The organism is Streptomyces wuyuanensis, from assembly GCF_900103455.1.
Taxonomy (GTDB): domain Bacteria; phylum Actinomycetota; class Actinomycetes; order Streptomycetales; family Streptomycetaceae; genus Streptomyces; species Streptomyces wuyuanensis.
In genome coordinates this window covers 54,853-110,617 of sequence record NZ_FNHI01000004.1, presented here as the reverse complement: position 1 = coordinate 110,617, position 55,765 = coordinate 54,853, and the positions used below count along the sequence as shown (strand labels likewise).

Sequence of the window (55,765 nt, the reverse complement as noted above, 5' to 3'; positions counted from 1 at the left end):
TGTGGTCCGGCGGCTCCTTCATCTACGTGCCGAAGGGCGTGCACGTCGAGATCCCGCTCCAGGCCTACTTCCGGATCAACACCGAGAACATGGGCCAGTTCGAGCGGACGCTGATCATCGTCGACGAGGACGCGTACGTCCACTACGTCGAGGGCTGCACCGCCCCGATCTACTCCTCGGACTCGCTGCACAGCGCCGTGGTCGAGATCATCGTCAAGAAGGGCGCCCGCTGCCGCTACACGACCATCCAGAACTGGTCGAACAACGTCTACAACCTGGTCACCAAGCGCGCCGTGGCGTACGAGGGCGCGACCATGGAGTGGGTCGACGGCAACATCGGGTCCAAGGTCACGATGAAGTACCCCGCCGTGTACCTGATGGGCGAGCACGCCAAGGGCGAGACCCTGTCCATCGCCTTCGCGGGCGAGGGCCAGCACCAGGACGCCGGCGCCAAGATGGTCCACATGGCCCCGAACACCTCCTCGAACATCGTCTCCAAGTCGGTGGCGCGAGGCGGCGGCCGGACCTCCTACCGCGGTCTCATCGAGATCGGCGAGGGCGCCCCCGGTGCCAAGTCCAACGTGCTCTGCGACGCCCTGCTCGTCGACACGATCTCCCGGTCCGACACCTACCCGTACGTCGACGTCCGCGAGGACGACGTCTCCATGGGGCACGAGGCAACCGTCTCCAAGGTCTCCGACGACCAGCTCTTCTACCTGATGAGCCGCGGACTCTCCGAGGACGAGGCGATGGCGATGATCGTGCGCGGCTTCGTCGAGCCGATCGCCAAGGAACTGCCGATGGAGTACGCCCTGGAGCTCAACCGGCTGATCGAGCTGCAGATGGAAGGCGCGGTCGGCTGAGGCCGTCGCCCCACCCGCAGCGAGCAGATTTCTTCACGTAGGAAGCGAGCAAGACGACAGCCATGGCTGAGGCTCAGAACTCCCCCACCCTCCGCTCCGCCCGGGCGGGGGGATCCCTACCGGTGGGCTCCACCACCGCCGGGTCGATCGCGGTGGCCGCCGAGTCGACCGTCGCCACGCGCATGAGCGCGCCCCCGTCCTTCGACGTGGCGGACTTCCCGGTCCCGCACGGCCGCGAGGAGGAGTGGCGGTTCACGCCGCTGGAGCGCCTGAAGGGTCTCCACGACGGCACCGCGAAGGCAGACGGTTCGATCAAGGCGGAGGTGAACGCCCCCGACGGCGTCACCGTCGAGTCCGTCGGCCGCGACGACGCGCGCATCGGCAAGGCGGGCACGCCCGTCGACCGGGTCGCCGCGCAGGCGTTCTCCTCCTTCGAGAAGGCCACCGTCGTCTCGATCCCCAAGGAGACGGTCCTGACCGAGCCGGTGCGGGTCGCCCTGCACGGCGAGGGCGGCACCACCTTCGGGCACACGGTCTTCGAGATCGGCGCCTTCGCCGAGGTCGTCATCGTCATCGACCACACCGGCGACGCCGTGCGCTCCGCCAACGTGGACTTCCTGATCGGCGACGGCGCCAAGGTCACCTTCGTCTCCGTCCAGGACTGGGACGACACCGCGGTGCACTGTTCGCAGCACAACGCCCTCATCGGCCGCGACGCGACCTTCAGGTCGGTCGTCGTGACCTTCGGCGGCGACGTCGTACGCCTCCACCCGCGCATCTCGTACGCGGGTCCGGGCGGCGAGGCCGAACTGTTCGGTCTGTACTTCACCGACGCCGGGCAGCACCAGGAGCACCGCCTCCTGGTCACGCACAACGCCCCGCACTGCAAGTCGAACGTCGTCTACAAGGGCGCGCTCCAAGGCGACAGCGCGCACGCCGTCTGGATCGGCGACGTCCTCATCCAGGCCGAGGCCGAGGGCACCGACACCTACGAGATGAACCGCAACCTGGTTCTGACCGACGGCGCCCGTGTCGACTCCGTGCCGAACCTGGAGATCGAGACCGGCGAGATCGTCGGTGCCGGCCACGCCTCCACCACCGGCCGTTTCGACGACGAGCAGCTCTTCTACCTGATGGCCCGGGGCATCCCGGAGGCCGAGGCCCGCCGCCTCGTCGTCCGCGGGTTCTTCGCCGAGCTCGTCCAGCAGATCGGCCTGCCGGATGTGGAGGAGCGCCTCATCGCCAAGATCGAGGCGGAGCTGGAGGCGTCCGTCTGATGGCCTTCGTCCGCGCCTGTGGGCTGAGCGAGCTGGAGGAGGACACCCCGAAGCGGGTGGAACTCGACGGCACGCCGGTCTCCGTCGTCCGCACGGAGGGCGAGGTGTTCGCGATCCACGACATCTGCTCGCACGCGAACGTCTCCCTCTCCGAGGGCGAGGTGGAGGACTGCCAGATCGAGTGCTGGCTGCACGGCTCCAGCTTCGACCTCCGCACCGGCAAGCCGTCCGGCCTTCCCGCGACGCGCCCCGTCCCCGTGTATCCCGTAAAGATCGAAGGGGACGATGTGCTCGTCTCCGTCACCCAGGAGTCCTGAGTCACCCATGGCAACGCTTGAAATCCGCGACCTGCACGTCTCCGTCGAGGCCGAGAACGGCCCCCGGGAGATCCTCAAGGGCGTCGACCTGACCGTGAAGCAGGGCGAGACCCACGCCATCATGGGCCCCAACGGCTCCGGCAAGTCGACCCTCGCCTACTCCCTCGCGGGCCACCCCAAGTACACGATCACCGGTGGCACCGTGACCCTGGACGGCGAGGACGTCCTGGAGATGTCCGTCGACGAGCGCGCCCGCGCCGGCGTCTTCCTCGCGATGCAGTACCCCGTCGAGGTCCCCGGTGTCTCGGTCTCCAACTTCCTGCGCACCTCCGCCACCGCCATCCGCGGCGAGGCCCCCAAGCTGCGCACCTGGGTGAAGGAGGTCAAGGAGACCATGGAGCGTCTCCAGATGGACCCGGCCTTCGCCGAGCGGAACGTGAACGAGGGCTTCTCCGGCGGTGAGAAGAAGCGGCACGAGATCCTCCAGCTGGAGCTCCTCAAGCCGAAGATCGCGATCCTCGACGAGACGGACTCCGGCCTCGACGTCGACGCGCTGCGCACCGTCTCCGAAGGCGTCAACCGCGTCCGCGAGACCGGTGAGGTCGGCACCCTGCTGATCACCCACTACACGCGCATCCTGCGCTACATCAAGCCCGACTTCGTCCACGTGTTCGCGAACGGCCGCATCGCCGAGTCCGGCGGCGCCGAGCTCGCCGACAAGCTCGAGGCCGAGGGCTACGAGGCATACACGAAGGGTGGCGTATCCGCGTGACACAGATGCCGGGCCTCCTCGACACCGAGGCGATCCGCAAGGACTTCCCGATCCTGGACCGCGTGGTCCACGACGGCAGGAAGCTCGTGTACCTGGACAACGCGGCGACCTCGCAGAAGCCGCGCCAGGTGCTGGACGCACTCGCCGAGTACTACGAGCGCTACAACGCCAATGTCCACCGCGGTGTGCACGTGCTCGCCGAGGAGGCCACGGCACTGTACGAGGGCGCTCGCGACAAGGTCGCCTCCTTCGTCAACGCGCCGAGCCGCGACGAGGTGATCTTCACCAAGAACGCGTCGGAGTCGCTTAACCTCGTGGCGAACATGCTGGGCTGGGCCGACGAGCCCTACCGCGTGGACCGCGAGACCGAGATAGTCATCACGGAGATGGAGCACCACTCCAACATCGTTCCCTGGCAGCTGCTGGCGCAGCGCACGGGCGCGAAACTGAAGTGGTTCGGACTGACCGACGACGGCCGCCTCGACCTCTCCAACATCGAGGAGGTCATCACGGAGAAGACGAAGATCGTCTCCTTCACGCTGGTCTCCAACATCCTGGGGACGGTCAACCCGGTCGAGCAGATCGTCCGCCGGGCGCAGGACGTCGGCGCGCTCGTCCTCGTCGACGCCTCGCAGGCCGCCCCGCACATGCCCCTGGACGTCCAGGCGCTCGGCGCCGACTTCGTGGCCTTCACCGGCCACAAGATGTGCGGCCCGACGGGCATCGGCGTGCTCTGGGGCCGCCAGGAGCTCCTGGAGGACCTGCCTCCGTTCCTGGGCGGCGGCGAGATGATCGAGACCGTGTCGATGCACTCGTCGACGTACGCCCCGGCGCCGCACAAGTTCGAGGCGGGTACGCCCCCGATCGCCCAGGCCGTCGGCCTCGGCGCAGCGGTGGACTACCTGAGCGCGATCGGCATGGACAGGATCGCGCAGCACGAGCACGCGATCACCGAGTACGCGGTCCAGCGGCTGCAGCAGGTCCCCGACCTGCGGATCATCGGCCCGGTCACGGCCGAGGACCGCGGTGCGGCGATCTCCTTCGTGCTCGGGGACATCCACCCGCACGACGTGGGGCAGGTGCTGGACGAGCAGGGCATCGCCGTCCGGGTCGGCCACCACTGCGCACGGCCGGTGTGCCTCCGGTACGGAATTCCCGCGACCACGAGGGCGTCGTTCTATCTGTACTCCACGCCGGGCGAGGTGGACGCACTGATCGACGGCCTGGAGCACGTCCGCAACTTCTTCGGCTGAGGGGCCTGACGTGAAGCTTGATTCGATGTACCAGGACGTCATCCTGGACCACTACAAGCACCCGCACGGGCGGGGCTTGCGGGACGGCGACGCCGAGGTGCACCACGTCAACCCCACCTGCGGCGACGAGATCACGATGCGCGTGAAGTACGACGGCACGCGCATCGCGGACGTCTCCTACGAGGGCCAGGGCTGTTCCATCAGCCAGGCGTCCGCCTCCGTGCTGAACGAACTTCTCGTCGGCAAGGAGCTCGCCGAGGCGCAGAAGATCCAGGCGACGTTCCTGGAGCTGATGCAGTCCAAGGGCCAGATCGAGCCGGACGACGCGATGGAGGAGGTGCTGGAGGACGCGGTCGCGTTCGCCGGCGTCTCCAAGTACCCGGCGCGCGTGAAGTGCGCCCTCCTGAGCTGGATGGCATGGAAGGACGCGACGGCGCAGGCGCTGTCCGAAGGGAAGACCGCATGACTGAGAACCGCGAGACCACGGCGGAGAAGGAGTGGCCGGACGAGGAGACCTTCTCCTCCTCCGAGGCCGCGGCGCCGACGAGCACGAAGGCCTCCGAGGAGGAGGTCCGCGAGGCCCTGTACGACGTCGTCGACCCCGAGCTGGGCATCGACGTGGTCAACCTCGGGCTGATCTACGGCATCCACATCGACGACGCCAACATCGCGACCCTGGACATGACGCTGACGTCGGCGGCCTGCCCGCTGACGGACGTGATCGAGGACCAGGCGAAGGCCGCGACCGACGGCATCGTCAACGAGCTGAAGATCAACTGGGTCTGGATGCCGCCGTGGGGTCCGGACAAGATCACGGACGACGGCCGTGAGCAGCTGAGGGCGCTCGGCTTCAACGTCTGACGCCGCGACGCCCCCGGGGACGGCGGGATCCCGCACGGGAACGCCCGTCCCCCGGGGAGCGTCCGGCACGCCGGGCACGTAATCGTCCGGCGCGAGTCCGCAGGGAGCGGAACGGCCGTGCCCGCCGGGGAGACCGGCGGGCACGGCCGTTCGCGTGCGGTGGCGCGTCGCCGGCTGCCCGTCGTGCGTTCAGCCGGCGACGGGCGGCGCCGGCGGCTGCGGTCCCGGCGCAGCCGCGGGGGCGCCCGCGGCCGAGGCCAGGACCGGCGCCAGGTTCTCGTTGCGCATGCGCTGGTCGACGTAGAGCAGACCGTTCACCAGCTGGGGGAACGTCGACGTGACGATCTGGGCGACCAGCTGCCCGACCAGGGCGAGGGCGAACCAGCCGGACATCCCGACGAGGAAAGTGGCGAGGTCCTCGCCCTCGTCCAGAGTCGCGGTGCCCGCCATCGGGAAGGCGGTCGCCACGTCGACCGACTGGCGGATCGCGAAACTCACCGCCGCCGCCATCAGATAGGCCAGCAGCGAGATCCCGAAGATCCGCCACCAGCCGCCGCGCACCAGGTCCCAGGAGCGGCGCATCGACCGGATCGGTCCCTGGCCCTCGAAGACCGCGACGTGCGGGGCGAGGCTGAACTTCACCCAGAGCCAGACCGCGACCGGCGCGGTGGCCAGCACCCCCAGGAAGCCGAGCGCGGCGAGCCCGCCCGCGCCACCGCCGCCGTCGCCGTCCAGCGACGTCACCAGGCTGACCATGAGGGCCACGAGGCCGAGCATCATCAGGGCCATCGGCACGACAGCGATCAGGCCGGTGAGCAGGACCGTCCCGAGCACTGCAGGAACCTTTCCCCAGGCGCGGCGCCAGACCGTGCCGAAGACGACCGGCCGCCCGAGCACGGTGTCCTGGAGGACGGCCGGCACGGCGGCCGTGACCACCGCCGTCGACACGAGCAGCACCACGACGGCGAACACCCAGACGGATGCGAGCGCGACCACCAGCGGCTGCGCCTGGTCCCAGGACGGGTCCTCGCCCGGCGGCAGGTCGATGATCTCGTGCAGGCCGTCGCCGACCGCCGAGTAGGCGAGCACCAGCGCCCCACCGACCGCCAGCGCGGCGAGGACGTAGACGGCGACGGCCGTGCCGTAGAGCTGCTTCCAGCCACGGCCGATCGTCGCGAAGGCACCGCTGAGGACATCGCCGAGATCGAGCGGGCGCAGCGGTATCACTCCGGGCTTGGGGGCCGGAGGAGGTCCCCAGCCGCCCCACCCGGGTGCCGCGCCGTGGCCCTGCGCCCCGCCGTACGGTCCGGGTCCCGGCCCCATGTTGTCCGACATTCGTCTTGCCCCCGCCCAGTCGTCCCCACCCTGACCGGGACACGGTAGCTGGCCTGGGCATGCCAGGGAGCGCCCCGGTGTCCCCGTCTCGTTGCGTACGGGCGTACCCATCGTTGTGTACAGTCGTACACATGGCTTACGGACTGCTGGCCGCGGCGATCGCGGCCGAGGTCGCCGGCACCACGGCGATGAAGTACAGCGAGGGCTTCACCCGGCTCTGGCCCTCGCTGGCCACGGTCATCGGCTATGTGATCGCCTTCGCCCTGCTCGCACAGACGCTGAAGACGCTCTCCGTCGGCACGGCGTACGCGATCTGGGCGGGTGTCGGGACCGCCGCCGTCGCTGCGATCGGCATGGTGTTCCTGAACGAGTCCACCAGCCTCCTGAGGATCGCCGGGATCGCGCTGGTCGTCGCGGGAGTCGTCGTGCTCAACCTCGGCGGCGCGCACTGATGGGGCGCCGGTACGACCCCGAACGGCGGCAGCGCATCATCGACGCCGCCATCCGGGTGACCGGACGAGACGGCATCGCGGGGCTGAGCCACCGGACGGTCGCCGCCGAGGCGGATGTGCCGCTCGGCTCGACCACGTATCACTTCGCCTCGCTGGACGAACTGATGGTCGCCGCGCTGCGCCAGGCCAACGAGGGTTTCGCGGCGGCCGTCCGGGACAGCGAGGCCCTCGCGGACCCCGGCAAGGACCCGGCCGCGGAGCTGGCCCGGCTGATGGGGGAGTGGCTCGGGGGCGAACGGACCGGAGTGGAGCTGGATTACGAGCTCTACCTCGCCGCCCTGCGCCGCCCCGCGCTGCGCCCGGTTGCCGCGGAATGGACCGACGGCATCACCGAGGTGCTCGCCCGCCGCAGCGACCCGGTGACGGCGCGGGCCCTGGTGGCCCTCATGGACGGGATCTGCCTGCAAGTGCTGCTCACGGACACCGCCTACGACGAGGAGTACGCGCGGGAGATGCTGGGCCGGCTCCTTCGGCGCCGCGAAACCGTGAGCCCGGACGCGGTCTCCGGGTGACAGGGGATGTGACGCCGACCGACGGCAGCCATGAGACCGTGGTGCGCCCCGGCGCGGTGGCGGAGCGCGGTGTCGTCGACCGACCGGGAGCGCGGTCCTGACCGCCGGGGGCGCGAGCCGGGCCGCCGCGACCGGCACCTGAGACCGGTTCGCCCCCGCCCGCCCCCGCCGGTTAGGTTCTCCTCATGACTGACTCGCCCGACAGCACCACCGCACCCCGCCCCACCGGCGCCGTCGCCGCCGGCCTCGCCACCATCGCCGGCGACGGCACCGTGCTCGACACCTGGTTCCCCGCCCCGGAGCTCTCCGCCGAGCCCGGACCGGCCGGCACCGAGCGGCTCACGCCCGACCAGGCCGTCAACCTGCTCGGCGAAGGCGCCGCCAGGGCCGTGGGCGTGGACGCCCGGCGCGAGGTCGAGATCGTCGCCGTCCGCACGGTGATCGCTTCGCTCGACGAGAAGCCGATCGACGCGCACGACGCCTACCTGCGCCTCCACCTGCTCTCGCACCGGCTCGTGCGGCCGCACGGCCAGAGCCTCGACGGCGTCTTCGGGCTGCTCGCCAACGTCGCCTGGACCTCCCTGGGGCCGGTCGCCGTCGACAACGTCGAAAGGGTGCGCCTCAACGCCCGCGCCGAGGGCCTCCACCTCCAGGTGACCTCGATCGACAAGTTCCCGCGGATGACGGACTACGTCACACCCAAGGGCGTCCGTATCGCCGACGCGGACCGCGTCCGGCTCGGCGCGCACCTCGCCGAGGGCACCACGGTCATGCACGAGGGCTTCGTCAACTTCAACGCGGGCACCCTCGGCACGTCCATGGTCGAGGGCCGCATCTCCGCGGGCGTCGTGATCGGCGACGGCTCCGACATCGGCGGCGGCGCCTCCACCATGGGCACCCTCTCCGGCGGCGGCAACGTGATCATCTCCGTCGGCGAGCGCTGCCTCATCGGTGCCGAGGCGGGTGTCGGGATCGCGCTCGGCGACGAGTGCGTCGTCGAGGCCGGTCTCTACGTCACCGCGGGCACCCGCGTCACGATGCCCGACGGCCAGATCGTCAAGGCCCGTGAGCTCTCCGGCGCCTCGAACATCCTCTTCCGCCGGAACTCGGTGACCGGCGCCGTCGAGGCCCGCCCGAACAACGCGGTCTGGGGCGGTCTCAACGAGGTGCTCCACAGCCACAACTGAGGCCCGCGGCCCGGCACACCGGGGAGCGGAGGTCCGCTCCCCGGGGATCGCCGACGCTTTCGTGTGACTCCGCGTGACCTCCGGCGCCGCCTGACGGATGAACAGGTGACCGTGGAGTCGGACGAAATGCCAAGGCGAGGAAACGACATGAAGACCAGGACGGCCGTGCTCGCAACGCTGGTGCTGTGGGCCGTGGCGGGACCGTGCGGGCTCGCGCACGCCGACGAGACCCACAGCGACTCTCACAACGCCCCGGTGGTCGCGCTGGTCTCGACCGGCCAGATCGACGATCCGCTCGAGGACGTCCTGGAGCATGCCGCGGTCCTCGGCACCACCTACGTCCACGACTGAGCCGGCCCGAGGAGCGCCGGCGCCGGGCCCGCCTGCCGGTCCGGCGGGTACAGCCGGGCCAGCTCCTCGTACGCCGCCAGCAGCCCGCCCGCCGTCTCCCGGTCGGCGGGCTGCAGCGGTTCCCGCACCGGTCCGGCCGGCAGTCCGATCGCCCCCAGCAGGGCCTTCGCGGTCACCGTGCCCGGCAGCCCCGACGCCATCATCAGCTCGGTGAGCGGCAGCGTGAGCTGGTTGAGCGCGGTGGCTTCGGCCGTCCGGCCCGCGTCGAAGGCGTCGAGGACGGCCCTCATCGGGCGCGGGGCGGCGTTCGCGACCGTGCTGACGAAGCCGGCGGCGCCCACCGCGTAGAGCGGAAGGTTCGTCTCCTCGCAGCCCGAGTAGTACGCGAGCGAGGTCCGGGCGATCACCTTGCTGCTGCCGAGCAGGTCGTACGCGCAGTCCTTCACGGCCACGATCCGCGGGTGCGCGGACACGCGCATCAGGGTGTCCGGCTCGATGCGGGTGCCGGTCCGGCCCGGGATGTCGTACAGCATCAGCGGAATGCCCACCGCGTCCGCGACCTGCCGGAAGTGGGCCGTGAGGGCGGCCTGCGGCGGTCTGCTGTAGTACGGGGTGACCACCAGCAGGCCGTCCGCCCCAGCGTTCTGGGCCGCCCGGCCCAGCTCGACGGTGTGCCGGGTGCTCGCGCTGCCGACGCCGGCGACGACGGCCGCCCGATCGCCCACAGCCTCGCGCACGGCGCGCACCAGCGCGGTCTTCTCGGCGTCGGTGGTGGTGGGCGACTCACCGGTGGTGCCGTTCAGCACCAGCCCGTCGCAGCCCTCGGCCACCAGATGCGAGGCCAGCTTCTGTGCGCCGTCCAGGTCGGGCCCGCCGTCCGCGGTGAAGGGCGTGATCATCGCGCAGAGTGCGCGGCCGAACGGGCGGGGTCGAGGTCGTGGCATCGTCATGCCCGAAGTGTCCGGCCTTGCGACTGTGAAGGTCTACTTAGATTTTCTTTGGACCAAGGGAAAGCGTTGCTGAAGGGTCGTCCTGGGGAGTGGGGTGAACGCCGCTTCGGACGGCGCCTGTTGGTGGCGTGGCGGCCGGCTGGAGCTGGGCGGGGCCCGAGCGGGATCGACCCCGACCCCGACCCAGACCATGACCCCGGCCTCGGCACCGAGGTGCATCTCCGCGTGCACCACCCGGCACCGGGCGCCGCGAGGGCGCCCGGTGCCGTATCCCGCCGGGCGCCCGGTTTCCTGACGCCGGCCTCCCGCATGCTCCGTGGTTACGGGCGGAAGCGCAGCACCTGCGGGTCGTGGTCGCTGTTCTGGTCCGCGAACTCGGCGTTGATGTGCACGCTGTCGTAGCTGAAGTCGTCGATCGACGGGCTGGTCAGGATCTGGTCCAGCACCTGGCTGTTGCCCTGGTACACGTACGAGTAACGCTCCGCGCGCGGCAGCGACTTGATGGCCGGGTACAGCGCACCGCCGTCCGTCAGCGCCTTCGTGGTCCGGGAGAACTCGAAGTCGTTGATGTCCCCGAGGACGACGACGTCGGCGTTGCGCTGGGCCTTCAGGATGTCCTTCACGAAGGCGTTCACGGTCTGCGCCTGCTGGAGGCGCTGGGTCTCGGAGGACCGGGTGGGCGGCTGGTGGTGCGAGGTCAGGCCCTCGTCGCCGCCCTTCGAGCCGAAGTGGTTGGCGATGACGAACACCGTGCGGCCGCAGAAGACGAACTCTCCCGCGAGCGGCTTGCGGCTGTTCTCCCAGGCGGCGTTCGCCGGATCGACCCGGCCGGGGGAGAGGGTGAGGGCGGCGCGGCCCTTCTCGCGGACCACGCCGGTGGCCGCGGTCGCGCTGCCGCCCGCGCGGTCGGTGAAGGAGACCCGCTCGGGGTTGAAGAGGAACACCTGGCGGATGTTGCCGCCGGGCTGGCCTCCGTCCTTGTTGTCCTCCGGGTCGACCGAGCGGAAGTCGTAGGCAGGGCCGCCGGCGGCGACGATCGCCTCCGTGAACTTGCGGACGGTCTGGTCCGCGGCGACCACGCCGTCGTTCTTCGCGCCCGTGTTGTCCTGGATCTCCTCCAGGGCGATGATGTCCGGCGTCGCGAGGTTGTCGACGACGGCCGCGGCCAGGGCGTCGAACTTCTCCTGCGGGTCGGACGGGTCCAGGTTCTCCACGTTGTACGTGGCCACGGACAGTTCGCCGCGGCGCTCCTGGCGGGCGCGCTCGCGCTCCAGGCCGCGGTCCTTCACGGTGCCGAGGGTACGGGCCGTGATGGTGTAACCGCCGAACTGGTTGAAGTCCAGCGGTCCCTCGGTCGTCCCGGACAGCACGTCGCCGACGTTCGCCTTCGGGAACGGCTGCTGGGCGATCGGCACCAGCGACTGGATCTGGAGCCGGCCGGTGTTCTGGGAGGTGTACGAGCCGTAGCGGGCACCGCCGCGCACGGTCGGGTTCTCCCACGGCTTCACCGTGACCCACAGCTCCGAGTACGGGTCGGTGGCGCCGACGACGCGCGAGGAGCCGATCCGGACGTTGCTGCCCTCCAGGGACTCGTAGTAGTCCAGGGCGTACGCGCGGGGCTTCAGCGGCAGCGCGTTGATGCTGTTCCCGGCCGCCGGGTCGCCCTCGGGCGCGTACGCCGACGGCACGGACCGGGCGGTGATGGTCACCGGCGCGGGCAGCGCGTTGCCCGAGGAGACCACGGTGACGGTCGGCTTGGAGATCTGGGTGATCGACTGGTTGCCGGAGCTGAGGCCGCCGGGGACGAACTCGCCGACCGTGCCCGAGACCTTGACCGCGTCGCCGGTGGCGACCGTCGGCGTGGAGCTCGTGAACACGAAGAGGCCCTCGCTGGTGGCGGGGTCGGCGTCGGCCTGGGGGTCCTGGATCCAGAAACCGCGCGAGGAGCCGTACGTACGGACACCGATGACGATGCCCTCGACGTCCGCGACCTGCCGGCCGACGAGCGGAGACGTACGGGTCGTGCCCTGGATGTCGTGAATGCGGACGGCCGCGTCCGCGTTCTCGGCATCGGCGGCGGCCGAGGAGGAACCGGCGAGCAGACCCGCGGCCAGTGCGGAGGCCACGACGGCTGCGACGGCGGCAGATCTCGGTATGGAACGCATCAGGGAACTCCGGTGTGAGGGTTGAGGGGTGGCATATGGGACCACTGATGTATCTACGCGCGTCAATGTCTTGTGTGGATGAGTGAGTTGTCAAGAGGCGCCGGGTGTACGGGGGTTGACGGGTACATGAATCGGAAGGCATCGGGCGAATTGCGTCTACGCTGGGGGCCGCCACGAGCCGGAACGCCCACAGCCGAGGAGAGCCCCCACATGCCCGGAGACCGCCCCGCCGGACGCCGTGCCCTGCCGCCCGTGCGACTGCACTCGGACGCGGAACTGGCGCGGGACGCGCTCGGCACCCCGCTGCTCGCCCGGGCCGTCCGGCTGGCGCGCTGGGCCGGACCGGAGACCAGGGTCGGTGCGGGCGGTGAGCTGGTCGACGAGCAACTCGCCCATGCGGCGGAGGTGTTGGGACTGCCCGCGGACGAGGACGGTCGGGCCTACGCCAGCGAGGCGTGGCGGATCGCCGTGGACACCGGGCTCGTCGAGGTCACGGACCCGGAGGACGACGGCGCGGAGTACGGCACGGCCACCGCCGGCGGCGCGCTGCCGCTGGTCACCGGAGGCGGCCCGCAGGACGTGCTCGCGCTCTGGCAGGACGCCTTCGACGCGGTCTTCGCCGACGCCATCGCCCCCGTGCTGGAGGACCCGGACGCGATCATCGGCCCGGACGGCGAGATCGACTTCGACGCGCTCGGCTGGGACCCCGAGGCGGAGTCGGAGTTCCTCGACGGTGTCCTCGGCAATCTGTACCTGCTGACGGTCAGTGAGACGGGAGCGGTGGAGGGGCAGGTACCGCTGCCGGCCCTCGCCGCGGCGATGATCGTGCCCGACGACATGCGGGAGCCCACGGACGCCGTGCTGGAGGAGGTGTCCGACGCGATGATGCGCCTGGACGACCAGTTCCGGGTGCTGGAGCCGATCGGACTGGTCGAGTACGTGCCGGTGGACGAGGCGCTGATGGTCGAGGAGGGCGCCGAGCCCGCGCTCCCGGCCGTGGAGGAGGACGTCTCGCGCTACGGGCTGGTGAAGCTCACCCCGCTCGGGCTGTACGGGGTCAGGAACCGGCTGGTCGACAGCGGGGAGTCGGCGCCGGCTGTCGGCGACCTCGCGGACGAGGACGCCGACGCGCTGCTGGACGGCGTCACGCACTACCCCGACGGCGCCGCGCAGGCGGAGACCGCGCAGTGGCTCGGCGGGCGCGCCCCGCTGGAGGCAGCGCGCGAACTGCTCGCCGCCGCGCGGGGCTCCGACCCCGGCGCGCCGCTGCGCCGCCTGCGCTGCCAGCAGGCGCTCGCCCTGGCCGGGCCGGCGGCGGAACCGGCGGTCCGTGACGTTCTGGACGACCGCGAACTCGGCGGCCTCGCCCGGGTCTGGCTCGCCGAGCGCGGCTCCCCCGACGTACCGCCGCCGTCGGAGGACATGGTCTTCTGGCTCGCCGTCGACACCATCGCGGCGCAGCTCGACGCAGAGGGCGACCTGGCGGAACTCCAGGACCTCATCGTGGGCCTCGTGGGCCGGCACGGCGGCTTCTTCGACGCGGTCTGGCGCGTCGACCACCCGGCGACGGTCGACGTCCTCGAGGCGATGGGCCGCCTCCACCCCGAGAAGCAGACGGCGAAGGACGCCCGCAAGGCTGCGTTCAAGGCCCGCTCGCGGGGCTGACGGTCCGCTGGGGGCATGGTGTCGCCCTCCGCGACGCCGCGTCGCGGGTCCTCGCGTGGCGCGGGCGGCGATGGCGTGGCGCGTCCGTGCCCGGTCCGCCTGCCTTCTCCCGGACGCGGGACCCGCCGCACGGGCACGCCCCGGGCGTTCCGCCTCCGGGTGGACGGGGGCGGCGCGCGCCCCGAAGGAGCGAGATGTCTCGTGGACTTCAACCGGCGTTCAGGCGCCGGCGGGAGCGTGTCGTCGGCAGTGGCGGAGTCCCGCCTGCCGATTCTCTGAGTCCTCAGGAGACCGCGATGCCGCTCACCCGCAGGGAATTCACCGCCCGCTCCGCCCTCACCGGCGCGGGCGTGGCGCTCACCGGTGCCGTAGGAGCGCTCGCCACGGCGCCGGGAGCGCTCGCGGCGGAGGAGAGAGCCGAGGAGAGCGCCGGGCAGGCCGCGGGGGGTGTGCGGCACGGCTACGGACCGCTCGTACCCGACCCCGAGGGCATCCTCGCCCTCCCCGCCGGCTTCTCGTACCGGATCGTCACCCACAGCGGGGTGACCACGCTCGAAACGGGCGAGTCCACCCCCTCCAACCACGACGGCACCGCCGCCTTCGAGGGCCCACGCGGCGTCACCCTGCTGGTGACCAACCACGAGCTCAAGGGACCGCGCACCAACTGGAAGTACCCCGTACCGCTGACCGAGGGGCTCGTCTACGACCCCGCCGCGGCCGGCGGCTGCACCGTCGTCGAGACGCACCGCGACGGCCGCACCGCCGCACGGGTCGGCATCGCGGGCACCTCCACCAACTGTGCCGGTGGCAGCACCCCTTGGGGCACCTGGCTCACCTGTGAGGAGAACGCCGACCGGGCCGGCCAGAACGGCATGACCAAGGACCACGGGTACGTGTTCGAGGTCGATCCCTACGACCGCCGTGCCAACCGCCGTCCGCACCCGATCAAGGCCTTCGGCCGGTACGAGCACGAGGCCGTCGTCATCGACACCCGGCGCGGCCACGCCTATCTGACGGAGGACGCCTCCGGCCCGAACGGCCTCTTCTACCGCTGGTCGCCGCCGGCCGGCTTCCGCCACGGCCGCGGCCGGCTGCGCCACATCCCGGAGGACGCCGGAATCCTGCAGGCGCCCAAGTGCTACGACGCGGGCGGCCGTTTCGTTGACGATCTGTCACGTGCCACCCGCACCGGCACGGTGTTCGGCGTGGACTGGGTCGACGTACCCGACCGCGACGCCAGGACCGTCCCCGTGCGCAAGCAGTTCGCCGAGGGCGCGGTCACCCGCGCGCGCAAGCTCGAAGGCATGTGGTGGGCCGACGGCGGGGCCTACATCGTGTCCTCCTACGCCCGCGACGAGAGCCCCGGCCGCCCGCACGACGGACAGGTCTGGTTCTACGACCCGCGCCGGCGGACCCTCACCCTCAAGGTGCTGCTCGGCGTGAACCCGGACCCCTCGGCCGGCGGCGCGTTCGACGGCCCGGACAACATCACCGTGTCCCCGCACGGCGGCCTCGTCATCGCCGAGGACGGCGAGGGCTTCCAGCACCTGTTCGGGGCGACCGAGAGCGGCCGCACCTACCCGATCGCCCGCAACGAGCTCAACATCGGCACCGAGGAGGAGCCGGAGTACAGCGAGTTCACCGGAGTCGTCTTCTCGCCCGACGGGCGCACGCTGTACGCCAACATCCAGACCCCGGGCATCACGCTCGCCATCACGGGCCCCTGGAGGCGCGGGCCCCGCCACTGAGCACCCCGGCGTCCGCCCGGCGCGGAAAACCCTTGGCGCCTCCCGAACCCGCGTCCCTAGAGTGATCCACGTCCAGGTGCGCAGGCAGGACCTACTTCCGCTGATAACGGGGAGGCCACGGGTTCGAGTCCCGTCGCCGGCACGCGCGCCGGCGTAGCTCAGGGGTCAGAGCACCACTGTCGGTTCCGCCGAACTGTTCTCTGGACGACGCAATTTCATGCACCTCCCGGTGCGCAGGCCGCGGTTACTTCTTTTCCAGAGAAACCGGACCGCCGCCGATCCGATCTCGGGGGGCCCAGCATGCGGAGAGGTGCCCGGTGCGCAGGCGACGGCTACTTCCGGATCTGGCGGTTGCGGGTTCGAGTCCCGTCATGCCTTCGGGGCATGTAGCTCAATCGGGCAGAGCACCAGGCACAGCAACCGTCGCCGACCCCTGATCTCGGGCACCCTCTCCGCGCTGTGCCTCCCCTGGAACACCGAATTCGGGGGAATTCACATGGCACGCTTCAACATCCGTCCCACCAGGGCCCGCGCGGTATCGCCCGTGACGACGACCGGGCGCACCACGGTCACCCACCAGGGCGGCCGGGGCCAGGTGCGCGACGCCCGCTCCGAGCTCTTCCTGCTCGCCGTCGCCAACTTCGTCTCCCAGCAGACCTTCCACGAGTCCGGCGACGCCCGTGACGACCGCTTCTCGGCACTCGTCCGCCGGCTCGCCGTCGAGGACCCCGAGTGGACCGCCGGCCTGATCGGCTGGCTGCGCGGCGACGCGGGCATGCGCACCGCCTCGCTCGTCGCCGGCGCCGAGTACGTGAAGGCCAGGCTGGACGCCGGCGCCACCGAAGGCCCGGCGAACCGGCAGGTCGTCGCGTCCGTGCTGCGCCGCGCCGACGAGCCGGGCGAACTGCTCGGCTACTGGACCTCCCGGTACGGGCGGAACGTCCCGAAGCCGGTGAAGCGCGGCATCGCCGACGCGGTCCGCCGCCTCTACCACGCGAAGTCGCTGCTGAAGTACGACACCGCTGCCAGGGGCTACCGGTTCGGCGACGTGCTGAACCTGGTGCACGCCTCGCCGGACCCGGACAAGCCGTGGCAGGGCGAGCTGTTCCGGTACGCCCTGGACCGTCGGCACCACCCGGACTCGGCCGTCCCGCCCGCCTCGGACCGCACGCTCGGCGCACACCGGGCGCTGATGTCCCTGCCGGTCGGGGAACGCCGTGCCGTGGTCGAGGCGCCGGACGCCGCCGAGCGGCTGGCCGCGGCCGGAATGACCTGGGAGGGGCTGGCGGGCTGGCTGCAGGGGCCGATGGACGCCACCGCCTGGGAGGCCGTGATCCCGTCCATGGGAACCATGGCGCTGGTACGGAACCTGCGGAACTTCGACCAGGCCGGGGTGTCCGACGAGGTGGCGGCGCGGGTCGCCGCGAAGATCTCGGACGCGGAGGCGGTCGCGGCCTCGCGGCAGTTCCCGTTTCGCTACCTGGCCGCCTACCGGCACGCGCCGTCGCTGCGCTGGTCGTACCCGCTGGAGACGGCGCTCGGCCACTCGCTGGCGAACGTGCCGGCGCTGCCCGGCCGGACGCTGATCCTGGTCGACCGCTCAGGCTCGATGTGGTCGCGGCTCTCGGACCGGTCGGAGCTGAACCGGGCGGACGCGGCGGCGATCTTCGGTACGGCGCTGGCCATGCGGTCGGCCGACGCGGACCTGGTGGAGTTCGGGACGACCAGCCGGCCCGTGCGGTACGGGCGGGGCGAGTCGGTGCTGAAGGTGCTGGGCAGGTTCGGCGACCTCGGCGGCACCAACACGACCGAGGCGGTGCGCAGGCACTACCGGAAGCACGACCGGGTCCTGATCGTCACCGATGAGCAGGCGATGTACAGCCGCCACGGCGACCCGGCCGCGCAGGTGCCGGACCGCGTCCCGGTCTACACCTGGAATCTGGCCGGGTACCGGGCTGGTCACGGCCCCTCCGGCGCCGGCAACCGGCACACCTTCGGCGGTCTGACGGACGCGGCGTTCCGGATGGTGCCGCTGCTGGAGGCGGGCCGGGACGCGGACTGGCCGTGGGCGGGGGATTGAAACGGGAGAGGGGGGAGGGCACATACTGCTGGTAATGACAGATTCGGCCGGAGCCCGGCGCCACATGCCCACCAGTCCCTTCCACCGTTCCACCCCGGCCGTCCCACCGATCGAGCAGTTCGAGGTCGGAGACCGGGTCTCACATGATCAGTTCGGACTCGGAAGAGTCACGGGAGTCGAGGGCGCCGATGCCGTCCTCGTCGACTTCTCAGGGCGACAAGGGAGGATCCTGAGCCCGTTCACCAAGCTCGTCAAACTCTGACCTCGGCCGCCCGGGAGCGCCACCGCACCGGTGGCGCTCCCGGGCCTCTTCCGGGGTGCGCCGGGGTCAGAGCGCCTGCGCGGCGGGCTTGACCATGCCCCGGACCGTGCGGGACTTCACGAACTCGCCCATCGCGGTCATCTCCCACTCGCCCGAGAACTGGCGGATGAGCTTCGCCATCATCACACCGGTCTGCGGCTCGGCGCTGGTGAGGTCGAAGCGCACCAGCTCCTCGCCGGTGGCGGCGTCGATCAGCCGGCAGTACGCCTTGGCGACCTCGGTGAACTTCTGGCCCGAGAACGAGTTCACCGTGAAGACCAGGCCCGTGGCGTCCGCCGGGATCCTGCCGAGGTCCACGACGATCACCTCGTCGTCGCCCGCGCCCTCGCCGGTCAGATTGTCGCCGGAGTGCTTGATCGCGCCGTTCAGGATGGAGAGCTTGCCGAAGTAGCAGCTGTCGAGGTGGTTGCGCTGGGGGCCGTACGCGATCACGGAGGCGTCCAGGTCGATGTCCCGGCCGCGGTAGGCGGGCTCCCAGCCGAGGCCCATCTTGACCTGGGAGAGCAGCGGGCGGCCGCCCTTGACCAGGGAGACCGTCTGGTTCTTCTGGAGGCTGACCCGCCCCTTGTCGAGGTTGATCTTCCCTGAGCCGGGTGCGGCGGCGGGCGCGGCGGGAGCCGCCGGGGCAGGCGCCGCGGGTGCGGCGGCCGCCGGGGCGGAGGCGGACACCGGAGCGGGAGCGGGCGCGGCGGCCGGCTCCTCGTCGACCGAGACGCCGAAGTCGGTGGCGATGCCGGCCAGCCCGTTCGCGTACCCCTGACCGACGGCACGGGCCTTCCACGCGCCGTTCCGCAGGTAGATCTCCACGACGACCAGGGCGGTCTCGGCGCCCAGGCGCGGCGGGGTGAAGGTCGCCAGCGCCGTGCCGTCGTCGGCGTTGCGGATCGTGGCGGTGGGCTCGACGCCCTGGAAGGACTGCCCCGCGGCGTCCGGGCTCGCGGTCACGACGATCTTCTCGATGCCGGCCGGAACGGCCGCGGTGTCGACGACGATCGCGTCCGGCGCCGAGCCACCGCCCGACCGGTAGGTCACTCCGGGACCGGAGGGCTGGTTGTAGAAGATGAAATCGTCGTCGGAGCGCACCTTGCCGTCGGCGGTGAGCAGCAGGCCCGATACGTCGAGCCGCACCGGAGCGGCGACGTCCACCGCCACGCGGGCGGGGGTCAGGGGGATGTTCGAGCCGGGGGTCATAGCGGTCATGACTGGGGTAACGAGCGAGGTTGCTTTGCCGTTCCCTTACCTTCGGCCGAATCGGTACGGGTCCCGGCCGGAAGCGGCCAGCGGCGGTGGCGGCCGGGAGGGGCCGAGGGGCCGGCGGCCGGATCCGGTGACGGCCGCGGGTGCGGCGGGACCGCCCGTGGGTTCCGGCCGCAACCGGCCGCCACCGCGGAGGGCCCCTCAGTGCGGCCGGCGCGGCGGGTCGGTCGTGAACGGGCCGCCCAGGCAGCTGTGGGCCGGGTTGTCCGGATCCAGCTCCCCCTGCTCGGCGACGAGCTTCTCCGCGAACTGCTCGGAGTCGTCCTGGGGTTCGTACCCGAGCGCGCGGGCCGTGGACAGGTCCCACCACAGCCGGGTGTTGGCGGAGGAGCCGTGGACCACGGTGTGGCCGACGTCCTCGGCGGTGAGCGCGGCGTGGAAGAGGCGCGCCCCGTCGCCGGGACTCAGCCACACGGAGAGCATCCGCACGCTGGTGGGCTCCATGAAGCAGGAGCCGATCCTGACCGAGACCGTCTCGATGCCGTACCGGTCCCAGTAGAGCTGGGCGAGGTCCTCGCCGAAGCCCTTGGACAGGCCGTAGTAGGTGTCCGGGCGGCGCGGGGTGTCGACGGGGATCAGCGGGTCGCCCTCGCGCGGGCGCGGGGTGAAGCCGACCGCGTGGTTGCTGGAGGCGAACACGACGCGCCGGACGCCTTCCGCGCGGGCGGCCTCGTAGAGGTTGTACGTGCCTTCGATGTTGGCCCGGAGGATCTTCTCGAACGGCGCTTCCAGGGAGATGCCCGCCAGATGGAGGATCGCGTCGACGCCCCGCACGGCCTCGCGCAGGGCGGCCGTGTCGGCGAGTTCGGCGGTGACCGCTCCGGGCTCCCCCTCGATGGGGTTCATGTCGAAGAGGCGCAGCTCGTATCCGTACGCGGGCAGCAGCCCCCGCATCAGGGTGCCGAGGCCGCCGGCGGCGCCGGTGAGCAGGACGGTGCGGGGTGCGGGCATGGGCGGGTCCCCTCGGGCGACACAAGTCTGGTGCGTGGACGTCATTCACAAGCGTGGACACGCTAGGCAGCGGCCGGTGCACCGTCAAGGGGTTCCGGCCGTCGTCAACTCCCGCGCTGGGTCGCGGTTTCGGCGCTTGACCTCCGCGGCGGCGCTGCCCTAGCGTGGCATTGTTCAGAAATATAGACGCTGATCAGAATGATGCACGAGCCGGAAGGCTCGGCGCATGGCCCAGGGAGCGCCCGTGACCTCAGCCCCGCTCGCCGCCCGGCTCACCAGTGGCACCGGGCCGCTATTCTTCCCCGTGACCGCCTTCGGACCGGACGGCGCCCTCGATCTCGAAGCGTTCCGCGCCCATGTGCGCTCCGGCGTCGAGGCCGGTGCCGCGGCCGTCTTCGCCTGCTGCGGAACCGGCGAGTTCCACGCCCTGACCCCGGAGGAGTTCCGCGACTGCGTGGCCGCCGCCGTCGAGGAGACCGCCGGACGGGTCCCCGTGGTCGCGGGCGCCGGCTACGGCACCGCCCTCGCCGTCCGGTTCGCGCGGCTCGCCGAGGAGGCCGGCGCGGACGGGATCCTCGCCATGCCGCCGTACCTGGTCGTGGCCGACCAGGCCGGACTCGTGCGGCACTACTCCGCGCTCGCCGCCGCGACCGGGCTCGGCGTGATCGTCTACCAGCGCGACAACGCGGTGTTCACCCCGGAGACCGTGGTCGAACTGGCCCGGGTCGACGGCATCATCGGCCTCAAGGACGGACTCGGCGACCTCGATCTGATGCAGCGCATCGTCAGCGCCGTCCGCACGGACGCTCCGGGAAGCGGCTTCCTCTACTTCAACGGCCTGCCCACCGCCGAGCTCACCGGCCTCGCCTACCGCGGCATCGGCATCACCCTCTACTCGTCCGCCGTCTTCTGCTTCGCCCCCGAGATCGCCCTCGCCTTCCACCGGGCGCTGACGAGTGGCGACGACGCCACCGCCGAGCGCCTGCTCGACGGCTTCTACCGGCCGCTGGTCGAACTGCGGGCGCGGCGCCACGGCTACGCCGTCTCCCTGGTCAAGGCAGCCGTGCGGATGGGCGGCCTGGACGTCGGGGAGGTGCGGCCCCCGCTGAGCGAGCCCTCCGCGGGCCACGTCAAGGAGCTCGCCGACATCATCGGACGCGGCCGCGCCCTCCTCGGAGACGGGGCGGACGGGTGAGGGCGGGCGCCTTCCTCTACCCGTGGGACGTCAACGGCGACCCGGCCGCCCCCGGACGTGTCGCGGGGCTCGGCGTCAGCCAGGTCACCCTCGCCGCCGCCTACCACTCCACCCGGGCCCTCACCCCGCGCCATCCGCGACACCGTGTGGTCACCGCGGAGTACGCCGCCGTGCTCTACCCGCCCGACGAGGGGCGCTGGGCCGGGCGGGTCCCGCGTCCGTACCGAGCCGGCTCCTGGGCGCCGGGCGACGCCTACGGCGAGGCGGCAGAGTCCCTCTCCGCGGCGGGACTCGAGGTGCACACCTGGGTCGTGCTCGCCCACAACTCCCGCCTCGGGGCGGAACATCCGGGCGCCTGCGTGGTCAACGCGTACGGCGACCGCTATCCGTGGGCCCCATGCATCGCACAGCCGGCCGTACGCGCGTTCCTGACCGGCCTGGCCGCCGAGGCGGCCGCCCGGCCCGGGGCGCGCGGCACCGAGCTGGAGTCCTGCGGCTGGTACGGCGTCGCCCATCTGCACGGCCACGACAAGACCGCCGGTGTGGCACTCGGGGACGCCGCCCAGTACGCGATGTCGCTCTGCTTCTGCCATGACTGCAGGGCCGGTTACGCGGCCCTGGGCGCGGACCCCGAGGCGCTGCGGGCGGGTGTGTGCGACGCGCTGGAGCCGGTGTGGCGGGGCGGCGTCCCCGCCGACGTCACGGTCGACGCACTGCTGGGCACTGAACCGGCCGCGCTCACCATGGAGTTCCGCGCCCGTACCGCCCGGACGTTCCAGGAGGAGGCGGTGGCGGCGGTGCGGGCGACCGCGCCGGACGGCTTCCGGGTGCTGCTGCACGCCGATCCCGTGACGCACCGCTGCGGGGCGAACGCGGGCGTCGACCCGGCGCACGTGCTCGGGCTGGCCGACGGGGTCGTCGTGCCCTGCACCGGCGGGACCGGGCTGCTTGCACCCTTCGCCCGGCACGCCTCCGCCGGCTCCGTGGTGGCCGCCAACCTCACCGTGGTCGGCGGCATGGGCGGCAGCCCCGGCACCCTGGCGGAGGACGCCGCCCGAGCCGCCTCGCTCGGCGCGAACGAACTGCGGCTCTATCACGCCGGACTGGCCTCCGACCAGGATCTCGCCGCGGTCAGGGACGGCCTGTCCCGCCTCCGCTGAGGGGCGCCGCCACCCGCGCCCCCGCACGGCGGGAGGCCATCGGCGGCGCCCTTGCCTCCACCGGGGCGACCGACCCGGCGCCGGAGCGGGCCGCAGGGCGTTCGGCGCCGGCCGTCCGCGCGGACCGGGAATCCGGCCCCGGGGATCGTGCGTACGTCGCCGCCCGGTGCCTGTTCCGCGGCCCCTGCGAGCGGTACCCTCCGGCACCCCCGGCGGTCCAGTCGGGTAACACCATGGTCAAGTAACGTGGCGAAAACCTGAGGGGCTCTTCCGGCGGGCACAATCCAGCCGTCCGACACGCGCGGAACCGTCACCCGCCGAGGAGAGCCCATGCCGGAGACACAGCAGCGAACCGCCCTCGACCGCTACTTCCGCATCTCTGCACGAGGATCGACCGTCGCCCGCGAAGTGCGCGGCGGCATCGCCACGTTCTTCACGATGGCCTACATCCTCGTCCTCAACCCGATCATCCTCGGCAGCGCCCAGGACAAGTTCGGCAACCAGCTCTCCGCGCACCAGCTGGTCACGGTCACCGCCCTCGTGGCCGCCGTGATGACAGTGATCATGGGCTTCGGCGGCAATGTGCCGATCGCCATCGCGGCCGGACTCGGCCTCAACGCGCTCGTCGCCTACCAGATCGCGCCGCTGATGAGCTGGCCCGACGCGATGGGCCTGGTGGTGATCGAGGGCATCGTCATCTGCGTCCTCGTCGTCACGGGGCTGCGCGAGGCGATCATGCACGCCATCCCGCAACAGCTGAAACAGGCCATCAGCGTCGGGATCGGGATGTTCATCGCCTTCATCGGGTTCGTCGACGCGGGCTTCGCGACCCGCATCCCCGGCGAGACGGGAACCGTGCCGGTCCAGCTCGGCGCCACGGGCCATCTGTCCGGCTGGCCCGTACTCGTCTTCTGCCTGGGCGTGCTGCTGACCATCTCCCTGGTGACCCGAAAGGTGCGCGGCGCGATCCTGCTGTCCATCGTCACGATGACCGTCGTCGCCATCGTCATCGACGCGATCGCCGACATCGAGCCGACCGCCTGGGGGCTGACCGTGCCCTCCATCCCGGACGACGTGGTGTCCTTCCCGGACTTCGGACTCGTCGGCTCCTTCAGCCTCTTCGGCGCCTTCGAGCAGGTCGGCGTCGTCACCGTCGTCCTGCTCGTCTTCACCCTGGTGCTCAGCGACTTCTTCGACACCATGGGCACGGTCGTCGGCGTCTCCAACGAGGCCGGGCTGCTCGACGAGAAGGGCGACGTCCCCAACCTGGGCCGGATCCTGCTCATCGACGGCGCGGCCGCCGCCGCGGGCGGTGTGGCCTCCGCCTCCTCCGCCACGTCCTACGTCGAATCCGCCGCCGGTGTCGGCGAGGGCGCCCGTACCGGCTTCGCCAACGTGGTCACCGGCGCGCTCTTCGGACTGGCCCTGCTGCTCACCCCGCTCGCCACGGTGGTGCCCGCCCAGGCGGCCGCCCCTGCCCTCGTCGTCGTCGGCTTCCTGCTGATGACCCAGGTGCGGCACATCGACTGGCTGTCGTACGAGATCGCCATCCCGGCGTTCCTGACGATCGCCGTGATGCCGTTCACGTACTCCATCACCAACGGCATCGGCGCGGGCTTCATCGCCTACGTCGTCCTCAAGACGGTGCTGGGCAAGGCGCGGGAGGTGCATGCGCTGCTGTGGGTCACGGCGGCCCTGTTCGTCGTGTACTACGCCATCGACCCGATCGAGCAGCTGATCGGCCTCAGGTAGCGGCTCGTCGTGCGTCGTACCGGAGGGCCAGGCCCGTCGCCAGGGCGCCGAGGCCCTCCCACGCGGCCACGCCGAGGAAGGCCGTGGGCGCACGGCCGGTCAGCACCGCGAGGCCGAAGACCGTGAAGGTGAGCAGCCGGAAGGGGACCGTCCAGCGGAAGAACGGCTTCCAGTCGGACAGTGCCGCCAGCACGTAGTACACGCCCATGTTGAGCGCGGCCATGGAGGAGGCGGTGACGAACGCGGCCGTGTGGTCGCCGGCGGCGGTGAGCCCGGGCTCCCTGCCGGTCTCCAGGCCGAGGACGGTGAGCAGGAGGTTCGGCGAGACCAGCCCCACCACGCCCATGACCGCCGCCAGGACACCGAACACCGCCATGGTCCAGCCGGACAGGGAACGGGGCAGCTGCCGCACGAGGTCCTCCCCAGGATTGGGATATTGAACGATGAAGGACCTTGCATACCGCGCCCCGCGGCCCGTCCGCCAACCGGAACAAGCGCTTCCAGTAACGGCGTTCGCCAGTCCGTGTCGCACACGGCCTAGCCGAGCGCCGCCCGCATCATCCTCTCCGCGATCGGCGCCGCCAGTCCGTTGCCGCTCACCTCGGAGCGCGCCGCGCCGGAGTCCTCGACGATCACCGCGACCGCCACCTCCCTGCCCGAGCCGCCCTCTCCGCTCCCGTCGGACTTGGCGTACGAGGTGAACCAGGCGTACGGGGTCTTGCTGTTGTTCTCACCGTGCTGCGCCGTGCCCGTCTTGCCGCCGACCTCGGCGCCGTCGATCCGGGCGTTGGTGCCCGTGCCGTCCTCGACGACCGTGACCATCGCGCTGCGCAACTGCTCGGCCGTCTCCGAGGACACGATCCGCTCGGTGTCGGAGTCCGGGTACTCCTGCAGTGTGGTCCCGTCCGCGTCGACGACCTTGGACACCATGTGCGGCGACGCCATGAGACCGTCGTGGGCCAGGGCGGCCGACACCATGGCCATCTGGAGGGGGGTGGCCGTGACCTCGAACTGCCCGATGCCCGTCAGCGCCGTCTGCGCTTCGTCCATCTCCGTCGGGTACACGCTCTTCGAGGCACGCACGGGGACGTCCTGCTCGGAGTCGTTGAAGCCGAACTTCTCGGCCATCGCCCGGACCTTCTCCTTGCCGAGCCGCTCCGCCATCCTCCCGAAGACGTTGTTGCAGGAGTACCGCAGCGCGGTGCGGATCGTGGCGTTCTCGCAGGGCGCGGACCTGTTCTCGTTGACCAGCACCGTCCGGGTGTGCGGCAGCGTGTAGGGCTGGGGGCTGTCGGTCGGCTCGTCCACGGACGTGTGGAGCCCGTCCTCCAGCGCCGCGGCGGCGACCACGAGCTTGAAGGTCGAGCCGGGCGGCAGCGGCTGCCGCAGGGCCCGGTTGACCATGGGCTGGTCCTCGTCCTCGGTGAGCCGCTGCCAGGCGTCGCCGTCCGTGGTCCCGCTGATCTTCGACGGGTCGTAGGACGGGGTGCTCACGACCCCGAGGATCCGTCCGGTCTTCGGGTCGATGGCGACCGCGGCCCCCTTCTTGCCGCCGAGCGCCTCGAGGCCGGCCTTCTGCACCGCGGGGTCGATGGTGGTGAGGACGTCCCCCGGCTGCGCCCGCTTGTCGGTGAGCACGTCCAGGGGGTTCTTCAGCCGGTTGTCCGTGCCGTCGAGCACGTCACCGTAGATGCCTTCGAGCTGTGTCGCGCCGTACGCCTGCGAGCTGTAGCCGGTGACGGGCGCGTACAGCGCTCCGTCGGTGTACGTCCGCTTGTACGCGAGGTCTCCTCCCTTCGTCCGCTGCGAGCCGGTGACCGGGGAGCCGGCCACGACGATGTCGCCGAGCGGCTGCGCGTACTGCGCGATGGTGTTCCGCCGGTTGTGCTTGTCGTCCGCGAGGGCCTTGGCCTCGTAGCCCTGCACCCAGGTCGCCCGCAGCAGCAGGGCGAACACCAGGAGCAGGCTGAAGACCGCGGCGCGCCTGATCGTCTTGTTCATCCCGCCGTAGGACGAGCGGCACGGAGAGTTTCGTTCCGGATCGGCCCGGTTTCTCACCGAATCCTCATCCGGAGCCTCATCCGGGTCCTCGTCCGGTTCGCATCCGGCCGGGAAGCCGCGCGACGGGGCCCGGTGGGGAATCCGTCCGGCCCGGTCCGCCCGCACGCGGGTGCGTGCGGGCGGGAGCGGGGTCCCGCGGGTCTCAGCCGTCGAGCCGCAGCAGCAGTTCCTCGGTCTCCTCGCCCCGGGCGTGGGCGTAGCCGCTGTCCCGCCCGGTCACGGTGAACCCGCACTTGGCCAGCACGCGCAGGGAGCCCGCGTTGTCGGCGGCCGCGCGGGCGTGCAGCGGACGCTCGGGTACGAGCAGCAGCAGTGCGCGCAGCGCGGCGGTGGCCACGCCGCGCCCCCAGTGGGCGCGGTCGATCCAGTACGTCACCTCGCGCTCGCCGGGCGGCCCGTACACGGCCGCGTGTCCCGCCACGGCCCCGTCGACGAGCACGGTGCGATTGACGTCGTCCGTGCGCAGGATCCGCTCCCAGTGGGCGTCGAACCGGGCCCGGTCGCCCGGGTCCTCGGCGGTGAACGCGGCCATGCGCCCGGCCTCCGGGTCCTGCATGAGCGTGAAGAAGACGTCGAGGTCGCCGGTGCGGACCTCACGGAGGGCGACGTCCATCAGAGCCGCCGCGTCGCGAGGGTCAGCCGGTCCCGCGCGTCGAACAGCGCGTCCTTGATCATCTGCTCGTGCGCGGGGGTCAGCCGTGCCACCGGCACCGAGCAGCTGATGGCGTCCCGGGCCGGGGTGCGGTACGGGATGGCGACGCCGAAGCAGCGCAGGCCCAGCGTGTTCTCCTCCCGGTCCACGGCGTAGCCCTGCTCCCGGACCTGCCGCAGCTCCTCGATGAGCTGCTCCCGGTCGGTGAGGGTGTGCTCGGTGAGGGAGGGCAGCGTCTCCGGCAGCATCTTGCGCACCTGCTCGTCGCTGTGCGTCGCCAGCAGCGCCTTGCCCAGGGAGGTGGAGTGCGCCGGCAGCCGGCGGCCGACCCGGGTGAACGGCCGCAGGTAGTGCTGGGACTGGCGGGTGGCGAGGTACACGACGTTCGTGCCGTCGAGCCGGGCCAGGTGGATCGTCTCGGTGGTGTCGTCCGAGAGCCGGTCCAGCGTCGGCCGGGCGGCCGCGACGACCTCGTCGCCGTCGATGTACGACGTGCCCACGAGCAGGGCCCGTACGCCGATGCCGTAGCGCGTGCCGGTGGCGTCCGTCTCCACCCAGCCGAGCTCGACGAGGGTGCGCAGCAGCATGTACAGGCTGGACTTCGGATAGCCGACGGCCTCTTGGACGGCGGCCAGCGAGTGCATTCCGGGGCGGCCCGCGAAGTACTCCAGCAGTTCCACCGTCCGCACCGCGGATTTGACCTGTGCCCCACCCTGGTCGGCAGTTGCCATGGCCCTCCACCCTTCTTGACCGCGCAGAACGCCCGGAAATAGAGTCACCGACGACCCCACTATTCATCATCGGGAACCTTGTTCAGAATACCGAACAACTTGGGGAAGGAAGCCGCGGTGGGAGCAGCACCAGTCTGGAGTGTGGACCCGCGAACGGGGAAGCCGCGTGAGCAGGTTGCGGTCGAGGCCACAGCGGAGGAGGTCGACCGCGCGGTGCGGGCCGCGGAGGCCGCCCGTGCCGCCCTGGGCGACCGCGGGGCCAGGGCCGCCCTGCTGCGGACCGCCGCGGACCTCCTGGACGAGTCGGGCCGACACGTCATCGAGGCCGCCGACGCCGAGACCGCCCTCGGCCCCGTCCGGCTGACCGGTGAACTCGCCCGGACCACCGCCCAGTTGCGGGCCTTCGCGGACGTGGTCGACGAGGGGTCCTTCCTGGACGTCCGCATCGACCACGCCGACCCCGCGCGCACCCCGCCGTGGCCCGACCTGCGCCGCTGGAAGATCCCGCTCGGCGTGGTCGCCGTCTACGCGGCCAGCAACTTCCCACTCGCCTTCTCCGTGCCCGGCGGCGACACCGCGAGCGCCCTCGCCGCCGGCTGCCCCGTGGTCGTCAAGGCCCACCCGGACCACCCGGCGACCTCCGAGCTCTGCGCGGCACTGCTGCGCACGGCGGCCCGGCGCTCCGGGCTGCCCGAGGACGTCGTCGTGCTGGTGCACGGCTTCGAGGCGGGCGTGGAGCTCGTGGGCCATCCGCTGGTCGCCGCCGCCGGGTTCACCGGCTCGGTACGCGGCGGACGCGCCCTCTTCGACGCGGCAGCCGCCCGGCCCGTGCCGATCCCCTTCCACGGGGAACTCGGCTCCCTCAACCCCGTCGTGATCACGGAGGCCGCGGCGGCCGAGCGCGCCGAGGCCATCGGCAGCGGGCTGGCCGGCTCGATGACGCTGGGGGAGGGGCAGTTCTGCACCAAGCCCGGATTCGTCCTCGCGCCCGCCGGCGACGCCGGCGACCGGCTGCTGAAGTCCCTGACCGCCGCGGTGAGCGAGACCGACCCCGGTGTGATGCTCGACCACCGGATGCGGGACGCGTTCGTCGCGGGCGTCGGCGAGCGGGCGGGACTCGAAGGCGTCGAGTCGCCCGTCACCCCGGGGGCCTGCGGCGACCACAGCGTCAGCGCGGGCTTCCTGACCGTGGCGGCGCGGCGGCTGGCCGAGGAGGGGCCGCACGACCTGCTGCTGGAGGAGTGCTTCGGTCCCGTCACGGTCGTCGCGCGCTACGACGGCACCGACGAGATCGAAGCGGTGCTGGCCCGGCTGCCCGGCAACCTCACCGCGACCCTGCACGTCTCCGAGGAGGAGGCGCAGGGCGCCGCCGCGGAACTGCTCGCCTCGCTCACCGGCCTCGCGGGCCGCGTCCTCGTCGACGGCTGGCCGACCGGCGTCGCCGTGGCCCCCGCCCAGCACCACGGCGGCCCCTACCCGGCAACCACGTCCACCTCCACCTCGGTCGGCGCGACCGCGATCGAGCGCTGGCTGCGGCCCGTCACCTACCAGTCGGCGCCGTCCGCGCTGCTCCCGCCCGAGCTGCGCGACGGCAATCCGCTGGGGCTGCCGCGACAGGTCGACGGACGCCCGGAGCCTCTGCGAGGCTGACCCGGTGACCGACGAGATGGCCCTGCCGGAACTCCCCTTCCCCCTGCGTCCCTACGGCCCCGACGCGCACTGGTCGTACGAGAACGGGATGCTCACCGGCTGGGCGGGCGCACGGCAGGACCGCTTCGTGCCGCCCACCGGCGAGGCGCTGGAACCGGTCTCCGACGCGCCCCGGCTGCTCGGGGCGCCGGAGGGCGACTTCCAGCTCATCGCCCGGGTGAAGGTGGGCTTCGGGGCCGCCTTCGACGCGGGCGTGCTCTATCTGCACGTGGCCGAGCGGCAATGGGCCAAGCTCTGTCTGGAGCTGTCCCCGGACCGGCCGACGATCTGCACCGTCGTCACCAGGGGGCACTCCGACGACGCCAACTCCTTCGTCCTGGAGGGCGACAGCGCCTGGCTGCGGATCAGCCGGACCGGCGCCGCCTTCGCCTTCCACGCCTCCGCCGACGGGGAGCGCTGGACCTTCGTCCGGATCTTCACCCTGGGCGCCGGTGAGGAGGCCACCGCCGCGCTCGTCGGCTTCATGGCCCAGTCCCCGGTCGGCGAGGGCTGCGTGGTCACCTTCGACCGCATCGAGTACCGGCCCGTCTGGCCGGACGGTCTGCGCGACGGGTCCTGACCCGAGGGCCGTCCGGTCCGCCCGCCCGTCACCGCCGCCCGCCGGCGGGAGGCGGTCCGGCCTCCGCGGCGGCGCGCCTGCCGGGCCCGCCCGCGGGCACGTCCGGTGCCGACCCGCACGCCGTCCGGGGGAATGGCCGCTTCCCGCCGCGCGTTGACCGCCTCGGCGGAAGGGACTCTTCCGCGCCGTACGGAAGACGTCCGGAACCCGGCCGAAGAGAGAGCGGAAGAGACCCATGCGCGTCGAGATCTGGAGCGACATCGCCTGCCCCTGGTGCTATGTGGGGAAGGCGCGCTTCGAGGAGGGCCTCGCGGCCTTCGCCCACCGGGCCGAGGTCGAGGTCGTGCACCGCTCCTTCGAGCTCGACCCCCACAGGGCCAGGCGCAGCACCGTCCCCGTGGTGGAGTCGCTCGCCGAGAAGTACGGCCGCACCCTCGACGAGGCCCGCGCCATGGAGGAGCACGTCGCCTCCGCCGCGCGCGCCGCGGGCCTCGGGTACCGCACCGAGGGGCGCGACCAGGGCAACACCTTCGACATCCACCGGCTGATCCACCTCGCCAAGGCGCGGGGCCTCCAGGAGGAGCTCCTGGACCTCGCCTACCGGACGAACTTCGCCGAGGAGCGGTCGGTGTTCGACCCCGAGGTCCTGGTCGCGCTCGCGGTCGAGGCGGGGCTGGACGAGGATGAGGCCCGTGCGGTCCTCGCCGATGAGGACGCGTACGCCGAGGACGTGCGGGCCGACGAGCGGGAGGCCGCGGAACTCGGCGCGAGCGCCGTGCCGTTCTTCGTGCTCGACCGCCGCTACGGGGTCTCCGGCGGCCAGCCGGCCGAGGTGTTCACCCAGGCCCTGGAGCAGGCGTGGCAGGGCCGCGGGATCGTCCCCGCCGCCCAGGGCGCCCCGTCCGGCGGCGCCTGCGACGACGGGGCGTGCGAGGTCCCGCCGCGGGGCTGACCGCCCCGCCGCGGAGCGGCCGGCGGCCGCCGGGGAGATCGCCCGGAGCGGCCGGACTCGCCGTAGGGTACGGACGCATGGACACCCTGGGAGGCGCCGAGTTCGCGCCCACGTCGACGTATCTGAACACCTCCAGCTGCGGTCTGTGGCCGAGGCGCTCGGTGGAGGCCGTCGGAAGGCTCGCTCAGGAGATCGCCGACGGCCGCCCGGAGGGCTCGGGGAGCACCGGGGCCGTCGAGGCGGCCCGGGCCTCCTTCGCCCGGCTGACGGGCGTCTCCGCGGACCGGGTCGCGCTGGGCGGGTCGGTCGCGGTCCATGTGGGGCTGATCGCGGCCTCTCTCCCCGCCGGGGCCGAAGTCGTGGTCCCCGAGGGGGAGTTCAGCTCCATGGTCACCCCGTTCACCACCCGGGACCTCAAGGTGCGCTACGCCCCGCTGGACTCGCTCGCCGAGGCGGTGGGGCCCGGCACCGCGCTGGTGGCCCTGTCCGCCGTGCAGTCCGCCGACGGCCGGATCGCCGATCTGCCGGCGGTCCGGGCCGCCGCGGCCGCCCACGGCGCGCGCGTCCTGCTGGACGCCAGCCAGGCCGCCGGCTGGCTGCCGCTGGACGCCGGACGGTACGACTACACCGTCACGGGCGGATTCAAGTACCTGCTGTGCCCGCGCGGCGCCTCCTTCCTCACCGTCACGGAGGAGGCGCAGGAGTCGCTGGTCCCGGTGCACGCGGGCCTGTTCGCGGCCGAGGACCCGGAGGGCAGCACCTACGGTCCCGTCGAGGAGTTCGCCCGTTCCGCCCGGCGCTACGACGAGCCGCCCTCGTACCTGGCCTACCACGCGGCCGCGCAGTCGCTGCCGCTGCTGGAGGAGATCGGCATCGGGACGGTCCACGCCCACAACACCGCGCTCGCGGCCCGGTTCCGGGTGGGACTGACGGAGCTGGGGCACGAGCCCGTGCCCGGTGACTCGGGCATCGTCGCCGTGCCCGGCCTCGGCGGGCGCCGGCCCCTGCTCGCCCGCGCGGGGATCGTCGTCTCGGCCCGCGCCGGCAATCTGCGGGTCTCCTTCCACCTCTACAACTCGGCGGCGGACGTCGACCGGGCCCTCGACGTGCTCTCGGGCTGAGCCGGCGTGCCCGGGAGCCGGGCGCGCCGGAGCCGGCCGGGCCCGGAGGGGACGTCGGCCCGCCCGGGCCGGCTCAGCCGGCGGTACGGGCCTCGGGCCGGCCCGGTGCGCCCGGGGGTTGAGCGCACGTCCCCTCGCGCCGGGCCGGCGCGCCCTCGGGCGCTGCCGTCCGCGGTCGGTCGCGGCACTCCGCCGCCTCCGTGCAGAGGTTGTCCTCGACCTTGGCCAGCAGCCGGCCCAGTTCGGCGCGCTCGGCCGGGTCGAGCCCGGCCAGCGTCAGCTCCTCCAGCGTGCTCCAGGCCCGGCCGACCTCGGCGAGCAGCGCGCAGCTGCCCTCGGTCGCCTCGACCAGTACCGCACGCCGGTCGGCGGGGTCGGGGCACCGCCTGACATGTCCGGACTGCTCCAGCCGCTGGAGCATCTTGGTGACGGTCGACGGGTCGAGTTCGGAGGTCCTGATCAGCTCCGACTGCCGTACGGGCCCGGCCTCCCAGAGGTACATCATCACCAGCTCCTGGCCCGGGTAGAGACCCGCCTGCTTCAGCAGCCTGCCCGCCGCGGCGCGGTGGAGCCGGGCCACCCGGGAGACGGCGTGGCTGACCGGGCCACCACGGGCGGTGGCCGGCAGCTCCCCTCTCCGGGCGTCGGGACAGAAGGGGTCGGCCTCCGGTTTCATCGGGCCTCCTCGGTGCTCTTCCGGCGGATCACGCGAACCGCGTCGACGGTCCCACATATCCGTACGAACAGATTACCTTGGTCGGCCAATCAATGGGTTACAGTGGCGGCCGGGGCCAATACTTGGCCGACCAATATTGTCTTCTCCTGCCTGTCCCTCCGGGAGCTGTGATGACCATCGCCTTCGAACCGATCGACCTCCGCGGCACGCCGCTCGCCAACCGCATCGCCATGGCGCCGATGACCCGCAGTCGCGCCTTCGGCCCGGGGCTCACCCCCACCGACTCCACCGTCGAGTACTACGCGCAGCGCGCATCCGCCGGCCTCATCATCACGGAGGGCATCCAGCCCTCCGTCGTCGGACAGGGCTATCCCGACACCCCCGGACTCCACTCCGAGGAGCAGGTCGCGGCCTGGCGCCGGGTCACCGACGCGGTGCACGCCGCCGGTGGCCGGATCTTCGCCCAGCTCATGCACGCCGGCCGGATCGGTCATCCCTCGCTGCTGCCCGACGGGCTCGTACCGGTCGGGGCCTCGGCGGTGGCGGCCGCCGGACAACTGTTCACGCACGAGGGTCCGAAGGACCTGGTCACCCCGCGCGAACTCACCGCCGACGAAGTCCGCGCCACCATCGCCGACTTCGTCGCCGCCGCGCGCAACGCGATCGAGGCGGGCTTCGACGGTGTGGAGCTGCACGGCGCCAACGGCTACCTCATCCACCAGTTCCTGGCGCCCAACACCAATCTCCGCGAGGACGAGTGGGGCGGCCCGGCCGAGGCCCGCATCCGCTTCGCCCTGGAGGCCACCAGGGCCGTCGTCGCCGCGATCGGCGCGGAGCGCACGGCCATCCGGATCTCACCCGCCAATCCGTACAACGACATCGCCGAACCCCTCGAGGAGGCCGAGATGGCCTACCCCGCGCTGGTCCGGGAACTCGACGCGCTGGACCTCGCGTACCTGCACGTCCTGGAGGGCGGACCGGAACTGCGGGAGCTCACCCTGGCCCTGCGCAAGGAGTACTCCGGCACCGTCGTCCTCAACGCGGCGACCGAGGGACCGACCGGACCCGGAGCGCTCGACCTGATCGAGGACGGCGTGGCCGACATCGTCTCCTACGGCGCGCTGTTCCTCGCCAACCCCGACCTGCCTGCCCGGCTGAAGGCGGGCGGCCCGTTCAACACCCCCGACACGGCCACCTTCTTCGGCGGCGGGGACAAGGGGTACACCGACTACCCGGCGCTGGCCGGCTGACCGCGTCCGGGCACGGGGAAGGGGCCGGCCGCCCAAGGCGACCGGCCCCCTGCCCGCATCTCACGGCGGCCCACCGAAGTGCGGCCACCGCGCTCCGACGCCGTGTTCCGGAGCGTCCCCCGGAACCGGCCCCGAGCTCACTTCACCGGCGTGAAGTCCCTCGCGCCGATGAACGTCGGACGCGGCACCGGTGCCGCGAACGGCTCCCGTGCGGCGTTCTCCACGCTGTTGAACACGATGAAGACGTTGCTGCGCGCGTACGGGGTGATGTTGTCCCCGGAACCGTGCATCGCGTTGCAGTCGAACCAGGTGGCCGAGCCGGCCTTGCCGGTGAACAGCCGGATGCCGTGCCGGTCGGCGAACGCGGTCAGCGCCTCGTCCGACGGGGTCCCGGCGTCCTGCATCTGCAGCGACTTCTTGTAGTTGTCCTTGGGCGTCTCACCGGCGCAGCCCAGGAACGTCTTGTGCGAACCGGGCATGATCATCAGCCCGCCGTTGGTGTCGTAGTTCTCGGTGAGCGCGATCGACACCGACACGGTGCGCATGTTCGGCAGTCCGTCCTCGGCGTGCCAGGTCTCGAAGTCCGAGTGCCAGTAGAAGCCCGAGGCCCCGAAGCCCGGCTTGACGTTGATCCGCGACTGGTGGACGTAGACGTCCGAACCGAGGATCTGCCGCGCCCGGCCCACGACCCGCTCGTCGCGCACCAGGGCCCCGAAGACCTCACTGATCTTGTGGACCTCGAACACCGAACGGACCGACTGCGACGCCGACTCGACGATCGAGCGCTCGTCGGCGCGGATCAGCGGGTCGTTGACCAGCCGGTCCAGCTCGGCGCGGTAGACGTCCACCTCGGCCGGGGTGATCAGCTCCGGCATGGCGAGGAATCCGTCGTGCTCGTACGCCTGGAGATCCGCCTGGGAGATCGGCCCCGGCGCACCCGGCGGCGACCACACGACCGGGTCCTGCCGGGGGACGGCCTTCTCGGCGGCGCCGCGGGTCGGGTAGAGATCGGTGATCGCGGTGGTCATGGTCAGCCCTCCTCGGTGAGCTTGGGGTCCCCCCAGGCCTCCGGCTCTGGGGGAGGGTAGGTGCCGTTCTCGTCGTGGTCCTCCCGTCCGGTGACGGGCGGGTTGAAGACGCAGACGCAGCGGAAGTCCGTCTTGGGACGCAGCGTGTGGCGCTCGTGACCGTCCAGCAGGTACATCGTGCCGGGCTCGATCCAGTGCGCCTCACCGGTCTCGTCGTTCGTCAGCTCCGCCTCGCCCTCCACGCAGAGCACGGCCTCGATGTGGTTCGCGTACCACATCGACGTCTCCGTACCCGCGTACAGCACTGTCTCGTGGAAGGAGAAGCCGACCTTCTCCTTGGCGAGCACGATGCGCTTGCTCTCCCAGGTGCCGGACTTCGACCTGACGTGCCGGTCGGTGTTCTCGATGTCCTTGAGCGATCGGACGATCACGGTGCGTTCAAAACCTTTCTTTTCCTCGCCGTACGGGGTGGTCGACGCCGCGGGGGCGTCAGGCGGTCTCGCGGACGGCACGGGCGAGCGTGCGCAGGCCCTCGTCCAGCTCGTCGGGCGTCACGGTGAGCGGCGGCAGCAGCTTCACCACCTCGCTCTCCGGGCCCGAGGTCTCCAGCAGCAGACCGAGCTCGAACGCCCTGGCGCAGACCGCCGATGCACGGCTCTTGTCGGTGAACTCCAGGCCCCAGACCAGACCGCGGCCGCGGTAGTGGGCGCCGAGGGCGGAGTTCTCGTCGCAGATGCCCAGGAGGGCCTGCTCGACCTGCTCGCCGCGGGCGATGGTCTGCTTCTCCATCTGCCCGTCGGCCCAGTACGTGTCCAGCGCGGCGGCCGCCGTGACGAAGGCCGGGTTGTTGCCGCGGAACGTACCGTTGTGCTCGCCCGGCTCCCAGACGTCCAGCTCCGGGTTGAACAGGCAGAGCGACATGGGCAGGCCGTAGCCGCTGATGGACTTCGACAGGGTGACGATGTCCGGGGTGATGCCCGCCTCCTCGAAGGAGAAGAAGGCGCCGGTGCGGCCGCAGCCCATCTGGATGTCGTCGACGATGAGCAGCATGTCCTGGCGCTTGCACAGATCGGCCAGCGCGCGCAGCCACTCGGCGCGGGCGACGTTGATGCCGCCCTCGCCCTGCACGGTCTCGACGATGACCGCGGCGGGCTTGTTCAGCCCCGACCCCTGGTCCTCGAGCAGCCGCTCGAACCAGAGGAAGTCCTGGACCCGGCCGTCCAGGTAGTTGTCGAACGGCATCGGCGTGCCGTGGACCAGCGGGATGCCGGCGCCGGCGCGCTTGAAGGCGTTGCCGGTCACGGCGAGGGAGCCGAGCGACATCCCGTGGAAGGCGTTGGTGAAGGAGACGATCGACTCCCGGCCCTTCACCTTCCGGGCCAGCTTCAGTGCCGCCTCGACGGCGTTGGTGCCGGTCGGGCCGGGGAACATCACCTTGTACGGCAGGTCGCGCGGCCGCAGCACGACGTTCTGGAAGGACTCCAGGAAGGCGCGCTTGGCGGTCGTGGCCATGTCCAGGCCGTGGGTGATGCCGTCGCGCTCCAGGTAGTCCAGCAGCGCGCGTTTCAGCACGGGGTTGTTGTGGCCGTAGTTGAGCGACCCTGCGCCGGCGAAGAAGTCCAGGTAGGTGTGGCCGTCCTCGTCGGTGAGGCGGGCGCCCTGCGCGCGGTCGAAAACGGCGGGCCAGCCGCGGCAGTAGCTGCGCACCTCCGACTCCAGGGTCTCGAAGACACTCAGGGCGGGCGGGGTGATGGTCACAGCGTTTCACTCCTGATGTGGGGGTCGGACGGAGCTGGGATGCGGGTCGTGCGGTGGTTCGGCGCAGGCCGGAAGCGGCCCGGCACCGGATGTGTGTCCGGGATCGGCCCGGTCCACCGGTCTCAGCCGATGGGGCCGATGCGGTACAGCACCTCGGGCTCGTGTCCCCCGTCGGGGAAGAGCCCGCCGTCGAACAGGACCTCGCGGTCCAGTGACGCGCCGTGCCGGGCCGCGTACGAGGTGAAGAGGCGGTCCGAGGCGGTGTTGTCCGGAGTGACGGTCGTCTCGACCGCGCGGATGCCGCGCGGGACGACCCGGTGGGTGAGCGCGTCGAGGAGCGTGCCGGCCAGTCCCCGGCCGCGGTGCTCCCCGTCGACGGCGACCTGCCAGACGACCAGCACGTCCGGCCGCTCGGGCCGGACGTAGCCGGTGACGAAGGCGATCGGCTCACCGTCCGGTCTGCGGGCCACCACGGAGGTCGCGGCGAAATCGCGGCACCACAGCAAATAGCTGTACGAGGAGTTGAGGTCCAGGACCTGGGAGTCCCGGGCGATACGCCAGATGGCGGCTCCGTCCTCCACGCTCGGGCTGTCGATGCTCAATGCGGTGGTCATGCGGATTGAATTTACCGAGCAAATTCGTAAATTGCATCGTGGAGAGGGGTTGGCGGGCTCCGCTCGATGTGTTACCGCGCGGGCGCGCGCCCTGGCGCGAGGTTCGGGGCGAACTCTCCGCTTTTGACCGGGAGTTATCGGACAGGGGAAACGTTTGTGTGGCGTCTGTCACATGACCGTAACGCCCCCGGAATGGGTCCTGGATCTCGCTGGAACTCATACGTTTAGGGTTCCGGGAAGCGGGCAGACGAATGCAGGGAGCCGCTCCTGATAAAGCGACTCCCTGCATTCATTTATTAATGCGCTGTTTAATTTTCGGCGAAGTGGGAGGGAATTAGTTCTGCCAGGCTTCCGAGACCGCGCGGTGGGCGCCGGCGACATCCGTCGCGTGGCCGTATTCGCCGAGGGCCGCACCCAGCGCGGCCAGCGAGGAGGACACCGCCTCACGGCGCGCGTCCGCGCCGTAGTGGTTCACCCGGATCATCTCGGCGGACAGTGCACCGCCGCCCGCGACCAGCGGCACCGACGGGTCGACGGCCAGTGCCTTCGCCACCAGGTCCGCGGCGTCCACCCCGGCCGGCGAGCGCAGCGTGGTGGCCACCGGGGCCGCGTCCTTCGCCTCGTGCACGTACGGCGCCAGCACACCCAGCGCGAGCACCCCGGCACGCGTCGCCGCGGCCGCCGAGGCGTGCCGCGCCGTCACGGCGTCGAGCCCCTCCGCTTCGATGCGCTCGACACAGGCCTCCAGCGCCAGCATCTCCAGCTGGGCCGGCGCGTGCAGCAGGGCCCGGCGCCCGCCGTCGATCCAGCGCTCCTTCCAGTCCAGCAGCGACAGGTACGAGCGCCGGGGAGCGGCGGGATTCGCCGCGAAGCGCTCCCACGCCCGCTCGCTCACCGACACCGCCGAGACCCCGGCCGGGCCGCCCATCGCCTTCTGCGCCCCGATCACGCACAGGTCCACGCCCCACGCGTCCGGCAGCAGCGGCTCGGCACCCACGGAGGCCACGGCGTCCAGCATGAACAGCGCGCCGTGGGCCCGTACGGCCTCGCCGATCTCCGCGACCGGATTGGTGTTGCCGGTGGCGGCCTCGGCGTGCACCAGGGAGACGAAGTCGATCTCCGGATGCCGCTCCAGGGCTCGTCCGACCTCCTTGGCCGTCACGGCGGTGTGGAACGGCACCTCCAGATCGACCACCGCGGCGCCGGAGTCGCGCAGCCAGTTGCCGAACGTCTGCCCGTACGGGCCCGTGACCACGTTCAGCGCGGCCGAACCGGGCCGCGCCCCGGCGCGGATGCAGCCCTCCAGCGGCAGCAGCGCCTCCCCCTGGGTGATCACCACGTCCGCCTCGGTGGAGAGGAGGCCGGCGACCCGCCGCTCGATGGCTGCGAAGTGCGCGGCGGTCAGCGGGGCCAGGTCCAGGAACGGGTGGGTCACGGCGGTGCTCGCTTCGCTCGGATGGATGTTCGGTGATGTCCTCGGTCGAGGGTAGAGCAGGGCTCGTAGAGTGCTCGTCATGAGCGATCACGCGGTGCTGCACGTCAAGGGGCGGGTGCTCGTCGGGCCGGACGACGTACGGGACGAGCTGTGGGTGGTCGGCGGTCGCGTCACCTACCGGCGCCCCGCCTCCGGGGACGTCCGCACCGTCCGGGGCTGGGCGCTTCCCGGCCTGGTCGACGCGCACTGCCACGTGGGCCTCGACCGGCACGGCGCGGTGGACGACGCCACCAGCGAGAAGCAGGCGCTGACCGACCGCGACGCGGGCACCCTGCTCATCCGCGACGCCGGATCGGCCGCCGACACCCGCTGGATCGACGACCGCGAGGACCTGCCGAGGATCATCCGCGCCGGCCGGCACATCGCCCGGACCCGCCGTTACATCCGCAACTACGCCCACGAGATCGAGCCCGAGGACCTCGTCGCCTACGTGGCCCGGGAGGCGCGGCGCGGCGACGGCTGGGTCAAGCTCGTCGGCGACTGGATCGACCGGGAGGTGGGCGACCTCACCGCCTGCTGGCCGCGCGGCGCCGTCGAGGCCGCCATCGCCGAGGCGCACCGCCTCGGCACCCGGGTCACCGCGCACTGCTTCGCCGAGGACTCGCTGCGCGACCTCGTCGAGGCCGGCATCGACTGCATCGAGCACGCCACCGGACTGACCGAGGACCTGATCCCGCTGTTCGCCGAGCGCGGGGTGGCCATCGTCCCGACGCTGGTCAACATCGCCACCTTCCCGCAGCTGGCGGCCGGCGGAGAGAGCAGGTTCCCCCGCTGGTCGGACCATATGCGGCGGCTTCACGAGCGCCGGTACGACACCGTCCGCTCGGCCTGGGACGCGGGCATTCCCGTCTACGTCGGCACGGATGCCGGCGGCACCCTGCCGCACGGGCTCGTCGCCGCCGAGGTCGCCGAGCTGGTCAGGGCCGGAATTCCGGCCGTGGACGCGCTCTCCGCCACGGCCTGGGGTGCCCGGAGCTGGCTCGGGCGGCCCGGCCTGGAGGAAGGCGCCCCGGCGGACCTGGTCGTGTACGAGACCGACCCGAGGGCGGACGTACGCGTGCTGGCGGCGCCCCGCACGGTGGTGATGCGGGGGCGGGTCGTCGGTTGACGACGGTGGTGATGCGGGTCGGGTCGTCGGTTGACGGGCCGTGACGCCGCCCGGCTCCGGCTCGTTGTGCATCTTTCGCGCCGCCCGTCCCGCTTGGTGCGCGCCACCCCGGCCGCCCCGGTGCGCGCCCTTCGCGCCCGCCGCTCGGGGGACGCAGGGGAACGTCAGTGCATCGGTAATCGAATGCAAGCGCGGAAACGTCACTTTGGAGTGAACTCACCCCGGGTGTCTGACGGTTCACTCTCGGTGCGTAAGTATTCCGGTGTTCCCGATCGCCGCCGCCGCGCACGAGTCCCTGTCGCGGGCGCGCGGCGACGTCATGTCTCCCGTGGGGGTTCCACCACCGTGAAGAGCAACACCTTCCGCATGCCCGTGCGCCGCTCGACGGCCGCCGTGGCCGCCGCCGCGCTGGCCGTCGGGCCCGTGGCGCTCGCAGCGCCGGCCCGGGCGACGGGCGGCGGCGACGGACGGTCGGGCGCGGTCGTCCTCCGGACCGGCCTGGACGTCTCGCTGCTCAGCAAGAGCGTCCGGGTGCCGCTGAAGACGTCCCTCAACGAGGTCCAGGCGCCCGCGAGCGCCGAGAAGACCGCGCTGGCCGTCCAGCTCGAAGGTGTCGACCAGGGCAAGCCGTTCAACGTGCTGCAGGCCGAGGTGGCGAGCGCGAAGGCCACCGCGGACCGGAACAGCGCGGAGGGCCGTGTGGAGCTCGCCCACGCCAAGGTGCACGTGCCGGGGCTGCCGCTGCTCTCCCTCGTCGAGGTCGGGCAGGTGACGTCCGAGGCGGTCTGCGAGGTGGGGAAGAAGCCGGTCGCCCGGTCCAATCTGCTCGGCTCCGTCACCGTCCTCGGGAAGAAGACCACGCTCACGACGGGCGGCACGACCGAGGTCAAGGTGCCCGGCGTCGGCGTCGTCACCCTCGACCTGTCCCGTACCGCCACGACCTCGCGCACGGCCGCCGCCACGGCCCTCGAACTCAAGGTGTCCGTCAACCCGTTGAAGCTGAACGTCGCCGAGGTCGAGGGCACGCTGACGCTCGCGGAGGCGACCTGCGAGACCCCGTCGGGCGAGCCCGTCGAGGAGCCGCCCGCCACGACGGCGCCCGACGTCAAGCCGCAGACCGGCGGGGAGGCGGAGAAGCCGCCCGCGACGGACGATCTGGCGGCGACCGGAGGGGACGCGTCGACGCCGTGGTTCGCGGCGGGCTCGGTGGTCCTGCTCGCCCTGGGCGGCGGCGCGGTCGCCCTGTCCCGCCGCCGCGCGACGCGCTGACGCCGCGCAGGGCAGCGGCGGCGGGCGGGTCCGCGGGGCCTTCCGGGCGCCGCCGGTGGGCCCCTGCGGGCGCGGAGCACGTCTGCGCTGACCCGCTGCGGCGGCGCCGTCCGCACGCACCCGCAACGTCCCCTGCGCGAAAGGCCGTCCCTGGCTCCTACGCGCCGACGAGGGTCAGGGCCTGGTCGAGCGCCTGGAGGAACCGGTTCGTCGTGGCGCGGTCACGCACGGCGAGACGCAGCCAGTCACGGTCGAGTCCCGGGAACGTGTCCCCGCGCCGGGCGGCGAAGCCCAGGGCCCGGAGGCGGGCGCGTACCTCGTCCGCGCGGTCGATACGGACGAGGACGAAGGGCCCCGCGGCCGCCGGCACGACCCGTACCTCGTCGAACTCGGCCAGCCCGGCCAGCAGATGTGCCCGGTCCGCCGCGATCCGGTCCGCCGCCTCCGCGGCCTCCGCGAGCGCCCTCGGCGACATGCACGCCTCGGCCGCGGCCAGCGCTGGGGTCCCCACCGGCCAGAGCGGCTGGGCCCGCTCGAGCCGGGCGATCGTACCGGGCCCGGCGAGGACGTAGCCGATCCGCAGCCCGGCGAGCCCCCAGGTCTTGGTGAGGCTGCGCAGTACGACCAGCCCGGGCACGTCGGTCCGGGCCGCGAGGGCCTCCGGCTCGCCGGGCACCGCGTCCATGAACGCCTCGTCGACGACCAGGGTCCGCCCCGGTCGGGCGAGCCGGGCCAGTTCGGCGGCCGGGTGGAGCACCGAGGTGGGGTTGGTGGGGTTGCCGACGACGACGAGGTCCGCGGACTCGGGAACCGCCGCCGGGTCCAGCCGGAAGCCCTCCTCCGCGCGCAGCACGACGCGCGCCACGTCGTGCCCCGCGTCCCGCAGGGCTGCCTCGGGCTCCGTGAACTGGGGGTGCACCACCACCGGCCGGCTCACCCGCAGGGCCCGCGCGATCAGCACGAACGCCTCCGCCGCCCCCGCCGTCAGCAGCACCCGCTCCACCGGGAGCCCGTGCCGTGCCGCGACCGCCGCCCGTGCCGCCCGTCCGTCCGGGTAGGCGGCCAGGGACGTCAGCGACGCCGCGATGTGCTCCCGCAGCCACACCGGCGGAGTGCCGGTGCGGACGTTGACCGCGAGATCGGTCAGTCCGCCGTCGCGGACCTCCGCGTCACCGTGGTGCCGCAGATCGTGGAATTCGGCGTTCATGACCGTCCCGCGGGGGCCGGATCCGGCGAGACCACGGCCTCCCGGTAGCGGTCGACGACCAGATCGGCCAACTCGTCCGCGACGCCGACCACTTCCGCGCAGCGCACCTCCGTGTCCGGGTGCGCCTCGGCCCAGCCCTCGGCGTGCAGCACGGCCCGTTCGACCGGGCCCCCGTCGAACAGCGCGTACGGGAGCACCACGATCCGCCGTGCCCCGAGCCGTACGCACCGGTCGAGCCCGGTCGGCACGTCGGGTGCGGCCGTCGACACGAACGCGGTCTCGACCCCCGCGTAGCCCCGGCCCTCCCAGAGCAGCCGCGCCGCCCGGTGCACCTCCGCGTTGGCCTGCGGATCCGCGGAGCCGGGCGCGACCAGGAGCACCGTCACGTCGGCGCGGTCCCGCGGCGAGCGCGCACGGCCGCCCAGCGCCTCGTCGAGCCGCCGCTCCAGCAGCGCGAGCAGCGCCGGATCGGGGCCGAGCGCGCGGCTCAGCGACACGCTGAGCCCGGGCCGTTCCCCGCGGACGGCGTCGAGCGCCGCGGACAGGTCGTCCTCGCTCCGCCGGTCCGGTACGAGCGCCAGCGCCACGGCGGCCACTCGGTCGGCCCCGGCGGCGGCGAGCTCGGCCACGGCCTCGGAGAGCGGCCACCGTCCGGTGCCGAGGAGGCCGGCCGCGACGGGGATCCCGGGGTGACGGCTGCCCAGGTGCTCCACGAAGTCCAGCAGTGCCTCGGCGCCGGCGTCGTGCAGGACGCCGTCCGCGGCGATGAGCAGTGCGGGCGGGGAAGTCACAGGTTCTCCTTGCGGTGGTGGCGATGCCGCCGGTGCTGTCCGACCGGTCCGCCGTCGTTCACGTCCGAGATCATGTCCGGCGCCACCGGTTCCACGCCTGGCGGCACCGGCTCCGGAGTCGAAGAATCCGCACGCCGCACGATGGCACAGGTCACCGCGCCGGGTCGCCCCTGACCTCCGGATTTCCGTTTCCCCACCACGAGTTCTCCTCCGTCCGCGAGGGCCGCCGCCTCGGCGACCGACGAGGTACCCACCACGGCCGCCGCCGCGGACGGGTGCGGCACCGGTACCCGGGCGAGCTCCGCGGCGGCGTACGTCCGCAGCGGAACGCCGAGCGCGGCCGCCGCGGCCGCGATACCCGGTTCACGGGCCTTCGCCGCCACCGTCGCGACGGCCACGACCGAGCCCGCCGGCGCCCCGGCCTCCCGCAGGGCCTCCCGGATCAGCCCGAGCACCTCGTCGGCCGGCGCCCCCCGGCGGGCCCCCACGCCGACGACGAACCCGCCCGCGCGGCCGGTCATGGCGTGGCACCCGGCGGTGCGGGGGTGGGATCGGCTAGCAAGAACCCATGGCGGTGTTCGTCGCGCTCGGCGCGTTCCTGATGACGCTGTTCGGCGGCTGGGCGGCGCAGCGCGTCACCGACCGCCGGCACCTCGTGCTCGGCCTCGCCGGAGGGCTGATGCTGGGGGTTGCCGGGCTCGATCTGCTGCCGGAGGCGATGGCGGCGGCGGGGGAGGAGGTCTTCGGTGTACCGCAGGCCATGCTGCTGTTCGTCGGAGGTTTCCTGCTGGCCCACGTGGTGGAGCGGCTGCTGGCCGGCCGCCACGCCGCGCACGGGGCGTACAACGGCGGCCCGCACACCCACGACCACCGCGTCCCGCAGGTCGGCATGACCGCCGCGGCCGCCATGGTGCTGCACAGCCTGATGGACGGAATCGCGATCGGCGCGGCCTTCCAGGCGGGCGGCGAGATGGGGCTCACCGTCGCGCTGGCGGTCATCACCCACGACTTCGCGGACGGGTTCAACACGTACACCGTCACCAGCCTGTACGGGAACGAGCGCCGCAAGGCCGTCGCCATGCTGTTCGCCGCGGCCCTTGCCCCGGTGGTCGGCGCGGCCTCCACTCTGCTCTTCACGATGCCGCCCGAGGTGCTCGGCAGCTATCTCGGCTTCTTCGGCGGCGCGTTGCTCTACCTCGCGGCGGCGGAGATCCTCCCGGAGGCCCACCACGCGCACCCGGCACGCTCGACCCTGCTCTGCACGGTCTCGGGCGTGGCGTTCATCTGGCTGGTGACGGGCCTGGCGGAGTGACGCACCGGGGCCGCCGGCGCCTATGCCTCCGCGTCCCACGCCGCGCACCTCTCCGCGAGCCGGCGTGCCGCGCCCGGCGCCCCCGCCCAGTGCGTGTGCACATAGCTCGCGTGCACACCGTCCCGGACGAAGCCCTCCACCCGGGGCTCCGGCTGCCGGAGCCCCCAGGCCGGGTCCGCGCCCGCGCCCGGCTCCGTCACGGTGCGGTGGAACTCGTGGCCGCGCATCCGGGTCCCGGCCCTGGCCAGGACGCTGTCGCTCACCGCGACGGCGTCGCGGTAGCCCAGCGTCAGCCGCTCCGACATCCGCGCGTCGGCGTCCAGCACCCCGCACATGGGTTTGCCGTCCAGCGAGCGCGCGAGGTACAGCAGCCCGGCGCACTCGGCGGCGACGGGCGCCCCCGAGCGGGCCAGCTCGGCGACCGCCTTGCGCAGGCGGGAGTTGGCGGACAGCTCCGGCGCGTACACCTCGGGGAAGCCGCCGCCGATGACCAGGCCGGCCGTACCGGCGGGCAGTTCCTCGTCGCGGAGCGGGTCGAAGGCGACGACGTCCGCCCCGGCGGCCGTGAGCAGCTCCGTGTGCTCGGCGTACGAGAACGTGAACGCGGCGCCCCCGGCCACGGCGACCACGGGCCGGCGCCTGCCGGCCCCGACGGCCGGGGAGCCCAGTGCCGCACCCGGCTCCCACGGGTCCCCCGCGAGCGGAGGCGCGCTGCGCGCCAGGGCCAGCAGCGCCTCCAGGTCGCAGCCCGCCCGCACCTGCTCGGCCTGCGCGGCGACCGCGTCGACCGCCTCCGCCTGCCGCTCGGCGACCGGCACGAGACCCAGGTGCCGCGACGGCGTCGCCACCGCGGGCGCCCGCCGCAGCACTCCCAGGACCGGCACCCCGGACTCGTCCAGGGCCTCCCTCAGCAGGGCCTCGTGGCGGTCGGTGGCGACCTTGTTGAGGATCACCCCGCCGAGCCGCACCTCCGGGTCCCAGGAGGCGAATCCGTGCACCAGCGCCGCCACCGACCGCGACTGCGAGGACGCGTCGACGACCAGCACCACCGGTGCCCTCAGCAGTTTGGCGACCTGGGCCGTGGAGGCCAGCTCGCCGGCTCCCGCGGCGCCGTCGTACAGCCCCATCACGCCCTCGACGACGGCCAGGTCGCAGCCGCGCGCGCCGTGCGAGAACAGCGGGGCGATCAGCTCCGTGCCGCACATGTACGCGTCGAGGTTGCGGCCCGGGCGCCCGGTGGCGAGCGCGTGGTACCCGGGATCGATGTAGTCGGGACCCACCTTGTGCGGCGACACGGCGAGTCCGGCGGCGGTGAAGGCCGCCATCAGCCCCGTCGCGACGGTGGTCTTGCCGCTGCCGGAGGCCGGCGCGGCGACGACGAGACGCGCTACCACGTTCTGCCTGCCGCTCGCTCTACCACTCGATGCCCCGCTGGCCCTTCTGGCCCGCGTCCATCGGATGCCTGACCTTCGACATGTCGGTCACGAGATCGGCGAACTCCTGCAGCTCCCGCGGGGCGTTGCGGCCGGTGATCACGACGTGCTGCGTGCCGGGGCGGTCGCGCAGCACCTCGATCACCTCGGCCGTGTCGATCCAGCCCCAGTGCAGCAGATAGGCGAACTCGTCGAGCACGTAGAACTTGTACGTCCCGGCGGCCAGATCGCGCTTCACCTGCTCCCAGCCCTCGCGCGCCTTGTCCTCGTGGGACTGCTCGCCCTCGGCCGTCGGGCGCTGGATCCAGGACCAGCCCTCGCCCATCTTGTGCCAGTGGACGGTGCCGCCCTCGCCGCTCGCGCCGAGGACCTTGAGCGCGTTCTCCTCGCCGACCTTCCACTTCGCCGACTTGACGAACTGGAACACCCCGACCGGCCAGCCCTGGTTCCAGGCGCGCAGCGCCATCCCGAAGGCGGCCGTGGACTTCCCCTTGCCGATGCCCGTGTGCACCATCACCAGCGGCCGGTTGCGGCGCTGGCGGGTGGTGAGACCGTCGTCCGGAACGACGTCCGGCTTTCCCTGCGGCACTACGCTGCCCTCCTGTTGCGGACCGTGCTGTCGGTTCCCGTCGCCGCCCGGACGTCCCGGACCAGCCCCACGATGCTGTCGGCGCGCAGCTCGTCCAGGGTGACGGCGGTGCCGCCGAGGTCACGGGCGAGATTCCCGGCGAGGCCGAGCCGCACCGGCCCCGCCTCGCAGTCCACGACCACCGCGGCCGTGCCCTCGGCCGCGTGCAGCCGGGCGGCGCGCCCGGCGAGCGCGAGGGCGTCGCCGCCGCGCGCCCCGGTCGCGCGGCCGTCGGTCACGACCACCAGCAGCGGCCGCCGCGACGGGTCGCGCAGCCGCTCCACCCGCAGGACGTCGTGGGCCTTCAGCAGCCCGGCGGCCAGCGGCGTCCGGCCGCCCGTCGGCAGTTCCTCCAGCCGTGCGGCGGCGGCGTCCACGGACGAGGTCGGCGGCAGCGCCACCTCGGCGCCGGTGCCCCGGAAGGTGACCAGGCCGACCTTGTCCCGGCGCTGGTAGGCGTCCAGCAGCAGCGACAGCACCGCGCCCTTCACGGAACCCATGCGCCTGCGGGCCGCCATGGAGCCGGAGGCGTCCACGACGAAGAGCACGAGATTGCCCTCGCGCCCCTCGCGGGTGGCCTGGCGCAGATCGTCCCGTCGGACCACCAGGCCCGGTCCGGAGCGGCCTCGGGCACGCTGGTGCGGGGCCGCCGCCTGCACGGTCGCCGCCAGGTGCAGCTTGCTCAGCGTCCCCCGCGGCCGGCGTGCCCCGGTGGTCCTGCCGTGCTCGGTACGGGCCCGGGAGCGGCGCCCCGCCGCTCCCTCGCCGAGACCGGGAACGCTGAGCACCTTCGTACGGAACGGCTCCGCGGCCCGCTCGGCGGACCGGTCGCCCGCGCCGGCTCCCGCGGCCGGCGCCCCGGCGGGTTCGGACGGCTCCGGCTGCCCGGTGGACGATTCCGAGGGCCCGGGCTGTTCTGCGGGCGGGCCGGATTCGGGGCCCTGGCCCTGCGGCGGGACGCCTCCGCCGCCTCCGCCGTCCGGGCCGGACGGATCCGTGCCGGGGTCCGGATCGGGGTCGGTGTCCGGGTCCGGCCGGTCGTCCCCGCCGAACCGCTCCAGCGTCTCGTCGAGCCTGTCCTCGTCGAGGCCGGGCGCGTCGAACGGGTTGCGCCGGCGCCGGTGGGGGAGCGCGAGGAGTGCGGCCTGCCGCACGTCCTCCTCGCGTACGTCCGCACGGCCCGCCCACGCGGCCAGTGCCGTCGCGGTGCGGGCCATGACGATGTCGGCGCGCATGCCGTCCACCTCGAACGCCGCGCAGGTGGCCGCGATCTGGCGCAGGGCGGCGTCCCCGAGCTCCACCCGGGGCAGCAGCGTCCGCGCGTCCGCGACGCGCTCGCGCAGCGCCGCCTCCTCGTCCGCCCAGCGGGCCGCGAAGGCCGCGGGGTCGTCGTCGTGCGCGAGCCTGCGCCGGACGACCTCCACCCGCTGCTCCGGCTCCCGGGAGGCGGCGACCTCCACCGTCAGCCCGAAGCGGTCGAGCAACTGCGGCCGCAGCTCCCCCTCTTCGGGGTTCATCGTGCCGACGAGCAGGAAACGTGCGGCGTGCCGCACGGACACGCCCTCGCGCTCGACGTAGGAGGCGCCCATCGCGGCCGCGTCCAGCAGCAGGTCGACCAGGTGGTCGTGGAGCAGATTGACCTCGTCGACGTACAGCACGCCCCGGTGCGCGTCGGCGAGCAGACCGGGCTCGAACGCCTTCACCCCGTCCGCGAGGGCGCGCTCGATGTCCAGCGCGCCGACGAGCCGGTCCTCCGAGGCGCCGACGGGCAGTTCGACCATCCTGGCCGGCCGTGCCGTGCCGGGCGCGGCCTCGTGCGGCCCGTCCGGGCAGCCCGGGTCGGGTGCGCCGGGCGCACAGGAGAACCGGCAGCCCGCGACCACGTCGACGTCCGGCATCAGCGCGGCGAGGGCGCGCACGGCCGTCGACTTGGCGGTGCCCTTCTCCCCGCGCACCAGCACACCGCCGACGGCCGGGCTGACCGCGTTCAGCAGCAGGGCGAGCCTCAGGTCGTCCATGCCGACGACCGCCGTGAACGGATAGTGGGGTGCGTTGCTCACTGTGCGGCTCCAGGGGTTCCGGCGGCGGGCGCACCGGGGAAGTCGGGTGCGCCCGGCGGGATGAACGGCAGGCCCGAGGGCGCGCCGCCCTCGATGAGACGGAGGAGGGCGTCCGTGTCCGCGTGCTCCTCGATCAGGTCGCCGAGGCGGTCGAGCTGGGCCTCGCGCAGTGCGGCGAAGGAGGTGTCAGGGGCGGGGACGAAGCGGCGGCCCGACGCCGCGGCGACGGCCCGCAGGAACGCCCGGCGGAACGCGTCGCTCTCCAGGGACCCGTGCCAGTGGGTGCCCCACACCTCACCGACCCGGCAGCCGTCGAGGAACGGCTCGCCGCCGAGCACCTCGGCCACGCCGTGGTGGATCTCGTAGCCGTCGACCGGCTGCCCCAGTGCTTCACCGGACGGGCGGGCGAGCGTCTTCTCCGCGGCGAACCGCACCCGGACCGGGAGCAGTCCGAGGCCCGGGACGGCTCCGGCCCGCGACTCGACCTCGTCGTCGATGTGCTCGCCGAGCACCTGGAAGCCGCCGCAGATGCCGAGCACGGGCCGGCCCTCCGCCGCGCGCCGGGCGAGCGCATCGGCGAGACCCCGCTCGCGCAGCCACTCCAGGGCGCGCACGGTGCCGCGCGTACCGGGCACGATCACCAGGTCGGCGTCGGCCAGTTCCTCCGGGCGGTCGACGAAGCGCACGATCACGCCCGGTTCGGCCGCCAGCGCGTCCACGTCGGTGAAGTTGGACATCAGCGGCACGGCGCACACGGCCACGCGCAGCACGTCCTCGCCGACCGGCGGCGCCACCACCGACTCGCGCACGGCGCCGCGCAGCGACACCCGCAGTCCGTCCTCCTCGTCGATGCCGAGCCCGTGCGCGTACGGCAGTACGCCGAACGTCCGCCGCCCGGTGAGCCCGTGCAGCATCTCCAGACCCGGCTCCAGCAGCGAGACGTCGCCGCGGAACTTGTTGACGAGGTAGCCCGCGATCAGCTCCTGGTCCTCCGGGGCGAGCAGCGCCGTCGTGCCGAAGAACTGGGCGAACACCCCGCCCCGGTCGATGTCGCCCACGACCAGCACGGGGAGGCGCGCGGCTCGGGCGATGCCCATGTTCACGATGTCCGTGCGCCGCAGATTGATCTCGGCGGGACTGCCGGCGCCCTCGCAGATCACCGCGTCGTACGAGCCGCGGAGCTCCTCCAGGCAGGCCATCACCGGCTCGAACAGCGTCTTCTGGCGCCCCCCGTGGTAGCCGCGCGCGCTGAGTTCGCCCACCGGCCTGCCCATCAGCACGACCTGACTGGAGCGGTCGCTGCCGGGCTTCAGCAGGACGGGGTTCATCAGCGCCGTGGGCTCGACCCGCGCGGCCTGCGCCTGCATCGCCTGGGCCCGGCCGATCTCGGCGCCCTCGCGGGTGACGAAGGAGTTGAGGGACATGTTCTGCCCCTTGAAGGGCGCGACCTTCACTCCCCGGCGCACCAGCCAGCGGCAGATCCCCGCCGTGACGACGCTCTTGCCGGCGTCCGAGGTGGTGCCGGCGACCAGCAGTCCGCCCCCGCTCATGCGCGCCTCCGCCGCAGGGCCCCGGCCGCGAGACGGCCGCCCGCGCACACCGCGAGCGCCAGCACTCCCACGCGATGCGAGAGCCGTACCGCCCGTTCGATGTCCGCGACCCGGACGGCCCGCCCGGTGTCGCCGTTGAGCACGGGCCGGTGCTCGACCCGTCCGCCGTACGAGAGCGTCCCGCCGAGCCGTACGCCGAGGGCTCCGGCGAACGCGGCCTCCACGGGCCCGGCGTTGGGACTCGGATGCTTCGCGGCATCCCGGCGCCAGGCGCGGGCCGCGCCGCGCGGGTCGCCGCCCGAGGCGGTCGCCAGCAGCGCCGTGAGCCGGGCACCGGGCCAGCCCGCGATGTCGTCGAGCCGGGCCGAGGCCCAGCCGTAGCGGCGGTGCCGGAGGGACTTGTGGCCCACCATCGCGTCCAGGGTGTTGACCGCGCGGAAGCCGACGAGTCCGGGCACTCCGCCGACCGCGCCCCAGACCAGCGCGCCCACGACGGCGTCCGAGGTGTTCTCGGCGACGGACTCGACGACGGCGCGGGCGATGCCGGGACCGTCCAGCGCCTGCGGGTCGCGCCCGCACAGATGCGGCAGCCGCTCCCTGGCGACCTCGATGTCCCCGGCCGCCAGGGCCCCGCCGATCGCCCGGGCCTCCCGGCCGAGCGACGTACCACCGACGACGGCCCAGGTGGCGGCGGCGGTCAGGGCGACGGCGGCGGCGCGCGACCGGCGTGTGCAGGCGGCGGCCAGCGCGCCCGCGGCGACCGCGCCGCCGGTGCACACCGCGGTGTGCAGGGCGCCCCAGCCGCGGTGGTCGCGCCAGAGTCTCCGCTCGACCGCGGCGGCGGCCCGGCCGAAGGCGGCGACCGGGTGCCCGCGGCGTGGATCGCCGAGGAGCAGGTCGCCGGCCAGTCCGGCCGCGGCGCCGTACGCGAACGTGATGTCCGGGCGCAGCACGCCCGGCCCCCCCGGTTCGGCAGGCATGTTCGTCCTCACTCAGGGTCCGCGCCCTGGCTCGACGTGACCGGCGGGAGAGAGTTCCTGGCTCCGGGGCGCTCCGTGAGGGGGAGCGCGTCCGTGACAGTGGCGGGACCGCGCCGGATTCGCACCGGCTTCCTCTTCTGCCGCCGTAAATGGCTCCGGAAGTCCACCACGGGCCCCGAACGCCCGTCAACTCGCCCTTGACCTGCGACGGGACAGTGTGCGGAGGCCCACATGGGCGCGTCCGGGGCCGTGCACGACAGGGGCCGGACCCACCCGGAGGTGGGCCCGGCCCCTGTGCGAGGAGGTGCCGTACGAGGCTGTGCCGTACGGGCACGTGCCGTGCTGCCGTCAGACCACGATCAGATAGATCCCGAAGGCCACCGCGGCGGCGCAGAGCGCGAAGCAGGCGTACGCACCCGTGCGGGCGAGGCCGGCGGAGCCTCCCTGCGCGGCCGCGGCCTCCTGCTTGGAGAGGCCCGCGACGCCCAGGGTGAACAGGCCCACCAGGGCGACGGTCACGACGAGGCTCACGCCGAAGACGGAGCCCAGAGCTGCCCAGTCGATCTTCATTCTGTTCTTTCCTTACACCGTGGCGGCGGGCGCCGGAGTGGACTCGGGGGCCGGGGCCGGGACGGTGGCCTTCAGCGCCTCGGACTCGGCCACCACGTTCTCGGCGACCCCGATCGGGGGCGGGGAGACGGCCGCGATGGCGGTGGTGACGACGCCCGCGGGCTCGATCTCGTCATCCGTGACGTTGGTGTGGTCGACCGGCTTGCGGCGGGAGATCACCCAGATGGCTCCGGAGCCCGCGACGAGCAGCACGGCCACGGCGGCGATGCCCCAGGGGCCCTGCTTGGTCAGGAACTCCGCGGCCGCGGCGACCAGGCCGGCGGCGGGCAGGGTCAGGCCCCAGGCGACGAACATCCGGGTCGCGGTGGACCAGCGGACCACACCGCCCTTGCGGCCGAGACCCGCGCCCATGACGGCACCCGAGCAGGACTGGGTGGTGGAGAGCGAGAAGCCGAGGTTGGAGGAGGCCAGGATGACCGTCGCGGCGCTGGTCTGGGCGGCGAAGCCCTGCTGCGGCTGGAGGTCGGTCAGGCCCTTGCCCATCGTGCGGATGATGCGCCAGCCGCCCAGGTAGGTGCCGAGCGCGATCGCGACACCGGCGGAGACGATGACCCACATCGGGGGGTTCGAGCCGGGTGCCAGGACGCCACCGGTGACGAGCGCCAGGGTGATGACACCCATGGTCTTCTGCGCGTCGTTGGTGCCGTGGGCGAGGGACACCAGGCCGGCGGAGGCGATCTGGCCGGCGCGGTAGCCCTTGGACGTGGCCTTGTTCTCGGCCGTGCCACCGATCCGGTACGTCAGCCTGGTGGCGACCAGTGCGGCGAGGCCGGCGACGACCGGAGCAGCGACGGCCGGGATCAGGACCTTGGTGACGATCGTGCCGCCGTCGACGGCCGAGAAGCCGGCGGACATCACGGCGGCGCCGATGAGGCCGCCGAAGAGGGCGTGGGAGGAGCTGGACGGCAGGCCCAGCAGCCAGGTCAGCAGGTTCCAGAGGATCGCGCCGACGAGCGCGGCGAAGATCACTTCTGTGCGGATGCCCTCTTCGTTGATGATGCCGCCCGAGATCGTCTTGGCGACCTCGACGGAGAGGAACGCGCCGACCAGGTTCAGCACGGCGGACATCGCCACTGCTGCCTTCGGTCTCATCGCACCCGTCGAGATGGTCGTCGCCATGGCGTTGGCGGTGTCGTGGAAGCCGTTCGTGAAATCGAACACGAGTGCTGTCACGACGACAATCGCGAGCAGCAGGGTGATGTGCTCCATTTACCGGGTACCCAGGCAATCGTTCGGATGTCAGTGGCTCGGGTGAACGTAGGGTTTCTGAGTGAACGGAAGGTGAACTGGGGCGGGCTTTGCAGTGTCCCCAAGTGGGGTGCGATCCCTCCGTTTATGTCTTCGGCGACGCACCGGCAACCCTTGGAGCTGGTCCTGACCGTTCAGAATCGGCCAAAACTCGGGCCTCTACCGGTCTCGGGTGGTCGTGCAGTGGCCGCTGCGTGATCAATTTCCGTCGTCTGGGTGAACATCAGAAGAGATTCTGGTCACTCGGGACTTTCCGCCACCGGACCCGCCCGGCCGGGTCCGGTCACCGCGCCGCGGGGCCCCGGCATCCGCCCCCGCCGCCCGTCCCACCGCCTCCGGCTGACACGATCGCCCGCATGACGGAAACGGAACAGGAAGCGATATCCCGGGCCTGGTCGGACCTCGTGGCCACCGCCCGCAGAACCGTCACGGACGGCCTCGTCGTCGGGACCTCGGGCAACGTCTCCGTACGCGTGCGCGGCGGCGCAGGCGACCTCGTGCTGGTCACGCCCAGCGGGGTGCACTACGACCGGCTCACCGCCGCGGACGCCGTCGGCGTCCGCCTCGACGGCCGGCAGGTCCTCGGCGAGCTCACGCCGACCAGCGAGCTCCCGATGCACCTCGCGATCCACCGCACCACCGACGCGGTGGCCGTCGTCCACACCCACGCCGTGCACGCCACCGCCGTCTCCACGCTCGTCGACGAACTGCCGCTGATCCACTACATGGCGGCGGCCCTCGGCGGCCCCGTCCGCGTCGCCCCCTACGCCCTGTACGGGACCGACGAGCTGGCCGCGAACATGCTCCGGGCCCTGGAGGACCGGACCGGCTGCCTGCTGCGCAACCACGGAGCGGTCACCTACGGAACCTCGCTCGACCAGGCCTTCGACCGCACCGCCCAGCTCGAGTGGATGTGCCGCCTCTGGCTCGCCGCCGGCTCGGTCCCCGGGCGCGCACCCACCCTGCTCTCCGAGCCGCAGCTCGACGAGGTCGCCGAGAAGCTCCGCGGCTACGGCCAGTCCCGCTGACGTCACCCCCGCCGCCCGGTCCACTGGCACCCCGGCACGGACCTCACCACACTGGAACGGTGCGCCCGGCAACAGCGACGGCAGCGGCCGTCACCACTCTGATCGGTCTCGGCGCGGCCGCGTTCGCGGCCGGCCGGTACGCCAGCGACGCCGCGCTGAGAGCTCCCACCGGACGGCCCCTGCCGGGTGAGGGGCGGCTCACCGTCCACGGCACCGGGCCCGGCCGGATCACCCTCACCCGCAGCCTCGTCTCCCTGCGCCCCGGCACGTACGGGCTCTGCGGACACGAGGTGCACGCCGTCGCCGGCCCCGTGCTGGACCAGGTGCCGCACGCGGCGGACAGCGTGGTGCGCCGGCTGGAGCGGGTCGAGCTCGGCAGCCTCGACACCGGCACCAAGCTGCGATTCACCCCGCAGCTGCACGTGGGCGACCCGGGCAGTGCACTCGGCATCGACTACGAGGACGTGGACATCCCCGGCGAACTCGGGACCCTCCCCGGCTGGTTCGTCTCCGGCCCCCGCTCCACCTGGGTCATCGTGGTGCACGGCCTGGGCACCACGCGCGAACTCACCATGAACCTCATGCCGTTCCTCACCGATCAGCGCCTCCCGGTGCTGGCGCCCGCCTACCGCGGCGACCCCGGCGCGCCCGCGTCCCCCGACGGCCTCGGCCACCTCGGCGACTCCGAGTGGCGCGACCTCGACGCCGCCGTGCGCTTCGCGGTCCGCGGCGGCGCCGACCGCGTGATCCTGCACGGCTGGTCCACGGGCGCGTCCATGGCCCTGCACGCCGCCGCCAACTCCGCACTGCGCGAGAGGGTCGCCGGCCTCGTACTGGACTCCCCGGTCCTCGACTGGGAGACCACCCTGCGCTCCCTCGCCGCCGCCCGCCGGATGCCGACACCCCTGCTGCCGCTCGCCGTACGCGCCGCACAGGGGCGTACCGGACTCCACGGCGACCGGCTGAGGGCGGCCGCCGACCCGGACGCCCTGCGCGTGCCCACCTTGATCTTCCACGGCCCGGACGACACCATCTCGCCCTGGGGCCCGTCCCGGGAACTGGCGGCCCGGCGGCCCGATCTGGTCAGCCTGCAGACCGTGCCGCACGCCCCGCACGCGGCCATGTGGAACGCCGACCCGGCCCGCTACGAGGAAGCCCTCCGGCGCTTCCTCACACCACTGCTCTGAGGGCTGTCCCCGCGGGGTCGGCGCCCCGCGTCCGCCCCGCGGCGCCGTCCGCCCGGAGGCCGCGGGGCGGGAGTTCCAGGCGACGGCCGGCAGCCCGGCGGCCCGGTCCGAGCACCGGCAAGGGCCCCGCGCCGACCGCTCGGCACCGGTTCCCCCATTCCGATTGGGCTTTCGGGCCGACAGCGGGGAGACTGCTCCCCGTGACGTCCCGTAACCTGCGCGACTCCAGGCTCCGACTTGTC

General features: G+C 72.7%; 53 protein-coding genes, 1 pseudogene and 1 riboswitch (2 of these 55 running past the window's edge). Of the genes and pseudogenes, 29 read left to right on the top strand and 25 right to left on the bottom strand.

The window, feature by feature from the left end; genetic code table 11:
• The 7 genes from sufB to BLT82_RS07750 form a co-directional block, all read left to right on the top strand.
• Positions 1-863: the 3' portion of a Fe-S cluster assembly protein SufB gene (gene sufB, locus BLT82_RS07780; protein ID WP_093653121.1), read on the top strand. Its footprint begins 559 nt before the window's first position; the window shows 863 of its 1,422 coding nt (coding positions 560-1,422); its start codon lies beyond the left edge, outside the window; the stop codon is at positions 861-863.
• Between the two features lie 62 nt (positions 864-925).
• Entirely contained in the window at positions 926-2,140 is a 1,215-nt protein-coding gene (gene sufD, locus BLT82_RS07775; protein ID WP_093653120.1) for a Fe-S cluster assembly protein SufD, read from the top strand.
• A complete protein-coding gene (locus BLT82_RS07770; RefSeq protein WP_017948817.1) occupies positions 2,140-2,457 on the top strand; it encodes a non-heme iron oxygenase ferredoxin subunit in 318 nt (105 codons plus the stop codon). The genes sufD and BLT82_RS07770 overlap by 1 nt, the downstream gene beginning before the upstream one ends.
• 7 nt (positions 2,458-2,464) lie before the next feature.
• Complete coding sequence (gene sufC / locus BLT82_RS07765) at positions 2,465-3,229, top strand: Fe-S cluster assembly ATPase SufC (protein ID WP_093653119.1); 765 nt, start codon at positions 2,465-2,467, stop codon at positions 3,227-3,229.
• Positions 3,226-4,482 (top strand): cysteine desulfurase, encoded by a 1,257-nt coding sequence (locus BLT82_RS07760; RefSeq protein WP_093653118.1) that lies wholly within the window; start codon positions 3,226-3,228, stop codon positions 4,480-4,482. The genes sufC and BLT82_RS07760 overlap by 4 nt, the downstream gene beginning before the upstream one ends.
• Positions 4,483-4,492: 10 nt before the next feature.
• Positions 4,493-4,948: a Fe-S cluster assembly sulfur transfer protein SufU gene (gene sufU, locus BLT82_RS07755; protein ID WP_026165434.1), complete on the top strand. Its 456-nt coding sequence runs from the start codon at positions 4,493-4,495 to the stop codon at positions 4,946-4,948.
• A complete protein-coding gene (locus BLT82_RS07750) occupies positions 4,945-5,343 on the top strand; it encodes a metal-sulfur cluster assembly factor (protein WP_093653117.1) in 399 nt (132 codons plus the stop codon). The genes sufU and BLT82_RS07750 overlap by 4 nt, the downstream gene beginning before the upstream one ends.
• Positions 5,344-5,532: 189 nt before the next feature.
• On the opposite strand, the gene BLT82_RS07745 is transcribed toward BLT82_RS07750, so the two are convergent.
• A complete protein-coding gene (locus BLT82_RS07745; protein ID WP_244291878.1) occupies positions 5,533-6,678 on the bottom strand; it encodes a DUF7847 domain-containing protein in 1,146 nt (381 codons plus the stop codon).
• Between the two features lie 131 nt (positions 6,679-6,809).
• Between BLT82_RS07745 and BLT82_RS07740 the strand changes: the two genes are divergently transcribed.
• The 4 genes from BLT82_RS07740 (at position 6,810) to BLT82_RS07725 (ending at position 9,240) form a co-directional block, all read left to right on the top strand.
• A complete protein-coding gene (locus BLT82_RS07740; RefSeq protein ID WP_093653115.1) occupies positions 6,810-7,130 on the top strand; it encodes a DMT family transporter in 321 nt (106 codons plus the stop codon).
• A complete protein-coding gene (locus BLT82_RS07735; protein WP_093653114.1) occupies positions 7,130-7,702 on the top strand; it encodes a TetR/AcrR family transcriptional regulator in 573 nt (190 codons plus the stop codon). Before BLT82_RS07740 ends, BLT82_RS07735 begins: the two co-directional genes overlap by 1 nt.
• 185 nt (positions 7,703-7,887) lie before the next feature.
• On the top strand, positions 7,888-8,889 hold the full coding sequence (dapD, locus tag BLT82_RS07730) for a 2,3,4,5-tetrahydropyridine-2,6-dicarboxylate N-succinyltransferase (protein ID WP_093653113.1): 1,002 nt from the start codon (positions 7,888-7,890) through the stop codon (positions 8,887-8,889).
• Positions 8,890-9,036: 147 nt separating this feature from the next.
• Positions 9,037-9,240 (top strand): hypothetical protein, encoded by a 204-nt coding sequence (locus BLT82_RS07725; RefSeq protein WP_093653112.1) that lies wholly within the window; start codon positions 9,037-9,039, stop codon positions 9,238-9,240.
• Here BLT82_RS07725 and dapA read toward each other — a convergent pair.
• Positions 9,225-10,184, bottom strand: a complete 960-nt coding sequence (gene dapA, locus BLT82_RS07720) for a 4-hydroxy-tetrahydrodipicolinate synthase (RefSeq protein ID WP_404203428.1) — start codon at positions 10,182-10,184, stop codon at positions 9,225-9,227. The two genes, BLT82_RS07725 and dapA, sit on opposite strands and share 16 nt — an antisense overlap.
• 326 nt (positions 10,185-10,510) lie before the next feature.
• Positions 10,511-12,355: an endonuclease/exonuclease/phosphatase family protein gene (locus BLT82_RS07715; RefSeq protein WP_093653110.1), complete on the bottom strand. Its 1,845-nt coding sequence runs from the start codon at positions 12,353-12,355 to the stop codon at positions 10,511-10,513.
• 210 nt (positions 12,356-12,565) lie between these two features.
• Between BLT82_RS07715 and BLT82_RS07710 the strand changes: the two genes are divergently transcribed.
• The 4 genes from BLT82_RS07710 to BLT82_RS07695 all read left to right on the top strand — a co-directional run bounded on the left by BLT82_RS07710 (position 12,566) and on the right by BLT82_RS07695 (position 18,110).
• Positions 12,566-14,020, top strand: a complete 1,455-nt coding sequence (locus BLT82_RS07710; protein WP_093653109.1) for a hypothetical protein — start codon at positions 12,566-12,568, stop codon at positions 14,018-14,020.
• Between the two features lie 296 nt (positions 14,021-14,316).
• The gene (locus BLT82_RS07705) at positions 14,317-15,768 is read left to right on the top strand and encodes an alkaline phosphatase PhoX (protein WP_093653108.1); all 1,452 of its coding nucleotides are present in this window, start codon (positions 14,317-14,319) and stop codon (positions 15,766-15,768) included.
• 496 nt (positions 15,769-16,264) lie between these two features.
• Complete coding sequence (locus BLT82_RS07700; RefSeq protein ID WP_093653107.1) at positions 16,265-17,848, top strand: TROVE domain-containing protein; 1,584 nt, start codon at positions 16,265-16,267, stop codon at positions 17,846-17,848.
• Between the two features lie 34 nt (positions 17,849-17,882).
• Positions 17,883-18,110: a hypothetical protein gene (locus BLT82_RS07695; RefSeq protein WP_093653106.1), complete on the top strand. Its 228-nt coding sequence runs from the start codon at positions 17,883-17,885 to the stop codon at positions 18,108-18,110.
• A gap of 66 nt (positions 18,111-18,176) precedes the next feature.
• Here the strand turns inward: BLT82_RS07695 and BLT82_RS07690 are convergent, their stop codons facing one another.
• Positions 18,177-19,370 carry a TerD family protein gene (locus BLT82_RS07690; protein ID WP_208867763.1) on the bottom strand — a complete coding sequence of 398 codons (1,194 nt, stop codon included), beginning with the start codon at positions 19,368-19,370 and terminating at the stop codon, positions 18,177-18,179.
• Positions 19,371-19,568: 198 nt separating this feature from the next.
• Entirely contained in the window at positions 19,569-20,378 is an 810-nt protein-coding gene (locus BLT82_RS07685) for an NAD-dependent epimerase/dehydratase family protein (protein ID WP_093653104.1), read from the bottom strand.
• Positions 20,379-20,622: 244 nt separating this feature from the next.
• Here BLT82_RS07685 and BLT82_RS07680 point away from each other — a divergent pair, with 244 nt between their 5' ends.
• The 3 genes from BLT82_RS07680 (at position 20,623) to BLT82_RS07670 (ending at position 24,485) form a co-directional block, all read left to right on the top strand.
• Positions 20,623-21,573: a 5-dehydro-4-deoxyglucarate dehydratase gene (locus tag BLT82_RS07680; RefSeq protein WP_093653343.1), complete on the top strand. Its 951-nt coding sequence runs from the start codon at positions 20,623-20,625 to the stop codon at positions 21,571-21,573.
• Positions 21,570-22,733, top strand: coding sequence for a hypothetical protein (locus BLT82_RS07675; protein ID WP_093653103.1), 1,164 nt, complete (start codon positions 21,570-21,572; stop codon positions 22,731-22,733). The genes BLT82_RS07680 and BLT82_RS07675 overlap by 4 nt, the downstream gene beginning before the upstream one ends.
• A gap of 330 nt (positions 22,734-23,063) precedes the next feature.
• Positions 23,064-24,485: an NCS2 family permease gene (locus BLT82_RS07670; protein ID WP_093653102.1), complete on the top strand. Its 1,422-nt coding sequence runs from the start codon at positions 23,064-23,066 to the stop codon at positions 24,483-24,485.
• Here the strand turns inward: BLT82_RS07670 and BLT82_RS07665 are convergent.
• The 4 genes from BLT82_RS07665 to BLT82_RS07650 form a co-directional block, all read right to left on the bottom strand.
• Entirely contained in the window at positions 24,478-24,897 is a 420-nt protein-coding gene (locus tag BLT82_RS07665; protein ID WP_093653101.1) for a hypothetical protein, read from the bottom strand. The two genes, BLT82_RS07670 and BLT82_RS07665, sit on opposite strands and share 8 nt — an antisense overlap.
• Before the next feature lie 125 nt (positions 24,898-25,022).
• Complete coding sequence (locus BLT82_RS07660) at positions 25,023-26,486, bottom strand: peptidoglycan D,D-transpeptidase FtsI family protein (RefSeq protein ID WP_093653100.1); 1,464 nt, start codon at positions 26,484-26,486, stop codon at positions 25,023-25,025.
• 202 nt (positions 26,487-26,688) lie between these two features.
• Positions 26,689-27,159: a GNAT family N-acetyltransferase gene (locus BLT82_RS07655; protein WP_093653099.1), complete on the bottom strand. Its 471-nt coding sequence runs from the start codon at positions 27,157-27,159 to the stop codon at positions 26,689-26,691.
• Positions 27,159-27,929: an IclR family transcriptional regulator gene (locus BLT82_RS07650; protein WP_093653098.1), complete on the bottom strand. Its 771-nt coding sequence runs from the start codon at positions 27,927-27,929 to the stop codon at positions 27,159-27,161. The genes BLT82_RS07655 and BLT82_RS07650 overlap by 1 nt, the downstream gene beginning before the upstream one ends.
• Before the next feature lie 117 nt (positions 27,930-28,046).
• On the opposite strand from BLT82_RS07650, the gene BLT82_RS07645 reads away from it, so the two are divergent.
• The 4 genes from BLT82_RS07645 (at position 28,047) to BLT82_RS07630 (ending at position 32,271) form a co-directional block, all read left to right on the top strand.
• A complete protein-coding gene (locus BLT82_RS07645) occupies positions 28,047-29,579 on the top strand; it encodes an aldehyde dehydrogenase (NADP(+)) (protein ID WP_093653097.1) in 1,533 nt (510 codons plus the stop codon).
• A gap of 16 nt (positions 29,580-29,595) precedes the next feature.
• The gene (locus BLT82_RS07640) at positions 29,596-30,198 is read left to right on the top strand and encodes a DUF1349 domain-containing protein (RefSeq protein WP_093653342.1); all 603 of its coding nucleotides are present in this window, start codon (positions 29,596-29,598) and stop codon (positions 30,196-30,198) included.
• A gap of 235 nt (positions 30,199-30,433) precedes the next feature.
• On the top strand, positions 30,434-31,150 hold the full coding sequence (locus BLT82_RS07635) for a DsbA family oxidoreductase (protein WP_093653096.1): 717 nt from the start codon (positions 30,434-30,436) through the stop codon (positions 31,148-31,150).
• 77 nt (positions 31,151-31,227) lie between these two features.
• The gene (locus tag BLT82_RS07630) at positions 31,228-32,271 is read left to right on the top strand and encodes an aminotransferase class V-fold PLP-dependent enzyme (RefSeq protein ID WP_093653095.1); all 1,044 of its coding nucleotides are present in this window, start codon (positions 31,228-31,230) and stop codon (positions 32,269-32,271) included.
• Between the two features lie 73 nt (positions 32,272-32,344).
• On the opposite strand, the gene BLT82_RS07625 is transcribed toward BLT82_RS07630, so the two are convergent.
• On the bottom strand, positions 32,345-32,947 hold the full coding sequence (locus BLT82_RS07625) for a MarR family winged helix-turn-helix transcriptional regulator (RefSeq protein WP_093653094.1): 603 nt from the start codon (positions 32,945-32,947) through the stop codon (positions 32,345-32,347).
• Between the two features lie 170 nt (positions 32,948-33,117).
• On the opposite strand from BLT82_RS07625, the gene BLT82_RS07620 reads away from it, so the two are divergent.
• Positions 33,118-34,197, top strand: a complete 1,080-nt coding sequence (locus tag BLT82_RS07620) for an alkene reductase (protein ID WP_093653093.1) — start codon at positions 33,118-33,120, stop codon at positions 34,195-34,197.
• 137 nt (positions 34,198-34,334) lie between these two features.
• On the opposite strand, the gene thpD is transcribed toward BLT82_RS07620, so the two are convergent.
• The 5 genes from thpD to BLT82_RS07595 all read right to left on the bottom strand — a co-directional run bounded on the left by thpD (position 34,335) and on the right by BLT82_RS07595 (position 39,032).
• Positions 34,335-35,225 (bottom strand): ectoine hydroxylase, encoded by an 891-nt coding sequence (thpD, locus tag BLT82_RS07615; protein ID WP_093653092.1) that lies wholly within the window; start codon positions 35,223-35,225, stop codon positions 34,335-34,337.
• 2 nt (positions 35,226-35,227) lie between these two features.
• On the bottom strand, positions 35,228-35,656 hold the full coding sequence (locus BLT82_RS07610) for an ectoine synthase (RefSeq protein WP_093653091.1): 429 nt from the start codon (positions 35,654-35,656) through the stop codon (positions 35,228-35,230).
• A 58-nt stretch (positions 35,657-35,714) separates the two neighbouring features.
• A complete protein-coding gene (ectB, locus tag BLT82_RS07605) occupies positions 35,715-36,983 on the bottom strand; it encodes a diaminobutyrate--2-oxoglutarate transaminase (protein ID WP_093653090.1) in 1,269 nt (422 codons plus the stop codon).
• 122 nt (positions 36,984-37,105) lie between these two features.
• Positions 37,106-37,597: a diaminobutyrate acetyltransferase gene (gene ectA, locus BLT82_RS07600; protein ID WP_208867761.1), complete on the bottom strand. Its 492-nt coding sequence runs from the start codon at positions 37,595-37,597 to the stop codon at positions 37,106-37,108.
• Positions 37,598-37,931: 334 nt separating this feature from the next.
• The gene (locus tag BLT82_RS07595; RefSeq protein ID WP_093653088.1) at positions 37,932-39,032 is read right to left on the bottom strand and encodes a pyridoxal-phosphate-dependent aminotransferase family protein; all 1,101 of its coding nucleotides are present in this window, start codon (positions 39,030-39,032) and stop codon (positions 37,932-37,934) included.
• A gap of 79 nt (positions 39,033-39,111) precedes the next feature.
• On the opposite strand from BLT82_RS07595, the gene BLT82_RS07590 reads away from it, so the two are divergent.
• Together BLT82_RS07590 and BLT82_RS07585 are read left to right on the top strand one after the other, a co-directional pair.
• On the top strand, positions 39,112-40,200 hold the full coding sequence (locus BLT82_RS07590) for an amidohydrolase family protein (protein WP_093653341.1): 1,089 nt from the start codon (positions 39,112-39,114) through the stop codon (positions 40,198-40,200).
• 345 nt (positions 40,201-40,545) lie between these two features.
• Complete coding sequence (locus tag BLT82_RS07585; protein WP_093653087.1) at positions 40,546-41,469, top strand: SCO1860 family LAETG-anchored protein; 924 nt, start codon at positions 40,546-40,548, stop codon at positions 41,467-41,469.
• A 157-nt stretch (positions 41,470-41,626) separates the two neighbouring features.
• On the opposite strand, the pseudogene cobC reads toward BLT82_RS07585, so the two are convergent.
• The 3 genes and pseudogenes from cobC to BLT82_RS07570 all read right to left on the bottom strand — a co-directional run.
• A pseudogene (cobC, locus tag BLT82_RS07580) lies at positions 41,627-42,661 on the bottom strand (Rv2231c family pyridoxal phosphate-dependent protein CobC); the annotation flags it as partial.
• Between the two features lie 11 nt (positions 42,662-42,672).
• Positions 42,673-43,467, bottom strand: coding sequence for a sirohydrochlorin chelatase (locus BLT82_RS07575; RefSeq protein ID WP_093653085.1), 795 nt, complete (start codon positions 43,465-43,467; stop codon positions 42,673-42,675).
• Positions 43,464-43,988: a cobalamin biosynthesis protein gene (locus BLT82_RS07570; RefSeq protein WP_093653084.1), complete on the bottom strand. Its 525-nt coding sequence runs from the start codon at positions 43,986-43,988 to the stop codon at positions 43,464-43,466. The genes BLT82_RS07575 and BLT82_RS07570 overlap by 4 nt, the downstream gene beginning before the upstream one ends.
• Positions 43,989-44,035: 47 nt before the next feature.
• Between BLT82_RS07570 and BLT82_RS07565 the strand changes: the two genes are divergently transcribed.
• A complete protein-coding gene (locus tag BLT82_RS07565) occupies positions 44,036-44,779 on the top strand; it encodes a ZIP family metal transporter (protein WP_093653083.1) in 744 nt (247 codons plus the stop codon).
• 20 nt (positions 44,780-44,799) lie between these two features.
• Here BLT82_RS07565 and BLT82_RS07560 read toward each other — a convergent pair whose 3' ends face one another.
• The 7 genes from BLT82_RS07560 to BLT82_RS07530 all read right to left on the bottom strand — a co-directional run bounded on the left by BLT82_RS07560 (position 44,800) and on the right by BLT82_RS07530 (position 53,269).
• Positions 44,800-46,173, bottom strand: a complete 1,374-nt coding sequence (locus tag BLT82_RS07560; RefSeq protein WP_093653082.1) for a cobyrinic acid a,c-diamide synthase CobB — start codon at positions 46,171-46,173, stop codon at positions 44,800-44,802.
• 19 nt (positions 46,174-46,192) lie between these two features.
• A complete protein-coding gene (gene cobO / locus BLT82_RS07555; RefSeq protein WP_093653081.1) occupies positions 46,193-46,801 on the bottom strand; it encodes a cob(I)yrinic acid a,c-diamide adenosyltransferase in 609 nt (202 codons plus the stop codon).
• Positions 46,801-48,858, bottom strand: coding sequence for a putative cobaltochelatase (locus tag BLT82_RS07550; RefSeq protein ID WP_244291889.1), 2,058 nt, complete (start codon positions 48,856-48,858; stop codon positions 46,801-46,803). Before BLT82_RS07550 ends, cobO begins: the two co-directional genes overlap by 1 nt.
• A gap of 38 nt (positions 48,859-48,896) precedes the next feature.
• Positions 48,897-50,450 carry a cobyric acid synthase gene (locus tag BLT82_RS07545; protein WP_093653079.1) on the bottom strand — a complete coding sequence of 518 codons (1,554 nt, stop codon included), beginning with the start codon at positions 50,448-50,450 and terminating at the stop codon, positions 48,897-48,899.
• Positions 50,447-51,430 (bottom strand): cobalamin biosynthesis protein, encoded by a 984-nt coding sequence (locus BLT82_RS07540; protein WP_093653078.1) that lies wholly within the window; start codon positions 51,428-51,430, stop codon positions 50,447-50,449. The genes BLT82_RS07545 and BLT82_RS07540 overlap by 4 nt, the downstream gene beginning before the upstream one ends.
• A gap of 31 nt (positions 51,431-51,461) precedes the next feature.
• A riboswitch (cobalamin riboswitch) is annotated at positions 51,462-51,613 on the bottom strand.
• Between the two features lie 165 nt (positions 51,614-51,778).
• A complete protein-coding gene (locus BLT82_RS07535; protein WP_093653077.1) occupies positions 51,779-52,000 on the bottom strand; it encodes a hypothetical protein in 222 nt (73 codons plus the stop codon).
• Between the two features lie 12 nt (positions 52,001-52,012).
• Positions 52,013-53,269 (bottom strand): inorganic phosphate transporter, encoded by a 1,257-nt coding sequence (locus BLT82_RS07530; protein ID WP_093653076.1) that lies wholly within the window; start codon positions 53,267-53,269, stop codon positions 52,013-52,015.
• A gap of 395 nt (positions 53,270-53,664) precedes the next feature.
• Between BLT82_RS07530 and BLT82_RS07525 the strand changes: the two genes are divergently transcribed.
• From BLT82_RS07525 to BLT82_RS07515, 3 genes are all read left to right on the top strand, one after another.
• Positions 53,665-54,336 carry a class II aldolase/adducin family protein gene (locus BLT82_RS07525; RefSeq protein ID WP_093653075.1) on the top strand — a complete coding sequence of 224 codons (672 nt, stop codon included), beginning with the start codon at positions 53,665-53,667 and terminating at the stop codon, positions 54,334-54,336.
• A 59-nt stretch (positions 54,337-54,395) separates the two neighbouring features.
• Positions 54,396-55,523, top strand: coding sequence for an alpha/beta hydrolase (locus BLT82_RS07520; RefSeq protein ID WP_093653074.1), 1,128 nt, complete (start codon positions 54,396-54,398; stop codon positions 55,521-55,523).
• A gap of 200 nt (positions 55,524-55,723) precedes the next feature.
• Positions 55,724-55,765, top strand: partial view of a hypothetical protein gene (locus tag BLT82_RS07515; protein ID WP_167745982.1) — the beginning only. It continues 1,320 nt past the right edge of the window; 42 of the gene's 1,362 nt are visible here — the first part of the coding sequence; the start codon lies at positions 55,724-55,726; its stop codon lies off the right edge, out of view.

Bases quoted from the DNA above. Each gene is read 5' to 3' on its own strand.
- sufD (WP_093653120.1), top strand. From the start codon at position 926: ATGGCTGAGGCTCAGAACTCCCCCACCCTCCGCTCCGCCCGGGCGGGG.
- BLT82_RS07770 (WP_017948817.1), top strand. From the start codon at position 2,140: ATGGCCTTCGTCCGCGCCTGTGGGCTGAGCGAGCTGGAGGAGGACACC.
- sufC (WP_093653119.1), top strand. From the start codon at position 2,465: ATGGCAACGCTTGAAATCCGCGACCTGCACGTCTCCGTCGAGGCCGAG.
- BLT82_RS07750 (WP_093653117.1), top strand. From the start codon at position 4,945: ATGACTGAGAACCGCGAGACCACGGCGGAGAAGGAGTGGCCGGACGAG.
- BLT82_RS07745 (WP_244291878.1), bottom strand. From the start codon at position 6,678: ATGTCGGACAACATGGGGCCGGGACCCGGACCGTACGGCGGGGCGCAG.
- BLT82_RS07740 (WP_093653115.1), top strand. From the start codon at position 6,810: ATGGCTTACGGACTGCTGGCCGCGGCGATCGCGGCCGAGGTCGCCGGC.
- BLT82_RS07735 (WP_093653114.1), top strand. From the start codon at position 7,130: ATGGGGCGCCGGTACGACCCCGAACGGCGGCAGCGCATCATCGACGCC.
- dapD (WP_093653113.1), top strand. From the start codon at position 7,888: ATGACTGACTCGCCCGACAGCACCACCGCACCCCGCCCCACCGGCGCC.
- BLT82_RS07725 (WP_093653112.1), top strand. From the start codon at position 9,037: ATGAAGACCAGGACGGCCGTGCTCGCAACGCTGGTGCTGTGGGCCGTG.
- dapA (WP_404203428.1), bottom strand. From the start codon at position 10,184: ATGCCACGACCTCGACCCCGCCCGTTCGGCCGCGCACTCTGCGCGATG.
- BLT82_RS07715 (WP_093653110.1), bottom strand. From the start codon at position 12,355: ATGCGTTCCATACCGAGATCTGCCGCCGTCGCAGCCGTCGTGGCCTCC.
- BLT82_RS07710 (WP_093653109.1), top strand. From the start codon at position 12,566: ATGCCCGGAGACCGCCCCGCCGGACGCCGTGCCCTGCCGCCCGTGCGA.
- BLT82_RS07705 (WP_093653108.1), top strand. From the start codon at position 14,317: ATGCCGCTCACCCGCAGGGAATTCACCGCCCGCTCCGCCCTCACCGGC.
- BLT82_RS07700 (WP_093653107.1), top strand. From the start codon at position 16,265: ATGGCACGCTTCAACATCCGTCCCACCAGGGCCCGCGCGGTATCGCCC.
- BLT82_RS07695 (WP_093653106.1), top strand. From the start codon at position 17,883: ATGACAGATTCGGCCGGAGCCCGGCGCCACATGCCCACCAGTCCCTTC.
- BLT82_RS07690 (WP_208867763.1), bottom strand. From the start codon at position 19,370: ATGACCGCTATGACCCCCGGCTCGAACATCCCCCTGACCCCCGCCCGC.
- BLT82_RS07685 (WP_093653104.1), bottom strand. From the start codon at position 20,378: ATGCCCGCACCCCGCACCGTCCTGCTCACCGGCGCCGCCGGCGGCCTC.
- BLT82_RS07670 (WP_093653102.1), top strand. From the start codon at position 23,064: ATGCCGGAGACACAGCAGCGAACCGCCCTCGACCGCTACTTCCGCATC.
- BLT82_RS07660 (WP_093653100.1), bottom strand. From the start codon at position 26,486: ATGAACAAGACGATCAGGCGCGCCGCGGTCTTCAGCCTGCTCCTGGTG.
- BLT82_RS07655 (WP_093653099.1), bottom strand. From the start codon at position 27,159: ATGGACGTCGCCCTCCGTGAGGTCCGCACCGGCGACCTCGACGTCTTC.
- BLT82_RS07650 (WP_093653098.1), bottom strand. From the start codon at position 27,929: ATGGCAACTGCCGACCAGGGTGGGGCACAGGTCAAATCCGCGGTGCGG.
- BLT82_RS07640 (WP_093653342.1), top strand. From the start codon at position 29,596: ATGGCCCTGCCGGAACTCCCCTTCCCCCTGCGTCCCTACGGCCCCGAC.
- BLT82_RS07635 (WP_093653096.1), top strand. From the start codon at position 30,434: ATGCGCGTCGAGATCTGGAGCGACATCGCCTGCCCCTGGTGCTATGTG.
- BLT82_RS07630 (WP_093653095.1), top strand. From the start codon at position 31,228: ATGGACACCCTGGGAGGCGCCGAGTTCGCGCCCACGTCGACGTATCTG.
- BLT82_RS07625 (WP_093653094.1), bottom strand. From the start codon at position 32,947: ATGAAACCGGAGGCCGACCCCTTCTGTCCCGACGCCCGGAGAGGGGAG.
- BLT82_RS07620 (WP_093653093.1), top strand. From the start codon at position 33,118: ATGACCATCGCCTTCGAACCGATCGACCTCCGCGGCACGCCGCTCGCC.
- thpD (WP_093653092.1), bottom strand. From the start codon at position 35,225: ATGACCACCGCGATCACCGATCTCTACCCGACCCGCGGCGCCGCCGAG.
- ectA (WP_208867761.1), bottom strand. From the start codon at position 37,597: ATGACCACCGCATTGAGCATCGACAGCCCGAGCGTGGAGGACGGAGCC.
- BLT82_RS07590 (WP_093653341.1), top strand. From the start codon at position 39,112: ATGAGCGATCACGCGGTGCTGCACGTCAAGGGGCGGGTGCTCGTCGGG.
- BLT82_RS07570 (WP_093653084.1), bottom strand. From the start codon at position 43,988: ATGACCGGCCGCGCGGGCGGGTTCGTCGTCGGCGTGGGGGCCCGCCGG.
- BLT82_RS07565 (WP_093653083.1), top strand. From the start codon at position 44,036: ATGGCGGTGTTCGTCGCGCTCGGCGCGTTCCTGATGACGCTGTTCGGC.
- BLT82_RS07550 (WP_244291889.1), bottom strand. From the start codon at position 48,858: ATGGACGACCTGAGGCTCGCCCTGCTGCTGAACGCGGTCAGCCCGGCC.
- BLT82_RS07545 (WP_093653079.1), bottom strand. From the start codon at position 50,450: ATGAGCGGGGGCGGACTGCTGGTCGCCGGCACCACCTCGGACGCCGGC.
- BLT82_RS07540 (WP_093653078.1), bottom strand. From the start codon at position 51,430: ATGCCTGCCGAACCGGGGGGGCCGGGCGTGCTGCGCCCGGACATCACG.
- BLT82_RS07535 (WP_093653077.1), bottom strand. From the start codon at position 52,000: ATGAAGATCGACTGGGCAGCTCTGGGCTCCGTCTTCGGCGTGAGCCTC.
- BLT82_RS07530 (WP_093653076.1), bottom strand. From the start codon at position 53,269: ATGGAGCACATCACCCTGCTGCTCGCGATTGTCGTCGTGACAGCACTC.
- BLT82_RS07525 (WP_093653075.1), top strand. From the start codon at position 53,665: ATGACGGAAACGGAACAGGAAGCGATATCCCGGGCCTGGTCGGACCTC.